The sequence below is a fragment of the Marinobacter sp. PE14 genome (genome assembly GCF_053566155.1).
This window is the reverse complement of the sequence record NZ_JBQXNY010000002.1, coordinates 681,861-739,531: the sequence shown is the minus strand read 5'-3', so window position 1 is coordinate 739,531 and position 57,671 is coordinate 681,861. Positions and strand designations below refer to the sequence as shown.

The 57,671-nt window shown below is 56.8% G+C and carries 52 protein-coding genes (1 of these 52 only partly in view); 29 read left to right on the top strand and 23 right to left on the bottom strand.

The features are described 5' to 3' along the window. Both ACWJ62_RS09195 and ACWJ62_RS09190 read right to left on the bottom strand, forming a co-directional pair. Positions 1-1,249: the 5' portion of a TRAP transporter large permease subunit gene (locus ACWJ62_RS09195; protein ID WP_449285903.1), read on the bottom strand. Its footprint begins 815 nt before the window's first position; the window shows 1,249 of its 2,064 coding nt (coding positions 1-1,249); it begins with the start codon at positions 1,247-1,249; its stop codon lies off the left edge, out of view. Positions 1,250-1,275: 26 nt separating this feature from the next. After that, complete coding sequence (locus ACWJ62_RS09190; RefSeq protein ID WP_449285902.1) at positions 1,276-2,340, bottom strand: hypothetical protein; 1,065 nt, start codon at positions 2,338-2,340, stop codon at positions 1,276-1,278. A gap of 294 nt (positions 2,341-2,634) precedes the next feature. Between ACWJ62_RS09190 and ACWJ62_RS09185 the strand changes: the two genes are divergently transcribed. Next, on the top strand, positions 2,635-2,907 hold the full coding sequence (locus tag ACWJ62_RS09185) for an HU family DNA-binding protein (protein ID WP_148608575.1): 273 nt from the start codon (positions 2,635-2,637) through the stop codon (positions 2,905-2,907). Positions 2,908-2,949: 42 nt separating this feature from the next. On the opposite strand, the gene ACWJ62_RS09180 is transcribed toward ACWJ62_RS09185, so the two are convergent. The 8 genes from ACWJ62_RS09180 to gshB all read right to left on the bottom strand — a co-directional run bounded on the left by ACWJ62_RS09180 (position 2,950) and on the right by gshB (position 9,905). Continuing rightward, the gene (locus ACWJ62_RS09180) at positions 2,950-3,915 is read right to left on the bottom strand and encodes a putative solute-binding protein (RefSeq protein ID WP_449286171.1); all 966 of its coding nucleotides are present in this window, start codon (positions 3,913-3,915) and stop codon (positions 2,950-2,952) included. A 284-nt stretch (positions 3,916-4,199) separates the two neighbouring features. Further along, a complete protein-coding gene (locus ACWJ62_RS09175) occupies positions 4,200-5,504 on the bottom strand; it encodes a dihydroorotase (RefSeq protein ID WP_449285901.1) in 1,305 nt (434 codons plus the stop codon). Continuing rightward, positions 5,501-6,514 carry an aspartate carbamoyltransferase catalytic subunit gene (locus ACWJ62_RS09170; RefSeq protein ID WP_449285900.1) on the bottom strand — a complete coding sequence of 338 codons (1,014 nt, stop codon included), beginning with the start codon at positions 6,512-6,514 and terminating at the stop codon, positions 5,501-5,503. Before ACWJ62_RS09170 ends, ACWJ62_RS09175 begins: the two co-directional genes overlap by 4 nt. 27 nt (positions 6,515-6,541) lie before the next feature. Then, positions 6,542-7,051 (bottom strand): bifunctional pyr operon transcriptional regulator/uracil phosphoribosyltransferase PyrR, encoded by a 510-nt coding sequence (gene pyrR / locus ACWJ62_RS09165; RefSeq protein ID WP_449285899.1) that lies wholly within the window; start codon positions 7,049-7,051, stop codon positions 6,542-6,544. A 7-nt stretch (positions 7,052-7,058) separates the two neighbouring features. Further along, positions 7,059-7,481 carry a Holliday junction resolvase RuvX gene (gene ruvX, locus ACWJ62_RS09160; protein ID WP_008175643.1) on the bottom strand — a complete coding sequence of 141 codons (423 nt, stop codon included), beginning with the start codon at positions 7,479-7,481 and terminating at the stop codon, positions 7,059-7,061. Then, a complete protein-coding gene (locus tag ACWJ62_RS09155) occupies positions 7,474-8,040 on the bottom strand; it encodes a YqgE/AlgH family protein (protein WP_449285898.1) in 567 nt (188 codons plus the stop codon). The genes ruvX and ACWJ62_RS09155 overlap by 8 nt, the downstream gene beginning before the upstream one ends. Next, positions 8,037-8,903 (bottom strand): TonB family protein, encoded by an 867-nt coding sequence (locus tag ACWJ62_RS09150; RefSeq protein WP_449285897.1) that lies wholly within the window; start codon positions 8,901-8,903, stop codon positions 8,037-8,039. Before ACWJ62_RS09150 ends, ACWJ62_RS09155 begins: the two co-directional genes overlap by 4 nt. Positions 8,904-8,951: 48 nt before the next feature. Next, entirely contained in the window at positions 8,952-9,905 is a 954-nt protein-coding gene (gene gshB, locus ACWJ62_RS09145) for a glutathione synthase (protein ID WP_449285896.1), read from the bottom strand. A gap of 297 nt (positions 9,906-10,202) precedes the next feature. On the opposite strand from gshB, the gene pilG reads away from it, so the two are divergent. The 12 genes from pilG to ACWJ62_RS09085 all read left to right on the top strand — a co-directional run bounded on the left by pilG (position 10,203) and on the right by ACWJ62_RS09085 (position 26,927). After that, positions 10,203-10,595 carry a twitching motility response regulator PilG gene (gene pilG, locus ACWJ62_RS09140; protein WP_008175635.1) on the top strand — a complete coding sequence of 131 codons (393 nt, stop codon included), beginning with the start codon at positions 10,203-10,205 and terminating at the stop codon, positions 10,593-10,595. Positions 10,596-10,627: 32 nt separating this feature from the next. Next, positions 10,628-10,990, top strand: coding sequence for a twitching motility response regulator PilH (gene pilH / locus ACWJ62_RS09135; RefSeq protein WP_011787171.1), 363 nt, complete (start codon positions 10,628-10,630; stop codon positions 10,988-10,990). A 20-nt stretch (positions 10,991-11,010) separates the two neighbouring features. Next, positions 11,011-11,556, top strand: a complete 546-nt coding sequence (locus ACWJ62_RS09130; protein WP_064229600.1) for a chemotaxis protein CheW — start codon at positions 11,011-11,013, stop codon at positions 11,554-11,556. Positions 11,557-11,647: 91 nt separating this feature from the next. Further along, a complete protein-coding gene (locus ACWJ62_RS09125) occupies positions 11,648-13,723 on the top strand; it encodes a methyl-accepting chemotaxis protein (protein WP_041645743.1) in 2,076 nt (691 codons plus the stop codon). A gap of 27 nt (positions 13,724-13,750) precedes the next feature. Further along, on the top strand, positions 13,751-14,650 hold the full coding sequence (locus ACWJ62_RS09120) for a CheR family methyltransferase (protein ID WP_449285895.1): 900 nt from the start codon (positions 13,751-13,753) through the stop codon (positions 14,648-14,650). 11 nt (positions 14,651-14,661) lie between these two features. Beyond that, on the top strand, positions 14,662-22,164 hold the full coding sequence (locus ACWJ62_RS09115; RefSeq protein ID WP_449285894.1) for an Hpt domain-containing protein: 7,503 nt from the start codon (positions 14,662-14,664) through the stop codon (positions 22,162-22,164). Beyond that, on the top strand, positions 22,164-23,216 hold the full coding sequence (locus ACWJ62_RS09110; RefSeq protein ID WP_449285893.1) for a chemotaxis protein CheB: 1,053 nt from the start codon (positions 22,164-22,166) through the stop codon (positions 23,214-23,216). Before ACWJ62_RS09115 ends, ACWJ62_RS09110 begins: the two co-directional genes overlap by 1 nt. Before the next feature lie 11 nt (positions 23,217-23,227). Beyond that, entirely contained in the window at positions 23,228-23,689 is a 462-nt protein-coding gene (locus ACWJ62_RS09105; RefSeq protein WP_449285892.1) for a chemotaxis protein CheW, read from the top strand. 73 nt (positions 23,690-23,762) lie between these two features. After that, complete coding sequence (locus ACWJ62_RS09100; protein WP_014578678.1) at positions 23,763-24,254, top strand: Fur family transcriptional regulator; 492 nt, start codon at positions 23,763-23,765, stop codon at positions 24,252-24,254. Beyond that, positions 24,247-25,014, top strand: a complete 768-nt coding sequence (znuC, locus tag ACWJ62_RS09095; RefSeq protein ID WP_449285891.1) for a zinc ABC transporter ATP-binding protein ZnuC — start codon at positions 24,247-24,249, stop codon at positions 25,012-25,014. Before ACWJ62_RS09100 ends, znuC begins: the two co-directional genes overlap by 8 nt. Beyond that, the gene (gene znuB, locus ACWJ62_RS09090) at positions 25,001-25,813 is read left to right on the top strand and encodes a zinc ABC transporter permease subunit ZnuB (protein WP_449285890.1); all 813 of its coding nucleotides are present in this window, start codon (positions 25,001-25,003) and stop codon (positions 25,811-25,813) included. Before znuC ends, znuB begins: the two co-directional genes overlap by 14 nt. A gap of 91 nt (positions 25,814-25,904) precedes the next feature. After that, positions 25,905-26,927, top strand: coding sequence for a PAS domain-containing protein (locus ACWJ62_RS09085; RefSeq protein ID WP_449285889.1), 1,023 nt, complete (start codon positions 25,905-25,907; stop codon positions 26,925-26,927). On the opposite strand, the gene ACWJ62_RS09080 is transcribed toward ACWJ62_RS09085, so the two are convergent. Further along, complete coding sequence (locus ACWJ62_RS09080; RefSeq protein ID WP_449285888.1) at positions 26,909-27,157, bottom strand: CDGSH iron-sulfur domain-containing protein; 249 nt, start codon at positions 27,155-27,157, stop codon at positions 26,909-26,911. The genes ACWJ62_RS09085 and ACWJ62_RS09080 overlap by 19 nt on opposite strands. A 63-nt stretch (positions 27,158-27,220) precedes the next feature. Then, the gene (locus ACWJ62_RS09075; protein ID WP_449285887.1) at positions 27,221-28,303 is read right to left on the bottom strand and encodes a patatin-like phospholipase family protein; all 1,083 of its coding nucleotides are present in this window, start codon (positions 28,301-28,303) and stop codon (positions 27,221-27,223) included. A 195-nt stretch (positions 28,304-28,498) separates the two neighbouring features. Between ACWJ62_RS09075 and ACWJ62_RS09070 the strand changes: the two genes are divergently transcribed. Next, the gene (locus ACWJ62_RS09070; RefSeq protein WP_449285886.1) at positions 28,499-29,566 is read left to right on the top strand and encodes a GGDEF domain-containing protein; all 1,068 of its coding nucleotides are present in this window, start codon (positions 28,499-28,501) and stop codon (positions 29,564-29,566) included. Between the two features lie 19 nt (positions 29,567-29,585). On the opposite strand, the gene ACWJ62_RS09065 is transcribed toward ACWJ62_RS09070, so the two are convergent. Next, entirely contained in the window at positions 29,586-30,506 is a 921-nt protein-coding gene (locus tag ACWJ62_RS09065; protein ID WP_449285885.1) for an alpha/beta fold hydrolase, read from the bottom strand. Between the two features lie 195 nt (positions 30,507-30,701). On the opposite strand from ACWJ62_RS09065, the gene folE reads away from it, so the two are divergent. The 5 genes from folE (at position 30,702) to ACWJ62_RS09040 (ending at position 34,871) form a co-directional block, all read left to right on the top strand. Beyond that, entirely contained in the window at positions 30,702-31,271 is a 570-nt protein-coding gene (folE, locus tag ACWJ62_RS09060; protein ID WP_449285884.1) for a GTP cyclohydrolase I FolE, read from the top strand. Between the two features lie 24 nt (positions 31,272-31,295). Continuing rightward, positions 31,296-31,670, top strand: coding sequence for a dihydroneopterin triphosphate 2'-epimerase (folX, locus tag ACWJ62_RS09055; protein WP_008172757.1), 375 nt, complete (start codon positions 31,296-31,298; stop codon positions 31,668-31,670). A gap of 23 nt (positions 31,671-31,693) precedes the next feature. Then, positions 31,694-32,131 (top strand): CoA-binding protein, encoded by a 438-nt coding sequence (locus ACWJ62_RS09050; protein WP_449285883.1) that lies wholly within the window; start codon positions 31,694-31,696, stop codon positions 32,129-32,131. Between the two features lie 107 nt (positions 32,132-32,238). After that, on the top strand, positions 32,239-34,506 hold the full coding sequence (locus tag ACWJ62_RS09045) for a bifunctional diguanylate cyclase/phosphodiesterase (RefSeq protein ID WP_449285882.1): 2,268 nt from the start codon (positions 32,239-32,241) through the stop codon (positions 34,504-34,506). Between the two features lie 50 nt (positions 34,507-34,556). Further along, complete coding sequence (locus ACWJ62_RS09040) at positions 34,557-34,871, top strand: hypothetical protein (RefSeq protein ID WP_449285881.1); 315 nt, start codon at positions 34,557-34,559, stop codon at positions 34,869-34,871. Between the two features lie 182 nt (positions 34,872-35,053). On the opposite strand, the gene ACWJ62_RS09035 is transcribed toward ACWJ62_RS09040, so the two are convergent. Both ACWJ62_RS09035 and ACWJ62_RS09030 read right to left on the bottom strand, forming a co-directional pair. Further along, entirely contained in the window at positions 35,054-35,632 is a 579-nt protein-coding gene (locus tag ACWJ62_RS09035; protein ID WP_449285880.1) for a hypothetical protein, read from the bottom strand. Then, positions 35,571-35,960 carry a DsbA family oxidoreductase gene (locus tag ACWJ62_RS09030; RefSeq protein ID WP_449286170.1) on the bottom strand — a complete coding sequence of 130 codons (390 nt, stop codon included), beginning with the start codon at positions 35,958-35,960 and terminating at the stop codon, positions 35,571-35,573. The genes ACWJ62_RS09035 and ACWJ62_RS09030 overlap by 62 nt, the downstream gene beginning before the upstream one ends. Before the next feature lie 357 nt (positions 35,961-36,317). On the opposite strand from ACWJ62_RS09030, the gene ACWJ62_RS09025 reads away from it, so the two are divergent. Together ACWJ62_RS09025 and ACWJ62_RS09020 are read left to right on the top strand one after the other, a co-directional pair. Next, positions 36,318-36,854, top strand: a complete 537-nt coding sequence (locus tag ACWJ62_RS09025) for an RNA polymerase sigma factor (protein ID WP_449286169.1) — start codon at positions 36,318-36,320, stop codon at positions 36,852-36,854. 459 nt (positions 36,855-37,313) lie between these two features. Then, positions 37,314-38,990, top strand: coding sequence for a methyl-accepting chemotaxis protein (locus ACWJ62_RS09020; RefSeq protein ID WP_449285879.1), 1,677 nt, complete (start codon positions 37,314-37,316; stop codon positions 38,988-38,990). Positions 38,991-39,055: 65 nt separating this feature from the next. On the opposite strand, the gene ACWJ62_RS09015 is transcribed toward ACWJ62_RS09020, so the two are convergent. From ACWJ62_RS09015 to ACWJ62_RS08995, 5 genes are read right to left on the bottom strand one after another with little or no spacing between them, the layout of a single operon-like run. Next, on the bottom strand, positions 39,056-39,745 hold the full coding sequence (locus ACWJ62_RS09015) for a DUF1989 domain-containing protein (protein ID WP_449285878.1): 690 nt from the start codon (positions 39,743-39,745) through the stop codon (positions 39,056-39,058). Between the two features lie 8 nt (positions 39,746-39,753). Further along, positions 39,754-41,055, bottom strand: a complete 1,302-nt coding sequence (gene codB / locus ACWJ62_RS09010) for a cytosine permease (RefSeq protein WP_449285877.1) — start codon at positions 41,053-41,055, stop codon at positions 39,754-39,756. Positions 41,056-41,083: 28 nt separating this feature from the next. Further along, positions 41,084-42,256 carry an ABC transporter substrate-binding protein gene (locus ACWJ62_RS09005; protein WP_449285876.1) on the bottom strand — a complete coding sequence of 391 codons (1,173 nt, stop codon included), beginning with the start codon at positions 42,254-42,256 and terminating at the stop codon, positions 41,084-41,086. Between the two features lie 13 nt (positions 42,257-42,269). Then, on the bottom strand, positions 42,270-43,136 hold the full coding sequence (locus ACWJ62_RS09000; RefSeq protein ID WP_449285875.1) for a polysaccharide deacetylase family protein: 867 nt from the start codon (positions 43,134-43,136) through the stop codon (positions 42,270-42,272). A 10-nt stretch (positions 43,137-43,146) separates the two neighbouring features. Further along, positions 43,147-44,409, bottom strand: a complete 1,263-nt coding sequence (locus ACWJ62_RS08995; protein ID WP_449285874.1) for an amidase family protein — start codon at positions 44,407-44,409, stop codon at positions 43,147-43,149. A gap of 309 nt (positions 44,410-44,718) precedes the next feature. On the opposite strand from ACWJ62_RS08995, the gene ACWJ62_RS08990 reads away from it, so the two are divergent. Continuing rightward, the gene (locus ACWJ62_RS08990; protein ID WP_449285873.1) at positions 44,719-45,717 is read left to right on the top strand and encodes a GntR family transcriptional regulator; all 999 of its coding nucleotides are present in this window, start codon (positions 44,719-44,721) and stop codon (positions 45,715-45,717) included. A 77-nt stretch (positions 45,718-45,794) separates the two neighbouring features. On the opposite strand, the gene ACWJ62_RS08985 is transcribed toward ACWJ62_RS08990, so the two are convergent. Continuing rightward, on the bottom strand, positions 45,795-46,133 hold the full coding sequence (locus tag ACWJ62_RS08985) for a thioredoxin domain-containing protein (RefSeq protein ID WP_449285872.1): 339 nt from the start codon (positions 46,131-46,133) through the stop codon (positions 45,795-45,797). A 924-nt stretch (positions 46,134-47,057) separates the two neighbouring features. On the opposite strand from ACWJ62_RS08985, the gene ACWJ62_RS08980 reads away from it, so the two are divergent. The 4 genes from ACWJ62_RS08980 to ACWJ62_RS08965 all read left to right on the top strand — a co-directional run bounded on the left by ACWJ62_RS08980 (position 47,058) and on the right by ACWJ62_RS08965 (position 52,584). Beyond that, entirely contained in the window at positions 47,058-47,501 is a 444-nt protein-coding gene (locus tag ACWJ62_RS08980; RefSeq protein ID WP_449285871.1) for a MerR family transcriptional regulator, read from the top strand. Between the two features lie 6 nt (positions 47,502-47,507). Further along, complete coding sequence (locus tag ACWJ62_RS08975) at positions 47,508-50,129, top strand: heavy metal translocating P-type ATPase (protein WP_449285870.1); 2,622 nt, start codon at positions 47,508-47,510, stop codon at positions 50,127-50,129. Positions 50,130-50,255: 126 nt separating this feature from the next. After that, on the top strand, positions 50,256-50,705 hold the full coding sequence (locus ACWJ62_RS08970; protein WP_449285869.1) for a DUF411 domain-containing protein: 450 nt from the start codon (positions 50,256-50,258) through the stop codon (positions 50,703-50,705). Positions 50,706-50,862: 157 nt separating this feature from the next. Continuing rightward, the gene (locus ACWJ62_RS08965) at positions 50,863-52,584 is read left to right on the top strand and encodes a diguanylate cyclase (protein WP_449285868.1); all 1,722 of its coding nucleotides are present in this window, start codon (positions 50,863-50,865) and stop codon (positions 52,582-52,584) included. 46 nt (positions 52,585-52,630) lie between these two features. Here the strand turns inward: ACWJ62_RS08965 and ACWJ62_RS08960 are convergent, their stop codons facing one another. Beyond that, complete coding sequence (locus ACWJ62_RS08960) at positions 52,631-53,560, bottom strand: hypothetical protein (RefSeq protein ID WP_449285867.1); 930 nt, start codon at positions 53,558-53,560, stop codon at positions 52,631-52,633. A gap of 137 nt (positions 53,561-53,697) precedes the next feature. Between ACWJ62_RS08960 and ACWJ62_RS08955 the strand changes: the two genes are divergently transcribed. The 3 genes from ACWJ62_RS08955 (at position 53,698) to ACWJ62_RS08945 (ending at position 56,707) form a co-directional block, all read left to right on the top strand. Then, on the top strand, positions 53,698-54,372 hold the full coding sequence (locus ACWJ62_RS08955; RefSeq protein ID WP_449285866.1) for a Fe2+-dependent dioxygenase: 675 nt from the start codon (positions 53,698-53,700) through the stop codon (positions 54,370-54,372). An 84-nt stretch (positions 54,373-54,456) separates the two neighbouring features. After that, positions 54,457-56,442: a ribonuclease R family protein gene (locus ACWJ62_RS08950; RefSeq protein ID WP_449285865.1), complete on the top strand. Its 1,986-nt coding sequence runs from the start codon at positions 54,457-54,459 to the stop codon at positions 56,440-56,442. A gap of 61 nt (positions 56,443-56,503) precedes the next feature. Beyond that, positions 56,504-56,707, top strand: a complete 204-nt coding sequence (locus ACWJ62_RS08945) for a hypothetical protein (RefSeq protein ID WP_449285864.1) — start codon at positions 56,504-56,506, stop codon at positions 56,705-56,707. 10 nt (positions 56,708-56,717) lie between these two features. Here ACWJ62_RS08945 and ACWJ62_RS08940 read toward each other — a convergent pair whose 3' ends face one another. After that, positions 56,718-57,611, bottom strand: a complete 894-nt coding sequence (locus ACWJ62_RS08940) for an acyltransferase (protein WP_449285863.1) — start codon at positions 57,609-57,611, stop codon at positions 56,718-56,720. Positions 57,612-57,671: the final 60 nt, after the last annotated feature.

Here is a 57,671-nt window from a genome sequence, read left to right as displayed (position 1 = left end):
TGCCCCAGCCAAACAGCTCGTCAGTGGTGACTTCCCGGTTCAGGTAAGCAATCACAACCACCAGCAGGCAGGGCCGCAAAACCACGCCCAGGGAACCGGACATGGCGGTCGCCGCCAGGGCCAGATGCCGCCGGGCACCGGCGGCACGCAGCTCACTGTAGATGACGGCACCGGCCGCAATGACGAAGATGCCCGAGGCACCGGTGTAGGCCGTGGGCACGGCAGCCACCAGAACCGCTACAACCGCCAGCATTTCCGGCGGCATGCGCCAGGGCCGGAAAACATTGAACACCAGGGTGGCCAGGCGGGTCTGCTTGAGCATCATGCCCACCCACACATACAGACCGACATTCAGGAACATGTCGGACAGTTCCATCATCTTGCCGAGATAGATACCAATCCCCGACGCGTGTCCGATCAGAGCGAAATAGGTGCCGGAGATCAGACACATCACGGTATAGAGCGGAACGGCCAGGAAGGCCTTGTTCAGACTGCCGCCCTCCTCAAGATCATCAGGCATCCGGAACAGCCGGTAGAGGCTGGCCAGCGTGAGGCAGGCGAAACCGATAATCCAGAAATTGTGCAGCAACAGCTCTTCGGAAGAGACCGCCGTGTCTGAACCCAGGCTGGACTGGCGAAAGATTGCGCTCGAGCCCAGCAGCATGGCATTGGCGATGGTTTGAAGAGTGTGGGAGACGGTGTAATCCAGCCGGGTTTCCATGGCACGCATGGCGATATGGTGACGAGTGAGGGTCGCGGTGACCGCACACAGCATGACCAGAATCACCAGAATGAAACGCTGTGACTCCAGGCCAAAGGCGATCAGGTCAGCAATAAAAAGCTCGATGGCCCGATAGGCTTTCACGCCCGGTGTCAGCTGGTCACTGAGATTTTCAAAATTCTGGTGGGCCTCGCGGCAGTCAGCAACCGCTCGTTCGATGGCAAGCCGGACGTCAGCCGGGTCTTTTTCCTCGGCCCCCAGCAACGCCGCCATCGGGTCATCCGTCTCGGCATCCGCCGCCATTTCTTCAGCAACCGCCGCGTCGATATCCCGGTTCGGATCGCAGGTGGGCTGAACCGGATCCATCCGCAACTTGTAATAGCCACTCCAGAGCTGTTCACCGCCCCGAAGCATCTGGTTGTGGATATCACTGCTCGTGGAGAAAATGACCACCGCCAGCAATAACAGGCAGGCTGGCAGCGATGAAAACCACTCCAGCCCGCTACGATCAAAACCGCCCTTCGACATAACTGATTACTCTGGGTAGGGAGTGGTTACAGCAGATCGTCCAGATCCATGGTTTCAACGGCTTCCGCCTGGTCATCCCAGAAGCTGCCTAGCTGCCCCATGGGTGTACGGTGCCCGGTGTTCTCTACCCAGAGTCGGTCAGAGACCGCGACAATCATATCGGTGGCCATGGCGTCCACGAACCGCCACTGCTCATTGGCCGGTGTATTCTCGATCGATTCGGCATGATCCCGGATTACCGACCGGACCATGGCCTCGTCATCCTTGTTCAGGGCCGCAATGGCGTGGAAAACATGAGGCAAACGCACGCCCGCAACCTCGCCCTGATCGTCGGCAACGGCCAGCCGTTCGAACGCGTTCTCACCCTCGGGCTGGGCACCCGGAATCATCGCCCACACCGTTGCTCGCAAAGCCATGGGCGCGCCCCACCATTTTTCATTATCGAGGCAGCTCGTGGCCCGGGCGGCAATGGAGCCAACGTTCGCCGGTACGCCAATGGACGAGGTGGACTGAATCTGGGCATTGAGCGCCTGGAGACCGGAGAGAAGACCGGCCATGTAGATAAACTCGTCCATGTCGTCATCGAAATCCGGGCATTCGCCGTCGGCGGGATTACCGTAGTGGGCATTGTGGTGCTGCCAGGCCTTGTAATAACGTCGGGCAGCAACGCTATGGGCCCGCTTCTGGCGTATCATGGCATCCTCAGCCGCATTGCCGTTCATGGCATGCAGGGCCGAAAGGGCTGCCAGCTCGTGCTCCCTGGCCTCTTCCTCGGCACAGCCGCCAGCACTGAGGTAGAGCATCACTGCCAGCTGGTCCGGCTCATTGGTAACGCGGCCGAACGACATCAGCAATGGAGCAGTCGCCTCGCTCATGGCGCACCCCATGGCCAGATCGTTGCTTTCCATCAGAAAAGGCACCGTGTGATCCCTGGAGAAACCCTGCATCACATCCCCGGTGGTCTTGTACATCACGTGATTCACCGCGCTGCAGCCTCCAAGGACCACAGTGGCCGTGAAAGCCACCGCGAGGTTACGTACTCGACGCGAGGAAAATGGCGACTTGCGGGAGGGATTCCGGAAATGGGTCATACCTTCTTCACCTTTTGCGTTTTTTGTTCTGATGCAGCCCTGCTGCAATCGCACGGCCCGGACTCTGGCGGAGAAACCGGTTTGTTACAGTCTGTAACCAGGCACGCATTATGGCGTAGGAGGCCCCGTTTTTATGCGACCGATGCCGCAAATGACGCCAATTTACACACACCTATGCCACTCGATGGTTTGCACAATGGGCCGCGAGCCACTATAGATTGGAGCAACCGAGAGTCGTTGTGATTCCGGCCAGCACAGACCGAACCCGCAGAAATACAATAAAAGGAGTATCCGATGCGCAAACCTGAACTCGCCGCGGCCATTGCCGATCGCACAGGCCTGACCCGGGACAAGGCCAGCGAAGTGATTACCGCGTTTACCGACCAGGTGTCGGCCGCCGCCTCCCGTGGCGAAGACACCACCCTGATTGGCTTTGGCACCTTCAATATCCGCAGCCGCGAGGCGCGGGACGGACGCAACCCACAAACCGGCGAGACCATTCGCATCCCCGCCAGCAAAACCGTTGGCTTCAAGGCCGGCAAGGCTCTGAAAGACGAAATACGCTAGTCAGGCACAGGCCCGCAGACGCGGGCCTGCTTCACTCCGGCCTCAGGTTCCGGCGACGGAAGCACACTCGGAGCGGGTAGCATCTACCCGGCACCGAATCGCTTTCATCAACTTGATGGCTCGCTCATCGTAAACACCGTCCTCCAGTAACGAGAGGCGCACCTTGCGCAGCATCTTGTCGTATTCGGCGGTGTCTTCCTGGGGCAACTGCATCCAGACCTCTTCCGGAATTTCAGCCTCTGCCTGGGCAATAATCTCGTAGGCCTCGTCTATGCGTTTGATGGCCTGATCACGCACCATCTGGCCGGCGGAATCCGGGAAACGGTCGCGATGGATGATTACCTGGAAATTCATATACCCGAGGGCATATTTGACCACGGCCCCGTTAGGCTGAACGCCTTTGTACAGTTCCAGTGGTGTGTAGGCGACAGCCGGGGCATAGGCGAGGTCCACGCTGCCATTATTGAACTTGCCGGCAAAGTTCGCGGAATTGGATCCCACCACAGATGCGCCCACATGGCGAACCATCCGCACGGATGCCTGATCGTAATCGAGGGTTGCAATCCGTTTGCCCTGCAGTTTCTCGACAGAATCAATAGAGCGGTCCCGGGTGTGCAGGTAGATGGCGCCCCCGGGGAATACCCCGGCGACCTCGTAGGGGCCATCAATCAGGAACGGCCGGGCTTTGGGCTGGCTGAGGGTATTATACAGCAGCCGCATTTCCTCTTCGCCGGGCACTGCGCCCATGGCTTCAAGGCTGCCCGTGAACTTGTTGAATTCCCGGGCCCGGGTGCCGGTGAGCAGCACGGCGTCGCACTGGCCCGCCTTGAAATCCTCGGCGGCCACCTTCTCATCGGTGTAGGCGCGAAGGTCCAGCTTGATGCCGTTTTTCAGGGCAACCGACTGGAAGGTTTTGGTGATGGCAAACAGGGGGCCATTGGCACCAACCGGGTCAAAAACGCAAAAGCTGCGTTCCAGAGGCTCGTTCTGCGCCTGTGCCTGCCCCATCGAGGGGAATACCAGACTGGCACAGAGGGCAGCTGCCAAAGCTACCCGCTGGGGGAGGTTTGCTGATTTCACGGGATGACTCCTGGTTATTATTGTCGGGCGCCGGTCTGTGAAAATGAACCGGTCAGGCCACGCTTTCCTTGGTCGACCATAGGGCGACGGCTACAAGAATACGTTGGCACAGGTGCCTGCCATCAAGGGTTTTTCAGCAAAAGGAGGGGATTCTGTGATGGTGTCGACAGAGGTTCCGCAACCCCTGCCGCACTTTGTCGCCTAAGCCGGATTCAGATAGCCGGCTTTGGCCAGGCCTTTCGACCCTCACTGAGGGTGAGCCGGACGACACCCGGCAGTTCGCGATCGGTCACCGGCGCATGGCGACCGGCTGAAACCAGTGTTTTCGAGTTCGGTGTCCAAAAGGCATCAGGATCAAACACACAGACATCAGCGATTTCGCCCTCGGCAAGGCGGGCTGTTCTGCCCAGCGCGGAAGCCGGACCGTTGGTCAGCGCGCGAATCAGATCAGGCAGTGCCAGCTCATTCATCTCCACCAGTTCCAGCCCCAGCGACAGCACACTCTCAATGCTAGACAGTCCCGGCTCGGTGGCTGCCATGGGTGCCTGCTTGGCGGCGGTATCGTGAGGTTGATGCTGACTGACAATGGCATCAATCACACCGTCCCGAACACCGGCTATCAACGCCTTCCGATCGCCCTCGCCGCGCAGAGGAGGCCGAACATGGAAGCGGCTGTCGAAACCGGCCAGAGCTTCCTCGGTGAACACAAGCTGGTGTATGGCCACATCGGCGGTTACCGCAATGCCGCGGCGGCGGGCTTCGGCCAGCATTTCAACACTGCGACCACAGGAGAGCTGGCTCAGATGCAACCGTACCCCGGTTTCCTCCGCCAGCAACAGCATTTCCATCACCGCAGCGGTTTCCGCGACTTCCGGAATACCGAGCAGCCCCAGGCGCGAGGTTACCAGGCCGTCGTGGGCGTAGCCGTCGGCGGCCAGGGCCTGGTTCTCAGGGCTGAACATCACCGTCAAACCAAAGGTCTGGGCGTAGGCCATGCAACGTCGCAAAATGCGGGCATTGCGCACGCCCCGGGAACCATTACCCACGGCAACACAGCCGGCGGAGGCCAGACCGGCCATATCGCTGAGCAGATCACCCTCCAGGCCTCGGGTGATGGCACCTATGGGCAGGACCCGGATGGGCGAACGACTGGCAGCTCCGTCACGGATCAGGTGGGTGACCGCACTGGAATCGTTCACCGGTGAGGTTTCCGGCGAGGCGCAGACCGTCGTGAAGCCGCCATGGGCCGCCGCCAGCGTCTCGGAAGCGATATTACCTTTCTGGCCATTGCCCGGCTCACGGAGGTTACAGCACAGATCGACAAACCCCGGCGTTATGACTGCGTTTTCTGCACTGATTGTCTCGTCGGCCTGCTCCCGGGCGGCGGCCTCGCCCATCGCGGCAATACGACCATCCCGAATCAGCAGCGCGGCATTTTCCTTCTCGTCGCCCTGACCATCGAACAGTCGACCCCCGATAATCTTCAGGCTGCTTCCGGATGTGGTGACACTGCTCATGCCTGGCCCCTCTCGCTCAAGTTCTGCTGCCGTTCTGAAACCTGGCCACCCATGGCCATGGACATGACTGCCATCCGGATGGCAATGCCGTTGGTGACCTGGTTCAGAATCACCGATTGCGGCCCGTCGGCAACCGCCGATTCGATTTCAACACCGCGGTTGATCGGCCCCGGGTGCATAACGATGCATTCCGGATGGGCCAGCGACAGTTTCTGCTGGTTCAGGCCGTATAGCCGGTAGAACTCCCGCTCACTGGGGAGCAATGCCCCTTCCATCCGTTCTTTCTGAAGGCGCAACATGATCACCACGTCCAGATCCTTCATCCCCCGGGCCATATCGTATTCCACCGTGCAGCCCAAGCTTTCCACGTCTTTGGGAAGCAGGGTTCCCGGGGCAATAACGCGAACTTCTTCGGCGCCCAGTTCGTTCAGGGCACGGATCTGGGAGCGGGCTACCCGGGAGTGCAGCACGTCGCCAACGATGGCAACTTTAAGGCCCTCGAAACGGCCCTTGTGTTGGCGAATCGTCAACATATCCAGCATGGCCTGGGTCGGATGCGCATGGCGCCCGTCACCGGCGTTGATAATGGCCACCCCCGGAGTGACACTCTCGGCAATAAAATGCGGCGCGCCACTCTGGGAGTGCCGGACCACAAACATGTCGCTGGCCATGGCTTCGAGGTTCAGCAGCGTGTCGGACAGGGATTCACCCTTCGAAGTGGCCGAGGTGCTGATATCCAGGTTGAGTACGTCTGCAGACAGGCGCTTGGCCGCCAGTTCAAAGGTGCTGCGGGTTCGGGTGCTGGATTCGAAAAACAGGTTTACCACGGTTCGGCCACGGAGCAGCGGCACTTTCTTGATGGTGCGCTCACCGACCTCGATAAAGGAGTCCGCTGTGTCCAGAATGTCGGTCAGCAGTGCCCGGTCCAGGCCGTCGAGGGTGAGAAAGTGCCGCAACTGACCATCCCGGGTCAGCTGCAAGTGGTGCGGGGAGGAGTCGTTCGCGGTCATGGGTCGCCTGTTATCCGATTCGGAGGTTTATTGTCCGGCTTCCTGAAGCTCGATACGGAGCGGGTCGGGGCCACGCAGTTTGACGCGCTGATGGGGTTCCAACACCATTGTCTTGCCAGCCACATCCGGCTGGATGGGCAGTTCCCGGGCGCCGAGGTCAATCAGGGTCGCCAGTATGATACTGGCTGGACGGCCATAATCGAAGATCTCATTCATGGCGGCCCGGATCGTCCGGCCGCTCATGATGACATCGTCAATCAGGACGATGTCACGGCCTTCGGTATCGAAGGGCAGACTCGAGGGTTTCACCCGGGGATTCAGGCCGATGCGGCTGAAATCATCGCGATAGAAGGAGATGTCCAGTTCGCCGAACGGCTCTTCGATGCCAAGGCGTTTGCTCAGCACGTCGGCCAGCCAGACGCCTCCGGTCCGTATACCGATCAGGACCGGGGATTGCACGCCCCGTTGCTCGAGCGCCTGACGCAGCCCGGCTTCCATCTGGTCAAGCAACTGATCAATATCAAGCAATGCCGTCATTCGGTCCTCACTGTTGAAAAAAGGTTTCCAGGATCAGCACCGCGGCCCGGTCATCCACCCCGTGGCGACCAAAATCACGACTGCCTCCGGCGGCCATCACTTCACCCTTGGCCTCGAAGCTGGTGAGCCGCTCATCCACCATCTCGACCGGCACGTGGTAGCGTCCATGAAGACGCTTGCCGAATTTGCGCGCCCGGGCACACATATCGTTTTCGGTATCGTCCATGTTAAGGGGCAAACCGACCACGACCAGGTCCGGACGCCACTCCTCAAGCAGGGATTCAATCTGTTGCCAATCGGGGATACCGTCACGGGCGGGAATCAGAGCCACCGGTTGGCCGGACCCAAGCAATTCCTGGCCGACGGCTACGCCAATACGGCGGGTGCCAAAATCGAACGCCATAACGCGACGGCTCGCTGGTTCAGGCATGGCCGACCGATTCACTGAGCTGATTGAGATCAATGCCGATCAGCTGCAGCACCGCCTTGTATCGATCTTCCCAGGGAGTACGGAACAGAATGTCGGTGTTGGCCGGACAGGTGAGCCAGGCGTTGCTGCCCAGTTCCTCTTCCAGTTGTCCTTCGCTCCAGCCGGAGTAACCCAATGCCACCAGGTACTCGTCGGGACCTTCGCCACGACCAATGCCTGCCAATACATCGCGGGATGTGGTCAGCAGAACATCGTCGGTGACCTTCGCCGTGTTCTGCCAGCTGGTGCCCGGAGGATGCAGCACAAAGCCGCGCTCCTGCTGCACCGGACCACCGCTGAAAACCGGCAGATCCAGCTCGCCTCCTGGCAGGTCCAGTTGTTCCAGAATTTCACCAAGGTGGATGTCCAGCGGCTGATTGACCATTAACCCCAGGGCACCGTCGTCAGAATGCTCACAAATGTAGATCACGCCGCCATGGAAACGCGGATCAGCGAGATAGGGCGATGCCACCAGGAACTGGTGGCGCAAGCTATGGGGAGAGTGTTTTGATGCTGTCATCCGGATGTCAGCCCCCGACGCTGGAAGGACCAGGTACGTATGATTTCGAGTTCATCCACCTCTTTCCGCATTTCGTCCGGAAATGGTGCAAAAGGTGAGGCCATCCTGACTATACGGATGGCAGCATCATCCAGGACGGTGCTGCCGGAAGACTGCAGGATCGCCACCTCTTTAATGGTGCCGTCTTTCTTCAGTGACACCAGCATTCGCAGTGTGCCATAGATTCCGGCATTGCGCGCCTCGGTCGGGTAGTTGATATTCCCCACCCGCGTTACCTTGCTCACCCAGTTCTGAACGTACCAGGCGTTGGTGGACTTGAGCGTAGAGGCGGCGGTTACCCGCATGACCCTGGGTTTGCGGGCATAGGCCTGCTGCTGGGCATCGAAGCGAGCTTCAAGGCTGGCAATTTCGAGGCTACGCTCCATCAGGCTCTTTTTCTCGCGAACCGGCAGAGGTTCCTCTTCCGGCCTGGTGGGCTCCTCAGGCTGGCGAACCTTCTGACTGGAAGGACTCTCGGTCTGTACCACCTGCTTTTCCTGGCGCGGCTGCGGCTCGGTTTGAGCAGGAGGCTCGGGTTGAACCTGGGCCACCTCCGGCTGGCTCACCTCCGCCGGTTGCGGGGTGGTCATTTCCCGCACCTCTTCCTCGGTACCACTGCCCTTCTGACTGGTCTGGGCCAGGAAGTCCGCCTTCTCCGGAGCTTCCTCATCGTCAAACTGAGACAGGGTGATTTCCATGGTCTGGGCAGAGGAACGGGGCGGTTCAGGCGCAAAGGTGATTCCCAGCACCACGATGGCGTGCACCGCCAGCGCCATAAACAGGGTGAAGGAAAACCGGTCGAAGTCGCTTACCTGAACTGCCATTCCTGATACGGATCCTGTCGTTATACCTGCCCGGTCGCCATCACCGGATTATGCCTGGCCCAGGCGCTTTGCAATCGCGTCCATCAACATCCCACCGATATCGATCCCGAAGGCCGCATCGAGTTCCCGGATACAGGTCGGGCTGGTGACATTGATTTCGGTGAGGTAGTCACCGATGACATCCAGCCCCACAAAAATGAGGCCTTTCTCTTTAATCACCGGGGCAACACGTTCGCAGATCTCCCGATCCCGCGCGGTCAGTTCACGACCTTCACCGCGGCCGCCGGCGGCCAGATTGCCCCGATTCTCGCCATGGGAGGGTATTCTCGCAAGGGAATAGGGTACCGGTTCACCGTCGATCAGTAAGATACGCTTGTCGCCATCGCTGATTTCGGGGATGTATTTTTGGGCCATGGCCTGGTGCGTGCCATAGTTGGTGAGGGTTTCGATGATGACACCGAGATTGAAATCGTTCTCCCTGATACGGAAGATCGAATGACCGCCCATGCCGTCCACCGGCTTCATGATGACATCGCCGTGTTTAGCATAGAACTCGCGGAAACGGCTTGCCGAGCGGCTGACCAGCAGCGGTGGTGTCAGGTCCTCGAACTGGGTGGCAAACAGCTTCTCGTTGCAGTCGCGAAGCGTGGATGCCGGGTTGACCACAAGCGCGCCCTGCTGCTCGGCCGCTTCCAATATATAGGTGGCCATCAGGAACTCCCGGTCTACCGGCGGATCCTTGCGCATCAGGATGACATCCAGATCGCCCAGCGCTCGGTCCTGGCTCGGCCCAAAGCTGTACCAGTTTTCCGGGTCCATGTGGACCGTAAGATCCCGAGTATGCGCCATGGCCTTACCGCCATCCAGATACATGTCCGGCAGCTCCATGTACTCGATTTCCCAACCGCGTTTCTGGGCAGCCAGCAACATGGCCAGTGAGCTGTCTTTCTTGAAGTGGATATCTTCAATCGGATCCATCACGATCCCGAGTCTGACGGTCATGGGCGTTCCTGCACTCCTGAGGGTTAAAAACACGAACCGGTCTGCAGAGCGGACCAGACATTAAGTGCTATGCTTTGAAATCAGATGGTATTGTACCCGAGCTGCAAATGCATCCGGAGAAATCCTCAGTCAGTTACGTGACGTTGCGGGCAGAAGTACATTTGGTCACAAACTAATACTTTTTATCCGGCCATTGATAATCTATAAATGAGCGGGGTTTATAGAAGAACCTTAAGGTTTGTGTTAAAACCCCCGTTTTAAAATAACGACAGTCGCTGAGCGCAAGGCAGTTGGACAATGGATGACAACTTCGAGAACTTGAAGATCATGGTGATCGACGACAGTAAAACCATACGTCGCACCGCAGAAACCCTTCTAAAAAAGGTCGGCTGTGAGGTCATCACCGCGACTGACGGCTTTGACGCTCTTGCCAAGATTGCCGATTCACAGCCGGACATCATTTTTGTCGATATCATGATGCCCCGCCTGGACGGCTACCAGACCTGCGCACTTATCAAGAACAATTCCTCCTTCAAAAAGACGCCGGTTATTATGCTCTCCAGCAAGGACGGTCTGTTCGACAAGGCCAAGGGCCGCATCGTCGGCTCGGACCAGTATCTGACCAAACCGTTCAGTAAGGATGAGCTGCTTAATACCATCCGCCAGTATGTTCCACAGGCGGAACAGTAAACCTGCTGACCCCAAGAACCATCGAGGAAACCATGGCCCGCATTCTTATTGTTGACGATTCCCCTACCGAGGTTAAGAAAATCTCCACGATCCTGGAAAAGCATAAGCACGAGGTGCTTACAGCTGACAACGGCGCAGACGGCGTTGCCAAGGCTCGCGCAGAGACCCCGGATCTGGTTCTGATGGATGTGGTTATGCCCGGCCTGAACGGCTTTCAGGCAACCCGCCAACTGACCCGCGCCCCGGAAACCGCGTCCATCCCGGTCGTCATCGTAACCACCAAGGATCAGGAAACTGACCGCGTTTGGGGCACCCGCCAGGGCGCCAAGGGTTACCTGGTCAAGCCGGTTAACGAAGACGACCTGATCAAAACAATCAACAGTCTGATTGCCTGATCCCCAACCGTGGAGTAAGCATGTCCGCCCAGGCCGCCCCTTTTGCCGTTCTGACGGATATCGCCGCGCGCAGCCGGTCGCTGGCCGCCGGCCTGCCGGAACAACAGGAAGCCGTTGAACTGTGGAACGGCATCGGCTTCGTTCTCGCAGGCGAACGCTACGTTGCCCCCATGGGCGAAGTCACTGAAATCCTCCACGTCCCCCGGTTTACCCACATACCGGGGGTTCGCCCGTTTCTGCTTGGCGCAGCCAATGTTCGCGGCCGCCTTCTGCCCCTGGTTGATCTTGCCGGCTTTTTCGATATACCCCGCTCGTCCCGTAGCCAGCGGGAACGGCGCGTGCTGGTGGTAGAGCAGGGTGACATTTTCAGCGGGCTGGTCGTCGATAGTGTGCTGGGCATGCAGTATTTCGCAACTGACAGTTTCAAGGATTCGCCCGAGGGCGTACCTGAAAACGTTCGACCGTTTGTCTCAGGCGGTTATGAACGCAACGAGGAAGTCTGGAAAGTGTTTTCGGCCGTCGACCTGCTCGAGGACGAACGATTTCTTGACGTCGCACAGTGGTAAGGGTGGTGACAATGGCAGGAACATCACCCTGACCGCCTGAAACCCGAAAAAACAAACTTGCCAATTTCTTGAAGAGGCCGGGAGCCAGAAAATGAAGAACAGAGCCGGAAGACTCAGTATGGGACAGGGAGGCAACAAGCTGGTTGCCGGCCTGATCGCCGCGCTGATCGCACTCACTATCCTGCTCGTTGTGGTGCTGTTCATTATCAATACAGACAGCCAGAACGATCAGGAATACATCGCCAACACCGCCGAACTGAGGGTGCTCTCTCAGGAGATTGCGAAGAACGCGACCGAAGCTGCCGGCGGTACCGCCGAGGCCTTCAACCAGCTGCGCCGCTCCCGTGACGAATTCCAGCAGCTCTGGACCAACGTAACCGAGGGCAATCCGGAAACTGGCCTGCCGCCGAGTGAACTGGCCCAGCAGAGTGGCGTCCAGGAAAACTGGAACACCGTGCGGGAAAATGCCGACAGCATCCTCTCCACCCAGGATGCGGTGCTCGGCCTCCACGAGGTTGCCCGGACCCTGAACGAAACCATTCCGCAGCTGCAGGTTGAGTACGACGATATCGTACAGATCCTGCTCGACAACGACGCACCCGCCGAACAAATCGCACTGGCGCAGCGTCAGTCACTCCTGGCGGAGCGGATTGTTCGCTCGGTTAACAACGTACTCTCCGGTGACGAAGACGCGGTTATTGCCGCGGACCGTTTCGGTCGTGACGCAAGCCTGTTCGGCCGAGTGCTTGAAGGCCAGCTGAACGGCAACCCTGCCATGGGGATATCGCAGGTAAATGACGAAGACGCCATCTACGGCCTCGAAGCTGTCGATGAACTGTTCCAGTTCGTTTCCCAAAACGTAGACGCAATCCTTGAAGCCTCTCCCGACCTCTTCAAGGTACGTACTGCTGCCAGCGACATCTTCCAGAATTCCGAGATCCTGCTTTCCGAACTCTCTGTACTGGCCGAGAACTTCCGGACCCAGTCCGGCTCACGCCTGGTCAGCCCGACCCTGGCCTTTGCGATCCTGGCCGCCATGGTTGCCATTGTTGTGTTTATCGGTCTGGCCCTGTACCGCGAAGCCCAGGCCCGACTGGCTACTACGCAAGAGCAGAACGAGCAGAACCAGAACGCGATCCTGCGACTACTGGACGAACTGGCCGACCTGGCTGATGGTGACCTGACCACCGAGGCCACGGTAACCGAGGACTTCACCGGTGCCATCGCCGACTCCATCAACTACGCGATCGACCAGATGCGCGGACTGGTACAGGCGATTCGTGGTACTGCGGTACGGGTAGCGTCAGCGGCTCAAGAAACCCAGGCCACTGCGATGCATCTTGCCGATGCTTCCGAGCACCAGGCCCAGGAAATCGCCGGCGCCTCCGCCGCGGTGAACGAGATGGCCGTGTCCATCGACCAGGTATCCTCCAACGCTGCCGAGTCCTCCGCGGTTGCGGAGCGGTCGGTTGCGATCGCTAAGAAAGGCGCGGAAGTGGTACAGAACACCATCCGCGGCATGGACAACATCCGTGAGCAGATCCAGGAAACCTCCAAACGGATCAAGCGTCTGGGTGAATCTTCCCAGGAAATCGGTGACATCGTATCCCTGATCAACGACATCGCCGACCAGACCAACATCCTGTCCCTGAACGCGGCGATCCAGGCCTCCATGGCCGGTGACGCGGGCCGGGGCTTCGCGGTTGTTGCGGACGAAGTACAGCGACTGGCGGAACGCTCCTCTGCAGCGACCAAGCAGATTGAAGCGCTGGTCAAGACGATCCAGTCGGACACCAACGAAGCGGTTATCTCCATGGAACACACCACCGCCGAGGTGGTCCGTGGTGCCCGTCTGGCCCAGGACGCGGGTATCGCCCTCGAGGAAATCGAGAACGTATCCATGTCTCTGGCGGAACTGATCCAGAACATCTCCAACGCTGCACGTCAGCAGTCGTCGTCGGCGGCGCACATTTCCAACACCATGAACGTTATCCAGGAAATCACGTCCCAGACGTCTTCCGGTACCAACGCGACTGCGAAGTCTATCGGTAACCTGGCAGAAATGGCGTCCGAGCTTCGGTCCTCCGTTGCCGGCTTCACTCTGCCGGAAGAAGACGTGGCTGATCACGAGGAAGAGGAAGACAGCGACGTTCCGGTGGTGGGCTGATTTCCGTTCCAGGGCTGTTGACGGTTTATGGCGCAAATGCATAACAACCTGTCACCTGCCGAGGGCATCTGGTCACTGCGCCGACTCCCTGATATGGACGAGGCGCAGTTCAGCCAGTGGCAAACCCTGCTGGAACACCGAACCGGTATCACTCTGTCGCCCGAGCGCCGATCGTTTCTGGAAACGAACCTTGGCATCCGGATGCGGGAAATCGGCTGCAGCAGCTATCAGGCCTATTACGAAAAAATCGTATCCGGGCCGGATGCGATCAGGGAATGGTCAACGCTGGTGGACCGGCTCACTGTCCAGGAAACCCGGTTCTTCCGGGATCCCGACGCTTTCCGGCTGGTATCCGACTATGTCCTGACACGGCCGCGGGAACAGCTGAAAAAGCGCCCTCTGGAGGCGTGGAGTGTCGGATGTTCCACCGGGGAAGAGCCCTACACCCTGGCCATGGTGCTGAATGAATGCATGGAGCAGCTGGCATTGCAGCCTCTGTTCGGTGTCACCGGCTCTGACATCAGCAAGCCGGTGATCGAGAAGGCCCGGAACGGTCAGTTCAATCCCCGCAAACTGCTGGGAATGGACGAAGAAATGAAAGCCCGGTATTTCCGCCCGGCCGAGCGGAATACCGTAGAAATCGTGAACAGCATCCGCGACAGGGTGTGCTTTACCAGACTGAATGTTCTGGACCTGGATAAGGCACCCATGCACGGGATGAACATTATCTTCTGCCAGAATCTGCTGATTTATTTCCGCCGCTGGCGCCGGCGGGAAATTGTCAAGCGACTTGCAGAGCGGCTGGCGCCCGGGGGGTTGCTGGTACTGGGCCAGGGAGAGCTGACCGACTGGCAGCCTCCAGGGTTACAGAGAGTCCCCTCGGAACATGTGCTGGCGTGGATCAAACGCCAGACTGACGAAGAATAACCGGAGTGGTTATGGGCAATCACCATGACAGCATCGCCCTCGACTGGGTTCGGGGAGAGATACAGGACACGCTGACCCAGGGTCAGCATGCACTGGAAGCGTATGTCGAGAATCGTGACGACACCGCGCGCCTGCGCTTCTGCCTGAATTATCTCCATCAGGTACATGGCACCCTGCAAATGGTCGAGCTCTACGGTGCAGCCCTGCTCACCGAGGAGATGGAAAAGCTCACCCAGGCCGTACTCAACGAAACCGTTGCCAATACCGACGAAGCCGTTGAAGTCCTGATGCAGGCCATCCTGCAGTTGCCCCAGTACCTCGAGCATCTGGCCAGCAGCCAGGACGATTTCCCGATGGTGCTGCTGCCACTGCTAAACGACCTCCGGGCCGCCCGTGGCGAATCCCTGCTGTCTGATACCTCGTTGTTCAAACCGGACCTGGCACCCTCGCGCATTACCGTGTCCGGGAAGGTCTCCCAGCGCCTGCAGGACCCAACAGTCCTGGGCCACATCCGCAAACTGCGCCAGATGTACCAGTTCGCGCTGGCCGGTGTCATCCGGGAAGCGGATCTCGATGCCCATTTCGAGTACATGCAGAAGGTTATTCAACGGCTGGTCCGTTTATGCCAGAAAACGCCCCGGGGCGAGCTCTGGAAAGCGGCCAGTGCGTTCGTGGAAACACTTCAGGCACACGTGAACCCGGTGAATGCGGCGGTGAAATCCCTGCTCAGGGAGCTGGACAGTGAAATACGCCGACTGACCGACGAGCACGCCGATATCCTTCAGCAACCGGCACCGGAAGCGCTGCTCAAACACCTGCTCTACTATGTTGCCCGTGCGCGGGATCTGGATTCCCCCCAGGTCAGTGCCCTACGGGATGCCTACCAGCTTAACCAGGCACTGCCGTCAGAAGACGATGTTGATGCCGCCCGAACCCGGGTATCCGGCCCCGGCCGGGACGCCATCCATTCCGTTGTCGGCGCGCTCAATGAAGAGCTGGCGAAACTGAAGGATCAGCTGGATCTGTTTGTCCGCTCAGAACTCCGCCAGAACAGTGAACTTGACGATCTGTTGCCTGGCCTGCGTCAGGTGGCCAATACCCTGGCTGTACTGGGTCTGGGCATACCACGGAAAGTGATCACCGAACAGGTTGAACTGGTTGAGAAACTCAGCGCCCAGGCCGAGCTGGTTGATGATGGCACGCTGATGGATATCGCCGGCGCACTGCTTTACGTCGAAGCCAGTCTCGCCGGCCTGGACAGTGAAGGTCATCAGGAGTCGTCCACAGACGAAACCTCCGATGCACCGATTAACCTGGGCTCCCGGGAACTGGGCGAGGCCAGCGGCGCGCTGCTGCGGGAATCGCGGAACACCCTGGAACAGGTGAAATCCGCCATCGTCAATTTTATTGCCTCGCAATGGGATACCCGGGAAATCGAGCATGTCCCTGGCCTGCTGCACAGCATTCGCGGTGGCCTCAGCCTGATCCCGCTGGACCGGGTTGCAAGCATGCTGGCCTCGGCAGAGCGCTACATCAGCGATGTGCTGCTGGACGGCAAGCAGGTTCCTGACTGGAAGCAGCTCGACATCCTGGCCGATGCGGTTACCAGCATCGAGTATTACCTGGAGCGCCTCGCTGAAGGGATTGGCGAAAACGATTCGATTCTCCGGGTTGCCGAGGACAGTCTCGCTTCCCTCGGTTTCCCGGTCGGGGCTGAGCCCACCTGGACTGAAGCCACGGCCCAGGAAGAGCCCGTCCTTGAACCGTCTGACGAGCAGGATGAAGCCAGCGTTTCGGCCGCCCCGGAAGAAGCCAAAAGCTCGGATGCGGAACTCCTGGACGACGAGATTCTCGGCATTTTCGTTGAGGAAGCCGAAGAGGTTCTCGAGACCATTCATGAATTCTATCCCCGTCTGCGCCAGAATCACGACGACCGTGAGGCTCTGACCGAGGTTCGTCGCGCTTTCCATACTCTCAAGGGCAGCGGACGACTTGTGGGCGCGACCAGTATCGGCGAGTTGGCATGGTCTGTGGAAAACCTGCTGAACCGGGTAATCGATCAGACCATTCGCCCCACCGAAGACATGTTTTCCCTGGTGGACGAGGTCAATGCACGCATTCCATCACTGATCCGTGAATTCAAGGACGGCCAGACCGCAGGCGACGTAGCTGAACTCATCAACCGGGCCGAGGCCATGGCAACCACCCGTCGCACCGACGACGATGCCGTGGCGGGGCCGGAAACTCCCGAGGTCGAAGACACAGTCGCCGACCAGGGAGAAGAAGAGCACGAAATCCCGACATCCATCGATGAAGAAGCCGCCGATGACGACGACCTGATTGACGATGAAATACTCGAAATATTCGTCGAAGAAGCCGGTGAGGTGCTGGACACCATTCGCGAATACCTGCCGATGCTTCTGCGTCAGCACGATGACCGCAGCGCCCTGTCCGAAGTTCGCCGTGCCTTCCACACTCTGAAAGGCAGTGGCCGTATGGTCGGCGCACTGGTTGTTGGTGAACTGGCCTGGTCCGTGGAAAACATGCTGAACCGCGTTATCGACGGCAGCATCTTCATGAACGATGACATCGCCAGTCTTTTGGAAGATGTCACCGCCAACCTGCCGGCCCTGGTCGAAGATTTCGAGAAGCGCCGTTCGGCGTCCGTCGATACCTCCAACCTGGAAGCCCGCGCCAACGCTCTGGCCAACGGGGAGATTCCTGATGCCAGCACGATGCCGGCGGCCGAATCGGACGGCTCCGAAGCCGTAGCCGAAGGGGAAACCACGACTACAGGCGCAGATATCGAGACGGCTGAAGAGGATGCGGTCGACCCGGTATTGCTCGATATTTTTGAAAGTGAAACCGAGACCCACCTGCAGACGCTGAAGGATTTCCTGTCAGCAGCCGGAGACAAGACCACGGTTACCTACACCGATGATCTTTCCCGGGCCCTGCATACCCTCAAAGGCAGCGCCCATACCGCTGGCATTGCACCCATTGCTGCTGTGATCACACCACTGGAGCGCTTCGTCAAGGAATCCCGGGCACAGAACAAGCGGGCCAACCGCGACGTGCTTTCGCTGATCGAATCCGCCTGCGATTTTCTGACCCAGGGCCTGGCCCAGATCCGTGAAAATCCTCAGGCCTCGCTGCCGGGCACCGAAGCCTTCCTCGAGAAACTGGACCAACTGACGGACGAGACACTCCGCGGCCACAGCGAGGAGGCCCCGCGCGAACATCCGCAGCAGGCTCCGTCACGGCTGGTTCAGCTGTTCCTGAACGAAGGCCTCGACATTGTTCTGGATGCCGACCGGATTCTCGACCACTGGGCGGACAACCCCGGCGAAATGGAGTCGTTGAACCCGTTACGTTCCGAGCTGGAACAGTTGACCTCCGGCGCCTCCGAAGCCGGGCTCGGCGACGTTGCCGCACTCTCGGGCGCCCTGAAAGACACCTACGACGAAGCCGCCAGACACAATGAAGCGCCGGACGAAGCCTTTTTCGAGACCGTTCGGGCAGCTCACGAACAGCTGATCAACATGATGGATCAGGTGGCCGCCGGGCTCGCCACGGAATCCAGCGACGACATGGTTACCGCGCTCGAAAACCTGAAGCGGGCCCCGACCACAGAAAACCAGGAACCCGACGCCTTCGAGCAGGAATTCACCGGTGACCTCGAGGAAATCGATCTCAGCTTTGAGATGGATGAAACCGAAGTACCGGCAAATGAAGAACCAGCAGCGACCGAACAACCGCCGCTCCCGGAAATGTCCGAATCCGATGACGACATGGACGAGGAACTTGCGGAAATCTTCCTGGAAGAGGCCCGCGACCTCATCGACAGCACCGCTGAAGCGCTGCAGAACTGGAGCGAAAATACCGGAAATCTGGATATCCTTCGGTTGCTACAGCGGGATCTGCATACCCTTAAGGGGGGTGCACGCCTGGCCGACATTCCTGCCGTGGGCGACCTCTCCCACGAGCTGGAAAACCTGTTTGAGGGACTGACGGAGCAACGGCTATCGATCAACGATGAGCTCTCAGACCTGCTGTTCCGCTGCCACGATCGGCTTGCGGGCATGGTCGAGAACCTGGAAGCCAAGGAGCCGCCACGCCCTGCGCCGGATCTGATTGGCGAAATCCAGGCTTACATGGACAGCGCCACCGGATCACGCCCGGTCACCAGTGTTGCCAGCCCGGAAGAAGAAGCGGAACCGGAATTCAACGACGAAGAACGGGCCTCGCTCCCGGACGTCGAGGAACCCGTCGATTCCGATCCTGAAACCGCGGAAACCGGCGAGACGGAAGACGGTGTTGCCGATCTCTCGCACCTGGATCCGGAGCTGGTCGGCATTTTCCTGGAAGAAGCCTACGACCTGATCAACTCTACCGGCAGCGCCCTGCACACCTGGACCGAAGACCCGTCGGACCGGAGCATTGCCGCGGAACTGCAACGGGATGTCCACACGCTCAAGGGTGGCGCCCGGATGGCTGGCGTTGAGGCCATTGGCGACCTCACCCACGTTCTCGAAGACCTGTTTGAAAAGGTTGCGGAAGGTCAGCTGGAATCCAGCGACGCCATGAACGATCTCTTGTTTGCCTGCCATGACCGGCTGGCGCAAATGGTCGAGCAAGTGGCAACCCAGAAGCCTTGCCCACCGGCGGAGGAGCTGGTCGCTCGCGTTAAATCCATCCTTCGGGGCGAATCGGCGCCGTCCGAGGATTCAGCAGAAGCCCCCGACCTCAGCGAAACTCTGGCACAGGCCAGCGATGATGACCTGATCGGCATCTTCCTGGACGAAGGCCTGGAAATCTACGACGCCATCAGTGAGTGTCTTGACCAGTGGCGCGAGGAGCCGGAAGAACTGACCGGCCTGACCCAGCTGCAGCAGGAACTGCATACCCTGAAGGGTGGTGCACGGCTTTCTGACGTCGATCCGATTGCCAACCTGGCAGAGGCCTGGTCCGACGCCCTGGATCCCCTGATCTCCGGATCCAATAACCAGAAGACGTTGCTGAAGCTCAGCGACCGGGCATTAGGCAGCCTCAAGGCCATGCTCGACAGCCTGGAAGAAGGCAGCAAGCCCGAGCCGGATGCGGGCCTGATTGGAGACTTCCGGGCGGCCCACGAAGTGGTCGCCGAAGAGACCGCTGCCCCCCGTGAAGAATCCGAACAGGAAGCGATCGATCCGGAAGTACTGGAAATTTTCCTGGAGGAAGCCGGCGAAATCATGGACCAGTTGGAGCAGTTGCTCGATGACTGGCGCAAGGAACCGGCAAACCACAGCTTTAACCAGGAAGCCCAGCGTGCATTGCACACCCTGAAAGGCGGCGCACGGCTGTCTCAGCTGACCCAGCTCGGCGACAGGGCCCACGCCCTTGAAACCCGCCTGATTGACCTTGGCGGCAATGCCCCGGATGACCCTCACTGGCAGGCCATTACCGAAGATCACGACGCCATCATCGCCCTGGTTGACGACATCCGTAAGGGCTACGAATCCGGCATGGGTGTGCCAACAGCAAAGGCCGAACAGCAGGCCCCGGCCGCGCCGGAACCGAAAAAGCCTGAGGAGCCGACGCCTCCCGCCAAGGTAGAAAAACCGGCAGCACCGGCACCCAAGCCCGGAAAATCGCCGGCCAAGGTTCGCAAACAGGCGGCCGAAGCACAGCGGGCGGCCCAGGAGACCATCCGGGTATCCGCACCGCTGCTGGATGAGCTGGTCAACCTGGCGGGTGAAACCAGTATTACCCGTGGCCGGCTTGAGCAGCAGACCAGTGATTTTGGCCATACCCTGGACGAAATGGCCGCCACCATCGAGCGTCTGCGTGAGCAGCTGCGCCGGATGGAAATCGAGACCGAAGCTCAGATCCTGTTCAGTGCCGAGAAAGAACACGGACCGGATTACGGCGACGACTTCGACCCGCTGGAAATGGACCGCTACTCCTCCATCCAGCAGCTGTCCCGGGCTCTGACCGAGTCCTCCTCGGACCTTGCGGACCTGCGGGAAACCCTGTCTGATCGGGTACGGGACACCGAAACCCTGCTGGTGCAGCAGTCGCGGATCAACACGGAACTCCAGGAGGGTCTGATGAAGACCCGGATGATTCCGTTCGCCTCCATGGTGCCGCGTCTACGGCGCATCGTTCGCCAGATCAGCGGCGAACTGGGTAAGAAAGTCGACTTCGACGTCCGCAACGCCGAAGGCGAAATGGACCGCAATATCCTCGAGCGCATGATCGCGCCCCTGGAGCACATGCTTCGGAACGCCCTGGACCACGGCATCGAAAGCCCGGCGGACCGCAAGCAAGCCGGCAAGCCGGAAACCGGCGAAGTCACTCTGTCATTGACCCGTGAAGGCGGCGACGTTGTCCTGCGGATGATCGACGATGGCGCCGGCATTCCCTCTTCGGTCATTCGCGACAAGGCGATCCGTCAGGGCATGCTGGGGAAAGACGAAGACCTGTCCGAGCGGGAAATCCTGCAGTTTATCCTGCAGCCCGGCTTCTCCACCGCCCAGCAGGTGACCCAGATTTCCGGCCGCGGCGTGGGCATGGACGTGGTTGCCAGCGAGATCAAACAACTCGGTGGCAGCCTGGATATCGATTCCGCTGTTGGCCGCGGGACCACCTTCACGGTTCGCCTGCCGTTCACGGTTTCCGTCAACCGGGCGCTAATGGTGTCCACCGGCGAGGATTTCTACGCGATCCCGCTGAACACCATCGAGGGTATTGTCCGGGTCAGCACCTACGAGCTTGAGGAATACTACAAGCCGGATGCGCCGATGTACGAATACGCCGGCCAGGAATACCGGCTCCAGTACCTGGGCAGCCTGCTCAACAGTGACCACCATCCGAAGCTTCAGGGTCAGGCCCTGCCGCTGCCGGTGATTCTGGTGCGCGGTGCCGAGCAGCCCATGGCCCTGCAGGTGGACAACCTGATGGGCAGCCGGGAAATTGTTGTTAAATCCCTTGGTCCCCAGTTCAGTACGGTGCGCGGCGTGTCCGGTGCCACCATCCTGGGTGACGGTAACGTGGTGGTGATTCTCGACCTGCCAGCCATGATCCGTTCCGACATCCTGTCAGAACGCCAGCGCCTGGCCAATCTCGAGAAAGCCCGCGAGTCTGCCCGGTACGAGGAACAGGCGACCGTGGTCATGGTGGTGGACGACTCGGTTACGGTACGGAAGGTAACCTCACGACTGCTGGAGCGTAACGGCATGGAAGTCATCACCGCCAAAGACGGCCTGGACGCGGTCGCACAACTGCAGGATCACAAACCGGATATCATCCTGCTGGATATCGAAATGCCGCGGATGGATGGTTTCGAAGTTGCCAGCTTTGTGCGCCACGACGATAACCTGCGGGAAATTCCGATCTGCATGATCACCTCACGGACCGGCGAGAAGCACCGCGAGCGGGCGCTGGCCATTGGTGTGAACGAGTATCTCGGCAAGCCGTTCCAGGAAACCGAGTTGCTTGAGACCATTGAGCGGCTGACCGGACGTCAGTGATGGCCGGCCTGACTGGCCGGCCACGGGTCGGGATCGTCTCGGATGTGGTTCTGCAGCGACACCGGCTGCAGGCCGCAACATCCAAGTTCGGTCTGGAGGTGAGCTTTTCCGGAGATCCCGAGCGTTTGCTGGGCTACCCGGAATTCCCGGATGCCAGCCTCTGGCTGGTCACCCTGGAAGACGAGGCTGATCACCCGTTACTGTTCGATCACCTGCTTGAAAATACCGAGGCACCGGTACTGTTCGGACTGGATGAAGCACCCAAGCCAGGAAGTACCGAGTATTTTCGCTGGGAACGACGTTTGCTGGGCAAGCTCGAGCAGCAACTGGGGCACCTGGAAGAGCTGGACTCAGAAGCCACTCTGGCAGAACTGGAGCAGGAAACGCCGGCACCAGTAACATCGCCAGGCCTGCCTCACTGGATTCCGCCTGCAGTACCCGGTTCGGTGGCCGAGGAAGTCTGGATTCTGGGCGCTTCACTGGGAGGGCCGGCGGCGGTAAAAACGTTTCTGGACCACCTGCCGCCGAATCTACCCGTGGGCTTCATCTATGCCCAGCACATAGATGGGAACTTCACCGAGGTTCTTACGCGGGTGCTGGGTCGCCACGCCCACTACCAGCTCAAGCGGGCCGACGAAGGCTACCGGGTCAAGAATGGTGATGTCGTGCTGCTGCCGGTGGAGCACGAATGGAAGCTGAACGAACAGGGTGCCCTGACGGAAACAAGCAATGCCTGGCCGGGCCCCTATGGCCCGTCTATTGACCAGGTCCTGCTCAACGTCGCGGATCATTACGGCCAGCGCTGCCATGCTATTCTTTTTTCCGGCATGGGTAATGATGGCGCTATTGCAGCGCCCTTACTGAAAGCCTACGGTAGCCGGATCTGGGTCCAGGAGAGCACAAGCTGCGGCAACAGCTCCATGCCCGAATCCGTCGCCGCCACCGGTTGTACCGGTTTCTGTGGCACCCCGGAGCAGCTGGCACGGGAACTGGTAAAAACCATCGAAGAATCCTGCCTGCTCAAGAGCCGGCAGAAACGGGACTCCGCCTGAGGTAACACGCAATGAATGACAACAGCCAATCCCTCTCCTGCGTCATGATTCCCATGAGCGGACGGCAACTGTTGCTGCCCAACGTCTCGATTGCGGAAGTGGTCGACTATGCCAGCGCTGATGCCGGCGCGAACACGCCGGAATGGCTGGTTGGCTACCTTGACTGGCGGGGCCTGCAACTTCCGGTGATTTCCTACGACGCGGCCAACGGCGGCGCCCTCAGTGTTCCAGGCGATAATCGGGGCCGCATCGTTGTTCTAAACACCATCGGCGATCACCACAAGGAAGTCCCGTTTATGGCTCTGGTTACCCAGGGCATTCCCAGCCAGGCCCGTTTGGCGGAAGACCAGGTCAGGAAGCTGGAGGGTGAACCGGGGCCGGCGGATCTGATGCAGGTCGAGGTCGAAGGTGAGCATGCCTGGATCCCGAATCTGGAATTTCTGGAATCCCTGGTTGTAAAGTCCCGACACTGACCCGTTCCACTGCCGGACATGGCAGACAGCCCTGCAAATGTTATAATGTTTCAAATTTTGCAGGATTTCGACCATGTCTGCCCGCGCTATTCCCTACCGGCCTCACAACCACGATGCCTGTGTCAGTCAGGCCCTGACTGACGCCAGGACCATTTGCCAGCGGCAGAATGCCCGACTGACGCCCATTCGGGAACGGGTGCTGGAGCTGATCTGGCAATCCCACAAGCCGCTGGGCGCCTACGATGTGCTGGCAGAGCTTTCTTCCGATGGTCATAACGCCGCTCCGCCCACCGTTTACCGCGCACTGGATTTCCTTCAGCAGCATGGGCTGGTGCACCGCATCGCATCGCTCAACGCCTTTATCGGCTGTACCCACGCGGGTGAAAGCCACACCGGCATGTTTCTGATCTGTCGCGCCTGCGGCAATGTGCTCGAACTAACCGCTCCAGAGGTGTCAACCGAGGTTCGCAAAGCCGCATCCGGGGAAGGCTTCCGGGCCGAGACCACGACGCTCGAAATTGCCGGCCTTTGCCCCCGATGCCAGTCGGAGCCGGGCCATGACTGATCCTCTGGTCAGCCTGGAGAACCTTACTGTCCGGTTTGACGAGCGCCCCGTGGTTGACCGGGTCAACCTGAAGATTCACCGTGGCGACATTATCACCATCATTGGTCCAAACGGGGCGGGCAAGACGACACTGATCAAGGCAGTACTGGGCATCCAGAAAGTGTCTGAGGGTCAGGTGTCCCTGAAAAAGAACCTGGTGATCGGTTACGTTCCGCAGCATCTGACGCTTGAGGCCACACTGCCTCTGAGCGTCAAGCGGTTCATGCTGCTCAGTGGCCGGTCCCTCGCGGAATGTGAGTCTGCCCTTGCCCGCACCGGCGTAGGACACCTGCTGCATGCCTCCGTGCACCACCTCTCCGGGGGGGAGAAGCAGAGGCTGTTGCTGGCTCGGGCCCTGGCCCGCAAACCGGACCTTCTGGTCCTTGATGAGCCCGCCCAGGGCGTCGACATCAATGGCCAGGCGTCATTGTATGATCTGATACGCCAGTTAAGGGACGACCTGAACTGCGGGGTTATCATGATCTCCCACGACCTGCACCTGGTCATGGCAGCAACCGACAAGGTTATCTGCCTGAACCAGCATGTCTGCTGCAGCGGCTACCCCGAGGACATCTCCCACGACCCGGCCTTCATCGAAACATTCGGTCGTCCCGTGGCAGAGTCCCTCGCGGTCTATCACCATCACCACAACCACAGCCACGATCTGCACGGGGATGTCGTTGAGGGCAGACACACGGAGTGTGACCATGCCCATCATTGATGCGATTCTGGACGATTTCTTCTGGCGCGCCCTGATTGGCGGACTCGGCGTGGCCCTGGTGGCCGGGCCATTGGGTTGTTTCGTGGTCTGGCGACGAATGGCCTATTTTGGCGATACCCTGGCGCACTCGGCCCTGCTCGGCATCGCTCTGAGCTTCCTGATCAGCGTACCGCTGAACCTCGGTGTGATCATTATCTGTGTGGTGCTGGCCATGGCACTGGTACTCCTGTCACGAACCCGGACTCTGGCAACCGATACCCTGCTGGGCATACTGGCCCACAGCGCACTGGCCATAGGCCTGGTAACCCTGAGCTTCATGCCGGATGTCCGCGTCGATCTGACCGGCCTTCTGTTCGGGGATCTACTGGCCATGAGCCGTGACGACCTGCTGTGGATCTACGGCGGCGCGGCACTGATCATTGTGCTGCTTGCCGTGCTCTGGCAGGGATTGCTGATGAGCACGATTCACGAAGAACTCGCCCGGGTGGAGGGTGTTGCAGTAGAGCGTCTTCGCCTGGTTCTGATGCTGATGTTCTCTCTGGTCATCGCCGTAGCCATGAAAATCGTCGGCGTCCTGCTGATTACCGCACTGCTGATCATTCCTGCGGCAACCGCCAGGCGCCTGGCCCACAATCCGGAAATCATGGCGGCCATGGCAGTCGGGTTCGGGTTTGTCGCGGTGAGCGGAGGTCTGAGCCTGTCCTGGCACCTGGACACACCGGCCGGCCCTTCCGTTGTTGTGACAGCTTTTGCCGTGTTCCTGCTGGTCTACGGCGCAGCTGGCAAAGTCCGGACCTGAGCATTTCCCTCTCTTCACAAGCTGGACTAGAGTATAGGAGTAAAGTTGGTCTGTTCTGAGGGTACAGACCCAGCCGCAAAGGACGCCCGGCATGGAAAGCTCGACTCCAGCCCGTTTCCGCAGACCGGTACTATGGCCAGGAACCTGGATTCCCCTGCTTCTGGTCGCAGCCGGGCTGCTGGTAACCGGAATTACTGCAAACATTGAAGCACGTCGGGCCATGGCGCTTGCCGAAGCGCGTTATCACGCCCAGCATCAGGCTCTGGTGAATCGCCTGCTGGCCAACGTACCGGACCAGTCTTTGGTGGGAGACAACAACCAACCCGTGTCGGCCTGGCTCCAGGCTCTGTTCAGCGACACCCTGCCGGATTCCCTCGGACTGCGCATCGACACCCTCGAACGACATACCAAGATGCCGCTGCTGGAACTGGGCACCAACGGTTCGGTGGACCCGACACGGGCGCTGCGTACCGAGGTTTCGCCAATAGATCAGAACTGGATACTCACTACCGTACCGTCTCCGGAGGGACTAGAGGCGGTCGCCCACGCCTCCCGACGAACCGTCTGGATAGCCGGTGCAGCCCTGTCGGTCTTCGCGGCCGCCCTCACCCTGGTGCTGAACCGGCGGCTACACCGGCAAACACTTCACATTCGTGGTCTGGAGCAAAGAGAAATTGGTGCTGACCATCAGATCGCCAACTTTCAGGTCGAAAAATCGATACTTCGGCGGGCACTGAACGATAGTGAGCAGCGGAGCCGGGATCTGGTGGCCCTGTCCGGAGCGGTCATATGGGAACTGGACGAAACAGGCAGGATCGGCTTTGTTTCACCGCAAATCGCCGAACTTCTCGACCAGGCACCCGCCGATCTGGTCAACCAGCCCCTGGAGGAGCTTGTTGCACCGGCGTCCCGGGACAATTTCCGGCGAGCCCTGGCGGCCGCCCGGAGTGACAGTTCCATTGAACGGGTCGATCTTTCCCTGGTCCATCGTGACCAGGAGACGGAGGTTCCAGTGGTACTCAGGGTTCGGGCGCTGAAAGACCCGGTCCACGGCCTGTCAGGCTTCAGGGTAAGCACCCTGCAGCGAATGGCGCCCTACTCGAGCGTCTTGTGACTACCGTCGCAAAGAGGGGCATTACCGGTTTGCTTGCATCCGCAGAACCACACCCACTCTTTCTTTTCCGCCTCGTATTTGACCGGGGTTATCCCGGTCCCCTTGTGGGAGCCGTCGCAGAATGGCTGGCTGCCGCTGCGGCCGCAGGCACACCAGAAGTAGTTCTTGCCCGCCTCAACCATGACAGAGAAAGGTGTCTTGCTGGCGACCACCGGTTTTTCATCCGACATAATACATTCCCCGATTCGTGACTTTACTGCACCAGTATAGCCACTCTTTCGGAAACTCTGTGTTCAGAGCGGCCTGATGACATCGGCCAGGCGCCCGGTTTCGGTGAGCTCCATAAACTCATCGCCAAGGCGATCACTCTCGGCAATCGCCGAACGCCAGGCCCGTTCCCGGCCTGCATCGTCACCAACATAGCGCTCGAAATCCTTCCGGTCCGGGAGCTTGCAGTCAGGCAGGGAATCCAGATAGCTTTTTGACGGCGCAACCAGCAGCACGTCCTGCAACCGGGTGGCGTCGCCCCGCCGCCAGGGCAGGGACTTGTCGAACCAGCCGGGGACCACCTTATCGGTGAAATGCGGGTAGAGCACCACGCCAGGCTGCTGGTAAGGCAGATCCAGGTGGTAGTCCAGCAGACCACCGTCTCGATAGACCCCCTCGGGCGCGCCGGGGATATTGCGGACACCGGACATCACCAAGGGAATAGAGGCGGAAGCCAGCAGAGCAGGCAACAGGTTGTCGCGGGTTAACGCAACTTCGTGGCTGGGGAAATCCACCAGTTTGGACACAGGCGCTTTCAGGCGGACGTCATGGATGATGCCCCGTTCCATGAAACGGCCCAGATGACGACGGCTGACCATATTGGCGCTGATCGCGCTCATAAGGCCGAGACCCAGCCGGCCCCGGGCGTCTTCTGCCAGCATGCCAAGGCTTCGAACGACCACAACGTTCAGTCGGTACCATGGGTGGTTCAGAATGGCGTCTTCCCGCCCACCGAGCAGCTCTTCCAGAAACAGCACGCTCTTGCGGCTCACTTCCGCAGCGCTGACACCCTTGGCAAAGCGTTGTGCGGTATAGAGTTCCGCCAACCGGGCGAGCTGGGCTTTCGGGTTATCGGAGGAGGCCACTGCGGCGAATCGCCAGCTGCCGATCGACGAGCCGATCAAGGATCGCTCCTGCGGAACCCTCGGCAGCCAGTCACCAAAAATAGCTTTATCCAGGCCACTTATTCCCAGAGCCTTGGGGCCACCGGCAGCACCCGGAATAACATGCACGTCCTCTGGCGAAAGCGGTTTTTCCCTGAGGCGCTCCATCGCGCGCCGGCCTGCCCGGATCGTCAGGGCTGGTTCTCGGGTGTGAATAGCAGTCATAGGATGGTCCCTGGGCGTGTCCCTGAATCAGTCCCGCGGAGTTTAGCGAAGTGGACAAGCTGCGGCCAACTGAACAAAACTAATGGTGGTCAGAAACGGCGCTATCTGCTTCATTAAATGAACGGCCATGCTAGACTCCAAGACTGTCCCGGCACCGGACGCGGGCGGATACGACTCAAACAGCGGGAGTATGCTGTGAATTTTTCGGTACCACCCTCCACACTTGCCACCAACCCGACACTCGCGGTGCTGGGGTTCAAACGCCAGTTGGTCTATCACCTGCATTTCTGGGCATTTATCGCAGTAGCGCCCCTGGTTCTGGTGCAATGGCAGCAATCCCATTATCTGCTTTCTGCGGTATTGGTCCTGTTCTGCACGAACGCCCTGCTGGTTATCGCATTCCTGAGATTCCGAGGCACCTACTTCCTCAAAGGCCGCCTGTTCCCTCTGCTCGCCGTGGTCAGTGCCGCCTACTCCACACACATCAATGGCCATGCCGGCCTCTACTGGGCCTACCCTGCGGCCACGGCCCTGTTCTTTTTACTACCGCTCAAGGAGGCCATTGGAAGCAACATAGTTTTTGTTGTCGTTATGGCCGTCGTGTCCTTTTTACGATTTCCAGAGGCCGACTTCTGGCGGATAACCTTCTCGCTCGGTCTCACGTGCCTGTTTGCCATGATTTTCGCCTGGCTGGTGGGCAAGCTTCAGCAGGAACTCACGCGGCTGGCAACCACCGATCCCCTGACCGGCTGTCTGAACCGCTCGCAACTGGCTGACATCCTCAACGGTCAAATTCAGATGCGGGAGCGGTATGAGCGGGTCTCCAGTCTGATTCTGCTGGACCTTGACTACTTCAAGACGATCAACGATCAGTGGGGTCATTTGGCCGGCGACAAGGTGCTCACGGAAATGGCACTGCGCCTGAGATCCCGCCTGCGCGAAAGCGATCAGCTGTTCCGGATTGGTGGTGAGGAGTTCATGATCGTGCTGCCGGAAACCCGCCAGAAAGATGCCGATGTGCTTGCGAATCAGCTTTTGACCAGCATTAGCGCACGGCCATTCATGGAAGATATCAAGGTAACCGCCAGTGCCAGTGTCGCCGAGGTCAGCAAGGGTGAAACCTGGTCAGTCTGGCTGAACCGGGCGGACCAGGCACTCTACGAAGCAAAATCCCGGGGTCGCAACCAGGTCGTCAACGCGGCCCGGCCGTTACCGGTTGTAGGCCGGGGTGCCGAGGATATGCCCGATTCCGCATCGGGCTGAGGCCAGCGCGACCCGGAAGCTAACCCTCGCAGCGCTTGCGAAACTCCCGATAGGCACTGAAAACGTCCCAGGGGCACTCTAGATGGGGGTAGTGTCCGATGTTCCTGAGGGTGACCACATCACCATCGGGTATCAGTTCCCTGTAGCGTCTGACCATGCCGGCACCCGAGACCGGATCGGCGGTACCCGAAATCAATCGCATCGGCTGCGTTGCCTTCTGCAGCGCGCCAACCCACCGGTTGCGGTGACAGCGACGTTCTTCCATAAACTGGATCAGATGATGCAGTATGCCCCGTCCGTTGTTGTAGGTCAGCAGGTGCCAGAAATCCTCCATATCCTGTCGATCAGGCGGATTCTGGCTACCAAATAACCGGCGGAAGTTTCGCTCGAAACTGCGTCGGGTCAGGCCCCGGCTGATCAGCCCTCCAAAGGGACTCCCCAGCAGCTTCTGAATAAGCAGGGGATTATGGACCTCCGGGAAAAGGGCACCGTTGAGGAAACAGACACTCGCAATCCGGAATGTCAGCAAGTCCTCCTGCTCCCTCGCCAGCAGCTCCTGGGCCACACTGCACCCATAGTCATGAACCATCAGATGCACGGACGGCAGACCCAAACCCTCAATCCAGCCCTGAAACAGGTCGGCCTGGTCTTCAATGCTGTAATCATAATCGGCGGGTTTGTCGGAAAAGCCAAAACCCAGCATGTCCATGGCCAGCACGCTGTGCTGCTGAACCAGCATCGGCCAGAGTCGATTCCAGTCCCAGCTGGCAGTGGGAAATCCATGAATCAGCACCAGCGGTTCTCCCGAGCCTGCCATCCGGCTGAAGATGGCATGCCCCTCGAAACTGAACCACTTACCTCCCTGTTGCCACCCCTCTAGGGTGCCTTCCTCGCGCCCCGCGGCGGGAACCCCACCAACGGTCGGCATCACCTCATCCATGCATTGTCCCCGACGAACATTGATAGCCTGAAACTGTAGAACAAACCGGCCCCCACTGCCATAGCCCTACCGCCCAAACCACAGGGCGTGACAGCCAAAGTGGTCTTTTCCGACAATGCCTCCGTAAACGTAGAGATGGCGGGCAAATTGCCTTAAGCTTTGGGCCTCGTAAGACACTGCTAACCGGAAAAGACTATGAGTAAACTCCTTGACGACCTCTCAGGGCACTTCCGTGCCATCATCGATGGCCTGGGCGAAGACCCGGATCGCGAGGGTCTGCAAGACACGCCAATGCGCGCGGCCAAGGCCATGAAGTTCCTCACTTGCGGGTACCAGCAAGACCTTGGCGACCTGGTGAACAATGCGGTATTCGAATCGGCCATGGACGAAATGGTCGTGGTTCAGGATATAGAACTCTACAGCATGTGTGAGCACCATATGTTGCCGTTTATCGGCAAGTGCCACATCGCCTACCTGCCTCAGGGCAAGGTGCTGGGTTTGTCCAAATTTGCACGCATTGTCGACATGTATGCACGCCGCCTGCAAATTCAGGAAAACCTGACCCGCCAGATCGCCGAGGCCGTCGAAAGTGTCACAGGCGCCAAGGGCGTGGCTGTCGTCATCGAGGCCCAGCACATGTGCATGATGATGCGAGGCGTGGAGAAACAGAATTCCCGCATGAAAACCTCGATGATGCTGGGGCAGTTCCGCAAATCCCAAGCGACCCGCACAGAGTTCCTGACGCTGATCAGTAACAATCGCTGAACTATCTGACCCTAGGGAGGGCGCATGACAGACGTCAACGGGAATCACCTGGCAAAAGTCCGCATCAAGGATCTTCTTCTCAGGGCCTACATCGGCATCAAGGAAGAGGAAATCAATAACCAGCAGGACGTGTTGATCAACGTTGCGCTGACCTACGATGCGACGGAGGCTGTAAACCAGAATGAAATCTCCGCCGCCCTCAACTATCGCACCATCACAAAGCAGATCATTCACCACGTGGATGGCAATCGCTTCGCCCTGCTTGAGCGTCTGACCCACGAGGTTCTGACCATCGTCATGGAGCATGAAGCCGTGCAGTGGGCCGAGGTGGAAATCGACAAGCCTCACGCGCTACGCTATGCAGAGTCCGTGTCTGTCTGTCTGCAGGCACATCGTTAATCCAGCGAGGTTCCTCCAGCATCATGCCCAGCACCAGCCCGGAACAATTGCGTGACATCCTGACGACTGTCAGGACCATTGCCCTTGTCGGTGCCAGTGAAAAGACCAGCCGGCCTTCCCACGAAGTCATGGAATACCTTCAGGCCCAGGGCTATCGAATCCTGCCGGTCAATCCCCGCCTGGCCGGTCAGACCGTGCTTGGTGAAACGGTATACGCCGACCTCCGAAGCCTTCCCGAACCGGTGGACATGGTTGACCTGTTCCTGGCGCCGGAGCGCACCGATGCGATCATCGACCAGGCCATTGATCTGAACGTTCCGGTTGTGTGGCTGCAGATTGGTGTGATCAATGAGCAGGGTGCTGCCCGGGCAGAAGCTGCGGGGCTAAAGGTGGTCATGGATCGTTGTCCAAAGCAGGAAATCCCTCGCCTGGGTATCCGCAGGTTTTCGGAGCATCCCTGAAACCTGATCTAAATCATGCACTGCGTCACACTTTCTCCACTCTTCTGTAACCGGTCTGTCAGGTCTGACATAATCAGCTGACATCAACAGAAGACTGGAAAAGCCCTGTGGATCAACCTGCATCACCCCCCAAAGCCGTTATATCGGGCCTCCTGAGCCCGGCGTTTCCGGTGGTGATTTTCCTGGTTTTCCTGGGTCTGGCAGCCGGCCTGCGCTTCGGGCTGGTGCAGCAGGACAAACGTCAGATAGAAGCAAACTTGGCCAACGAAGCCCGGGCTATGGCCAACCACCTTGAGCGGGAATTCCTGGTCCATGCCGAAGCAATCCGGCGCATGGCTGAAAGACTCGAGACAGCCCCGGACATCACCGAACAGGAGTGGCGCCAGGACGCCCGCAACTATCTGGATGATTTCGGGGTTTACCAGGCCATTGAATGGATCGACTCTGATTTCGTTATCCGCTGGCTGGAGCCATTCACCGATAACGAGGAAGTCATCGGCTACAACGTTGCCTTCAACGAGGAACGGCGCAAGGCGCTGGAACTGGCGAAGCAGTCCGGCACCTGGGATCTCTCAGGTGTCATCAATTTGCGCCAGGGCGGCAAAGGCATGGTGATCTATGCGCCTGTGGGAGCAGGCCCTGAGAACAATGGCTTCATGGCAGGCGTGTTCAGGATGGAAGTGCTGGCCCGTCAGCTGCTCACCGAACGGGTTCTGGAATCCTTCCGGATTGAGATTCGCGAAGCCGGCGAAGTGAGCTATGAACTGAACGTGTCACAGCCGGTCAGCAGCGAATTTTCGCAACGCCAGTCCGTGAATCTGCCAACGCTGGACTGGACCCTGACACTTCGCCCGTCTGTCGAGTGGGTGGAGAACCAATACAGCGACTGGCCGGCCCTGACCTTTACCACGTTCCTGTTGATGGGTCTTCTCACCAGCCTGACCACGTTACTGGTACAGCTGATTCTGAAGCGCAATCAGGCCCTGCTGAAGACCCGCCGGGAACTGGATCAGGAAATCGAACAGCGCACCGCGATCCAGAAGGACCTGGCGCGACTGGAATCCACCGACACCCTCACCGGCCTGGCCAACCGTCGATTCTTCATGGAAGACCTGTCTCACACCCTGAACATTGCTGACCGCCAGATGCGCCAGGTTGCCCTGGTGATGCTGGATCTCGACCGATTCCAGATGCTCAACGACTCGCTTGGCCACCAGTTCGGGGATGAGCTGCTGATCAAGGTGTCCGAGCGGCTCAACCGTTTGAGCAACGAACGGCTGCTGGTGGCCTACTCCGGAGGCGATGAGTTCATGTTCTGTCAGCAGCAGGTAGACGGCATTGACGACATCATTCACCTGCTGGGCCAAATCAAGCAGTGCTTTGACCAGCCCTACGACGTTCAGGGCCAGTCTCACAGCATTACCGGCACCATGGGCGTGGCGGTTTATCCGCAGAGCGGTCTGGACGCGGATACGCTGTTGCGCAATGCCGACATTGCCCTGTATCGCGCCAAGGAGCAGGGCCGGAATACCTACCAGTTCTATACCGAAGGCATGCAGGAACGGGAAGTCATGCGCCTGGAGCTGGACAAAGACCTGAGCCAGGCCCTGGCCAACAACGAATTCGTGCTCTTCTACCAGCCTCAGTTGAATCTGGACACCGGTGAAATCCAGAGTGTTGAAGCGCTGATACGCTGGCGCCATCCCCGCCGGGGCCTGCTTCCTCCCGTGGAATTCATTCCCCTGGCTGAGGAGAGCGGCCGGATCACCGATATCGGGCGCTGGGTAGTGATGGCCGCCTGTCGGCAGCTGGCAGCATGGAAAGGGTCGCCACAGGAAGGCCTGCGCATTGCGGTCAATCTCTCGGGCCGGGAGCTGGACGATGAGGATCTGGTGGATCATATCCGCGAAGCGCTGGCCGCAGAGAATGTCCCGGCGGATCGTCTGGAGGTTGAGCTGACCGAGGAGATATTCATTCAGAATATCGAGCACAATCGCAATCAGCTCTCCCGTCTGCATCAGTTGGGAGTGAACCTGGCCATTGATGACTTTGGTGTCGGTTATTCGTCTCTCGGCTACCTGCGGGATTTCCCGGTCGATCTGCTGAAGATCGACCGCTCGTTCATCACGGAGGTCACCGAACGCCACGACGATGCCGTCATTACCCGGGCGGTGATCAATCTGGCGCACAATCTGGGTATTCAGGTGGTTGCCGAGGGTGTGGAAACCGAGGAGCAACTGAGCTTCCTGAAAAACCAACGCTGCAACTTTGCCCAGGGTTACCTGATCAGCCGGCCGATCCCGGTCGCTGATCTTGAGAAGGCGCTGGCCTCCGGCGTTCTGGTGGCGGGTATTACCGCCGATTCCGGATTGTAATTCCCCCCGGCCGTCCCCAAGATACGGGTAAATCCTCCAGGTGAGATTTTATGGCTGCGCAATACCTGACACCGGAACAGGACGATAAGATTCGCCAGTGGGAACGCTGGAACCGGAACTATTTTATTTTTGCTTTTGTGGCGCTGACCATCATTCTCGTGTTCAGCAGCCAGCTGGGGTTGTCCAGCGGTGAAAGCTGGGGCCCCCTGGGTGTTCTGATCGCCGCCCTGATCACGCCCATCATTGTTCTGCAGCTTAAGCTGGCGTGCCCGGCCTGTGGCCAGAAGATTGGCTGGCAGGCGAAGCTGATGGCGCCGGATCAGTGCAAGACCTGCGGTACGTTTTTGCGTTCCCGGGATCAGTAGGCCTTCTGTGAACCCCATCACTCTGAAAAAGGAGCAAGGCTTGACGGATGACTGGCTTCGCAGAGTGACTGGGGAAAACCCTCCGCTCTAGTCCTCATTCAGAATTTCAGGCCCGTTGCTCAGGAGTTTACGATACGAGCTCTCGGAATCTGCTGGAGTTCACTTCCCGGTTAAATGCTTTGCTATATACTTTTTGCTACAGCAGCGTAGCTAGCCAATGCATTAGCTCTTGATACAGAAGGCGGCGATGTAAAGAAAAGCTCACCATTCTCAAAAGAACGTTTCATTTCCCCATCTTTCATAGAAGAAGTCATATCCTCATATTCTCTATGAAACCAGTCAGGCACTTTTTGAGAGTTGATCATGATTTGATGCTTGTTCAATGTGACACTGCTGCCTGCGAATGACGTACCGCTGTCTTCAGCAGCTTGCGAAAAAGCTTCTTGGAACGCCTTTCCGGCGGCCACTACACTATCATCTGAAATCAAAAGGCCCTTTGCCGACCATTCTTGCATCGTGTCTATGCCAAGAGCCATTCTACCCAGCGTATAGGTCCCAATCTCCCCAGTTACGCTTATTAACCCGCCATTTAGTGGCTCTCCCGAGGTAAGGGATTTAGCCTCTTTGCTGATTCGCACAGTGCCCTCAGGAGGCTCCTCTTTCGGCAAATTATTGCCGCCTGTTGCGGCAGGCTTTGTACTATTTCCCGTAAAACCAGTCTGATTTATCGCAGACAAATAACCTGTATTGTTCGATATCATGTTTATTGCTCCTCCCATTTCTCGGGGGAGCAATATCAATGCCGCTTTCCCACTGAATCACAGCAGTCCTCGCCTGCAATACAATAATCACCGGTGGCGACACCGTATGGTAAAAACGCCGTTGGATGGAAGCCAAGACTTCTTCTGCTTTCTCCGCATTCAGACCAACGTCCGCAGCGATATCGACAAGAACTTCAGTCTGACCAATATCACGATCCTCTTGGAAGAATGCCCTCAACACGCGCCCGGAGTAATCATGGTCGAACCCCTGATCTTGAGCAAAAGCGAGCAGTTCAAACGCCTTATCAGTCCGTGGCTGCGGAGAAATTTAGGGCTGTTTCAACACATTGGCATCAGCTTATAGCTTGCGCCCCCGCCCCTGTTCATCCAATGCGATAACTGTGCTTTAGCCCGCCAATCGACCAAAAACAATAAACCCAGTCAAACAGCATTATTTGACTATTGCATTCAGTAAACAATTCAACCAAAATATTCACACGTCGGGCGTTTTTGTCCCCTCGTTTCACTGGCAGTCCCGTGGCAGAGGTTTATCAACAAGGTCGAGCGGAGCAGAACACATTCAAGCTATTGCATCTATCGAGGTTCGAGAATGATTTCGTCAAATTCATCACGACCCAAAACTACGTCTCCAGTACCGAAGTCGGAAACTGAGCTTGTGGAAGAAATGAAAGAGGGCAGACCAGAGGCTTTTGCGGAGGCGTATAAACGCTACCAACCCTCAATGGCTCGCATAGCCAGAAGGCTGTTGGATCGCAGCCTTGCAGAAGATGTCGCCCATGAAGCCTGGTTGGCGGCACTCCAGAGGATTACAGGATTTGAGGGTCGGTCGACGCTTCAAACGTGGCTGTGCCGAATTACCTTAAACGTGGCATTCAATGCGCTCCGCAAAAGTAAACTAGAGGTCCAGTTAACACCACATTCTCATGATTTGATGGAAGAGCAAAACCTTGATCTGGCACCCGCCCAGTCTTTGCCATTAAGTGAGCCGGAGATGGCAACTCATTTAGCAAGGGTCCGAAGCCGTGTAGACGTGCAGCTAAAGAAGATGAGTCGTACTAACGCCAATGCTCTATACCTCACAGGTACGTCCTCAATGAATGGCAATCAAATCTCCGAGATTTTCTCTATTTCGCACTCAAATTTGAGGGTTATCCTGCATAGAGCAAGGGCAGATTTGAGCAAGACTATTAGCGTTAACTAGAAAGACAAACCTCTTTAACACAATAGAGTGATATCACTACGCTCGATCACGGTGACCTGCTCGGGGCGGTCTGTGCTGAGACGAACACACCGCTCCAACTCCACACTCTCCAGAATTCCACTGGAGTGACTAAGCTGTCACTGGGTAGAGGGCCCCGCCGAACCGCCCATTCGATACCAAGACTTTTCTTCAAAACAACGCAAGTTGTTGTACCAGCTGTTTTCCGGATTCTTAAAGGACATTCGTTTCTCGCAAGACCCCAAAATGATTTCGCGAGCACATCCCGCTTTTGGTTCCGGTTAAAACCTAATGCGTAAAATAGACTTTTTCGACTATTGGGCGCTATAGTCGTTTTAGTGATATCATCCCGTTAGTTATGACACTAACTAGTGATGACGGTCACCGGTTACCGCCCGGTGAATTAGGTTTGCCAACGGATTCCATCAGGTTTAAGAAACAATGAAACGAATCTCCGATCTGAAAGTCAGCACCAAGATAACCTTGTCGGTCGCGTTACCTTTGCTAATTCTCTCAGGACTACTCACATACATAGGCGTGACCCGGCTCATCGAATACAGCGAAGAAGGGCTGGATTCTCTCGAAATCGAACTTGTAGAGGCCAGAAAAGCAGGTCTCCAGCAGCTTGTTGAAGCTGTCACAAGCGCAGCAATGGATCTAAAGAATGAGAGCCCGGGATCTGTCGAAGAGCAACAAAGGCGTGTTATTGAATTTCTGAAATCAGTTAGCTTTGGTGGTCAGAACTACGTCTTTGCGTACAACCGCAAACTGGAGTACCTGACGGTGCATGGCGACCCTTCGAAAGATGGCGTCACCGAGGATAGTAAAGTCAAACGGCTTCTTAAAGACCTCTTTAAATCCGCCGAAGACAACGGTTTCCATTACTTCGAATGGGGAAACCCCGCCACCGGAAACATTGAGCCTAAAGTCGCTTACGTGAGGATCATTCCAGGATGGGATTGGATGGTCGGTGCAGGCGTCTATATGAAAGATATTTCGGAGCAGGTAGAAGCATCTGGTCAGAGAAGCCAAGCGACTATCGAATCCGTGAGCTGGAACATGATCGTCATCTCCTTGGTGGCTTTCGCTGGGTTCGCAATTCTCGGCTTTATCGTTTCAAGAACAGTAACAAAGCCCTTACATCAGACAGTAAAGCTTATGGAAGAAATTGCTGTTGGGGACGGGGATCTGGGTTCTCGTCTCCCCGACACCCGTCAAGATGAGCTTGGAGAAATGGCCCACTGGTTCAATCTGTTTGTAGATAAAATAAAAAACGTCGTCATCGATGTCTCCGAGACATCCCGATTGCTCAAAGATGACACGGACCTGCTTGATAAAAACGTCCATGAAACCCGGCGCTCCATCAATATCCAAGAACAGGATACAGATCAGGTTGCGGTTTCTCTGAGCGAGCTAGCAACGACGACCCAGCAGATTGCTGAGAACTGCAATTTCGCCAACTCCGGCTCGGCGGATGCTGAGAACCTTGTCAAAAATGGAGTGTCGCTTACGTCGTCTTCCATGGAACAAATGGCGGAGCTGAATACCAACATTTCAGAAAGCGCAAGAAAGATAACGGGTCTCTCAGAGCGCTCCAAAGACATATCTCAAATCTTGGACGTTATTCATTCAGTGAGTGAGCAGACGAATCTTCTCGCCTTGAATGCTGCAATCGAAGCTGCCCGAGCGGGAGAGCACGGCAGAGGCTTTGCGGTTGTGGCAGATGAGGTTCGTCAATTGGCCAGCATGAGTGCCGAATCTGCCGACAGCATTCAGGAGCTATTGGAGCAATTCATTGAAGAGACGAAAGACGCAGCCGTCCAAATGGAACTCATTGAGCAAAAGACAAACCGAACAAATGGCTCAATAAAGAATGCGGAGGAATCGCTCAAAGGCATAGCCGTTTCGGTCGAGAGCATGCACGAGCAAATTACCCAAGTTGCGACAGCTACCGAAGAACAGAGCAGTGTCGCTGAGGAAGTAGCTCAGAACCTGGACCGAATTGTTAACACAACCAAAAACAACAGGGCCAGTATGGAGTCAATCTCGTCAACGAGCGAGAGCGTAAAGGAATTGTCTGAGCGATTGAGAAATCTAGTAGAGCAGTTCAAACTCTGAGTTATCGGTAGAGGCTACAAACACTCCATGTTTGCAGCCTCTACCCTTCAAACCCTCAACGGGCCTTAACGAACCCTGAAATAGAGGTCATAGATCTCTCTATCGTCACCGTTTACCGGTGTGATGTCCTGAGGGCAAGCAGACATCGCAACGATCAGATCCTCTAATGCCTCAAATTCGATTACATCTCCCGGCTTTGAAATCGGTGCGAGAAACTCGATGGCCCCATCATCATCAAGCCCAACATTCATCCATAAGTTCAGAGGCGATGGAAGATGCGTAGCGGTCTCACCAATCGCAGCAAGCGCCATCCTCAGGTTATCAGTACAGTTATCGTGATAGCCATCAACGCCCAGCCCCTTGTACCGATTGAGATCACAGGAAGCGATTAGCATGTCATGAACACCCGGAGATGTGTCACTAAGCACCTTCAACACGGGACGCCGCCAGTTCGTGACCAATTCGTCCTGTTCCCTGATCGAGTTCCTTCCCAGATGAGTCCTGCAATGCTCCATAGATAACGATTCATGCAGGTTATCTTCCTTAAACGCCCAGAAATCACAGACCTGGCTCCCGCTGTCATTCCTCAATTCGAGCGTGTTGCCTTTTTTCAGGCGCACGGCCACACCGCAACGAGCCGGAACTCTGTACCATTTTCGCAGGTTGGGAATCCCATCTGGGGAAACTGCGCTAGTCAGAGAATCGTTACTGCCTTCGGCGATCCCCGGAGCAAAACTGAGAAAGTTCTCGTTCATGATGATTTCTACGCCTCTGCTGATTTCGGAACGGCCCTTTTTGCTACCTTCTCAAGGGCGGCGGTCAGAACTGCATAGCTAACGATGGTCGCAACGATGGCATTCAAAGGTGCGACACTGAAAACACCCGTGTCTGGCGATGCCACCGAGACGGCAATTGCAATTAACCAGGCGACGATCGCAACTCCGTTGAATCTTTGTGGCTTAAAGCTCTCAACGGATGGGTAATTTGTTCTGGCGCGGAAGAAGAAATCGGCAATGATGATCCCACCGATCGGCGGCAGCGACACGCTCAGGAAACTGAGCCATCCTATGAAGTTGTTGTACAAAAAGTCCGATGCAACTGTACCGAATATGCCAGCAGCCCATACCAGGTGGGATCGCTTCAGGCCCGTAATATTCACCAACCCAAGACCTGACGCGTAGAGTGCGTTGTCGTTGGTTGTCCAGATATTGAGGACCAGCAAAATAATCCCGGCACCCAACAGGCCTTGAAGAGCCAGAACCTCTGCAATGTCCGAGACCCCTGTGGCGATTGCGCCGACAGCGCCAAAAATGAACATCAGGCTGTTACCGAAAACGAACCCGATTGCAGTAGAAAAAACACCGATTCGCTTATTCTTTGAGAAGCGCACAAAGTCCGGAGTAAGCGTCGCCCCACTGATGAATGAACCAACCGCGAGTGACATCCCGACAGCAATCGTCATAGACCCGCTGGGCTCTGAGAAAAGGATCGTATCGATGCCTTCGGGAGCGTCAAATATGGCCTTGAAGACAGAAGTAAAGCCGAGAATAAGTATGGCAGGAACCGCAATCATGCTGAGCAATTCAATGGCTTTGAAACCTACCGCTACGGTATAGGTCATTGCCAGACCGCCGACCAAGAGAAGAGGAACATAAGGGATGCCCACATACTTGGTAATGGGGGCAGACAACATCGCTATTCCTACACCGAACCATCCGATTTGCGTTATGGCCAGCATGAAAGAGGGAAGCTTCGACCCTTTAACGCCGAAGGAATGCCACAATAAAACATGGGTTGAGAGGTTGGTTTTAGATGCAGCGTACGCCAGGAGTGAGCCGTATATCCCAAGTAGCAGGTTGCCACCAAGAATAACCAGCAAAAGATCTGGCCAAAGACTGAAGTTCTGGCCTAGCGTGCCGCCGGTCCACATGCTCGACGCAAAGAATGTGAATCCCAGCATCACCGCTGTCATAGAAATAAAGCCCCTTCTTGCATTGAGAGGGACCGCTGTTAATGCGTAGTCACCATGACTCTCCAGCTCGTCTTTGTTAGTTTGACTGTTCATAGCCTTATCCTTGTAGTTTGATCAAACTTCATTCTTGAACGTCCAACCATCGTCTTGAGAGATAGTTGTGTTCGTCCATCACCGAATTCCAAATTGCTATATTTGATCTGCGCTCGAGATAGTTTCCGCCTTCGTGCACCTCCCCTGGGTCAATGATTTTGTTGCCAAACGGATCTTTAAGAGATTTTTTGGTCTCGCGACCTTCGTACCAATAATTCCATTCATCCTTCTCCAGAAACTTCTTGGTGCTTTTCGGGTTTGCGACATATGCACCGTTTCTTGTCATCGAAGCGCCGGCAAATCCGTCAAGCCACCAATTCAGGTACCGATATGCCATATCAAGTTTTTTACCTTGCGCTTCACTGGATATTGAGAGCCCACCAAACCAGCCTCGGTATCCCTCTTTTGGCGTGCACATATTGATGTTTATTCCGAGGCGGCGAAGATAAACAAATCCTTGCCACCACATGCTTGATATTTGAACTCGTTTAGCATTGATTGCATTAGCCACTTCGGATTCTTCTTTCCAGAACTGTGCAAAATGCTTTTTCTTTTTTAATCTCAAAAGAAAATCGATCAATTCGTCTATTTCAGGAATTTCAAAGTTTCCCGCATCCTTAAAACTTTTCCCGGAGTACGATTGGTAGGCGAGATAACAGTCGATGACACCGATTGCCGCATCATTCTGGATGCTCACTTGGCCGGAGAATTCGGGATCAAATAAAGCTGCCCAACTATTGGCGTAGTCCGTTTCCTTGCCGACCATGGCAAAAGTGTCGGCGTTGTAGACCGTTGGCAACATGCTCAGATTTTCCGTGCAATCTCCGGTTAAACGGTCCCCTGAATCGATAAAAAGTCTTGAAAATGGACTTCCTCCGGGAGTTCCCTTGGAGTCGCAAGAGACTTTCAAACTATTGAGGGATTCAGATATATCATCCCAATTAGCAATCCTGTTGATGTCTATCGCTTGTAAGCTTTTAGTCGGCCAAATCAAATCCAGGTCGTGAAACCACTGATCGTATACATCAAACTTGTGGGGACTTAGTGCAGCAACCCGCTGCGCCTCAGTACCGTCCAATGTGATGTACTTAATTGGAAACCCAAGATCTGACTCAGCCTTTTTCTTTATTACTTCCAGATGCGTAACTGATGTTCCCAAGACTGTTAATTCTTCTGTATTGCTATTTTTTATAGTCTTCATCACATACTCCATTTCACATATAGGAAGGTGCTTGTTCCATAATTTCTTTAAAAGTACAGAACTCAACACCCTCGTGACTTAACATGTAATCAATTAACCTTTCGTGCATAAGAAGGACTTGAGGCCTTCCCGAAACATCTGGATGGATCGTCATTGGAAAAACCGCAAAATCGTATTCTCGATAAACCCAATCAAACTGGTCCTTCCACAACTCTTCAATTTGCCGCGGTGTGACAAACCCATGGCTGTTTGCCTGGTTTTTCACAAACATCATCGGGACTTCATCGTCCAGGTACCAATTTGCAGGGATCTCAAGAAGGTCAGTCACCTGCCCTCTTTCGATCGGTTTCATCCACTCTGCGGCATCCTTTGAGTAGTCGATCTTCGTCCAACGATCATTCTTTCTTAGGTAATAGGGCTGGAAGTCGTGGTGCATCAGGCTGTGGTCGTACTTGATGCCGCGAGAAAGCAAAAGATCGGCGGTGTTTTTGCTGAATTCCCACCATGGTGCGACGTACCCAACAGGTCGCTGTCCGCTGAAGCGCTCCACCAAATCAATGGATTTGTCCAGAACGTCGCGCTCTTGCTCATATGTCATTGAAATAGGGTTTTCATGGCTGTAGCCATGCAGCCCTACCTCGTGCCCGGCCTCGACTATTTCCATGAATTGCTTTGGAAAGCTTTCAATCGAGTGACCAGGAACAAACCAGGAGGCTTTAATCCCGAATCGGTCGAATAGATCAATCAGTCGCGGAGTGCCAACTTCACCCGCGAAAACGCCTCTGGAGATATCGCTGGGTGAATCTTCGCCTCCATAGGAGCCAAGCCAACCGGCGACGGCATCAAGATCTACTCCATAAGCAACCATTATTTTTTTCATCGGTATCACCTCAATGAGACACTGTGTCTGGTGTGTAAATGTTTTGTTTTGAAAGCGCTGCCTCCAGGAACAGCGCGGTTTTGAGAAGGAAATCGTCCTTGCCGGATGCTGCTGACAGCTGGATAGACGTCGAAAACCCATTGGGGGCGTGGCCATTCGGAATGGCTATCGCTGGCATCCCAAGGTAATTCGCGTACATCGTGTTGCCGAGGATGAGTTTGTTGAACGCCTTGAACTCATCGACGCCCTGCAGCACCGATTCAATAGCAGGCGGTAGAATTCTTACTGTCGGTTGGAGAAGGATCTTGTTACCAAGACTGGAAGACAGCTCGGCCCGCAGGTTCCTTCTAATCTTCTGCAGGAGTGCATAGCTCTTCGGGTTGAGTAACGTTCCCTCTTTCAGTCTCTGCAAAATCTTCGGGTCGATATATGAGGTCAGTCCATTCTCAAATAATGCTTCGTACTGCTGGGCGGCCTCATGGGCGACCAGGCTTCCATGTATTTCGAAGAGCCGGTCAACTTCGGCGTAGGGTGAAAAATCAACTTCGTGAATCTCGAACCCAAGGTTGGACAACAGATCCAGGGTTTTATCGAAATTGTCTTTGATGTGCGGATCACGTGGCTGGATCGATTTATTCCGTGGCACCAGAAACTCGGTTTGCTCGGAGAGCATTCGAACTTTCGGTATGGGGGCCAGACCTCTCAGGGCCTGATCCAGAATGATGCAGTCCTGTACTGTAAGAGAATTGATGCCCAAATGATCCAGGGAGGGGGCCAGAGGGGCCACTCCCCTTAGGGGATACCTATCGAAAGATGGCTTGAATCCGACGACGCCACAAAACGCAGCGGGGATCCGGGACGATCCCGAGGTATCAGTACCCAGTGACACGGGCCAGAGTCCTGATGCGACACCTGCGGCACTTCCCGAAGACGAACCACCCGTGATGTATTTCCCGGTAGTGGCTCTCGGATTAATGGGACTGCCAAACAAGTCGTTTGTCCCGACTCCTGAAAACGCCAACTCGGACAGATTTGTCTTCCCGCCGAAAACCATTCCCTGAAAACCAAGCCTCTCGACGGCCTCAGCGCTTCTCTTCGCAGGCGGCGCATTCCTATATACAAGAGAACCGCGAGAGGTAGTGCCCCCTTCAACATCGATAAGATCTTTTACTCCAAAAGGAATGCCGTCGAGCAATCCAAATTGCTCATCATTCAGATACCTTTTTTCACTGGAGCGAGCCTGTTCGAAAGGGGCTTCTCCCAGAGGCGTCACCAGGATTCCTTGGTTCTTCGAATACCATTGTTTGAATCGAGTATCCCTCAGAACATCGACCGGACTTAATCGACCTGATCTCATCCCAAAGCTAAGAGCCTCAATTCGACTTCTCAGGGACCCCTCACGAAGAATTTCGCTAATTCTCATCACAATTGCCTTCCAGGTATTGTTCTATTTTCGAAAGATAGCTGAAAATGACTATTGGATACAATACCTATTTGTGATTAGCGCGGCTCTGTTAGGTCCAATTTGCATTACAGTGCAAAGTCGCTATGCTCCGACAAGCGTTTCGGGAGGAAAAAGGCATTGGCAAAACAAAGGGCTAGTGGGAAAAAACCGAATTTTGAGGTCATCAAGGACGCACTGGAGGCGGCGCTTGAAAGGGGAGCTTTTCCGGAAGGACAGGTTATTCTCGAGAGACCAATCGCTGAGATCTTCAAAACAAGTCGAGCCCCGGTAAGGCGTGCCCTGGCCGAGCTGCATGAAGAAGGCAAGCTGTTTAAGTTCGAAGGCAGAGGCTACAAAACCGACAACTCCGACATCATCCTGAGGGAGGAGATTCGCCCAGAGACGCTTGGTTTGGACGACAAAGCCCAGACTAGCGCTCCCGCAGAGGCTAATATTATTGACGATGTCTACAGAGCGACTAAAAGATCCACCTCAATCGCTATGACGTTTGGTCAATTCAGGATCCGCTCTGAAAAGCATTCCCAGCATTTTGGAGTCAGCAGGACAATCTCCAGGGAAATTCTCGGCAAACTGATGGACGAGGGGCTTGTTGGAAAAGACAGTACAGGGCACTGGATTACAGGGCCGCTCACGGCTCGGGATGTAAAGCAGGATTTTGAAACAAGAAGGCTGTTAGAGCCTTATTCCCTTGAAACCTGCGGACCATTGATTCCGGTGGAACTCCTTGAGCAGATGAAACTTCGCCTCCAGGAAGCACTTACGCAAACTCCAGAGGACAAGAATCCGAGGCTTTTGGAGACGATTGAAGCTGACCTTCATCAGCGATGCCACTCATTCAACCCGAATAAAAAAATCGCCAAATTTATCAATCAAAGCTTGACGCCTCTGGTTGTCGGGCTGGTTTTTAGCGACGCAGTAAGGGCGTCAGTTGAAAAACCTGGCCTTCGCGAGCACCTTGCTATTATTGAGTCGCTGATCGCCGGGAAGCACTCTGAAGCATCAGAGCATCTTCATGATCACTTGCTCAACGCAGAAACCAGGACTTTGGAAAGGATGAAGTCCCTATCCGTTATCTCAGAGCCTTCTTTGCCAAACTACCTGGTAAAAATTTCTTAAAAAAAGCCGGGCGAACTTCCGCCCGGCAAAGGGCTGACACTGTGCTAAGCCCAAACCTCCTAACAGAAAAACTACATTTAAAAACTCCGCACCCAGCTGGCGAGAGCCGTCTCTGATTGCTCTCCATCTGCGTACCCCAATACCTCATTTCCCTGTAATAGCACCAATGTCGGAACCGATTTGATGAAGAACTTAAAAGCAAGCTCTATCGACGCTTCGACATCTATTTCGACGATCTGATCGACCAACCCACTGTTCTGGAGCGCTACCAATACAGAATTCTGTTGATCACGTTGCTGACCACAAGCAACATAAAATCTCAGCAAAACAAGCTGATTCCGAAAAACAATATCACCCAAATCAGCCAGCGATTGAATCTGAGAAATTGCCACAGCAGCCTCCAACCAAAACAACATGCACGCGCTTTCCAACTCACGGCATATCCAAGCAAGCCCCACCTCTCAGCCGAGCCATTCATCAAAGAAAGATACTGACTTTCTGTTTTCCGACCGCTGAACAGGCGCATAACAACAAAGCGCTTACCGTGAAGTTTTGCACGGACGTAAAAGTCGAACGGTCTTATTCAGTATCGAGCTACCAAGTGCATCTCCATGGTAGAGAGTGAGCTGGGAGCGTGTTTGTTACGACAAACAAAAGATCAATCGCGTTGGAAACAGAAGAAGAAGGGAAGAATTCTCTGCCATGCCGGTAAGATCACCCGGAATTCTGACGACGCCAAACCGTTAATTTCTTTAAACCACCGATACAAAATGCCAAGCAAAGGCCCAATGACTCTCTCACTTACAGTTATTTCTGCAAAATCCTGTAATTCAATGCTTTATGAGCGCAATTCTATCTTGGGTTTACGCCACTTGTATGCCTTTACAACATCATCCAAAGGGGTTCCTGCAATTGAGTTTGTATAGTTGCTCATTACTTTGATGGAGATACCAAGCGAGACGTCTAATGCCTGTTGGGGTGAAAAGCCAGCTTCAAAGAAAGCGTCAAGATCTGCTTGCGCAGATATTACCGTTCAGGCGGACTAATGCCTGAGTAAACTTCCTCAGTGCCTCGTAGCGTTCGCCCGACACCCTCATTCTCTATTACCCCAAAAAACCTTTGACCTGTGAGTTGCTCACAGGTTTTAGTCTATCGTTAATATTTTGGAGTTCGCCGTATCGGTGCGGGGCGGGCTTCCGAAAACCACTGCAAGTACATCCGTGTACGCTTGCTCTGAGCCGTCCATGGCTCAGAGCATTTTCGGAAGCCCGCCCCGCACCGACACTCCGCCAACTGTAGTGATATGTTCCCGACAATCTCCTACTGGGGAGTTGAGGCAAATGAAAGTAAAAGAGATTGCAGAAGCCGCTGGTGTTAATCCGGATACGGTGCGTTTCTACACCCGGGAAGAACTGCTCAAACCAACCCGTAACCCGGACAACAACTACCAGCAATACGATACCGAGGATCTTCGACGGCTTCGCTTTGCCCGTAAGGCCCGTCAGCTGGGATTTTCGTTGCCTGAAATACGGCAGATTCTGGATCAGGCGGACGACCATCATTCGCCGTGTCCGATGGTTCGGGATGTGTTTCAACACCGGCTGGCAGAGGTTGAGCGGGAGATTCGGGAGCTGCAGCAACTGCGCACACGGATGACCGCTGCGCTGGCGGCCTGGCAGGACATGCCGGATGGCACGCCCGATGGCCATACAATTTGCCGGTTGATCGAACACTGGGATGATCCGGCGCCCTGTTGCGGGGCGAGCGAACAGAGCAAGGGGTGATTCTGAATGACTGACACACCTGTTTTACAAACCACACTCAGCATTTCCGGAGCGTCGTGTCAGGGCTGTGCGAAGAAGATTCGCAACGCACTGGAACCGTTGACCGGCGATACCGGGCTGGTCGAGGTTGATCTGGAAAAGCAGACCGTGGCTTTGCCGGAGGGTGTAGATGCCGCTGAGGCGGCGCGTATTGTTACCGAGACCGGCTACCCGGCTGAGCCTTTCCAGGACGACGCCGGGCCGAACAGTTGCTGTTCTTCAGGTAATGAGGAAAAGGCCGACTCCATCGAAAACCCTGAAGATCAGACAACCGGAGAAGATTCGGCGCCGACGGGCTCTGAAGCGACAACCGGTGCGGACGGGCAGATTCATCTGTCGGTGACGGGAGCGACCTGTGCCTCCTGTGTAAACACAATTGAGAAGGCCCTGATGTCGGTCTCCGGTATCAGTCATGCCCACATGAACCTGGCAGACAACACCGCCACAGCCACGGGTGATGCCGATCCCGGGGCGCTGGTGAAGGCGGTCGAGAGTTCCGGTTATGGCGCCAGCGTGATTGAGGACGAGGACGAAGCCGATGACCGCAAGCAGGAGGAAGACCGGAAGCAGTACAAGACCCTGCTGGTGAAGATGGCGGTGAGTCTGGGCCTGGGGCTTGGGCTGATGGTCTGGGGCATGGGCTTCGGCACCATGATGGTGACCGACGCCAATCAGGGCACCTGGCTCGGACTGGGTGTGCTGACACTGATCGTGATGGCCGCCACCGGCGGGCATTTCTACACCGGTGCCTGGAAGGCGTTCCGTCACCACAATGCCAACATGGACACCCTGATTGCCCTGGGTACCGGCACCGCCTGGCTCTATTCCATTGTCGTGGCGAGTATTCCCGGTACGCTGCCGGAGATGGCTCGTCATGTCTACTTTGAGGCCTCGGCGATGATTATCGGCCTGATCAATCTCGGTCAGGCGCTGGAACTCAGGGCCAAAGGCAAGACCTCAGAGGCGGTCCGCCGGTTGCTGGACCTGCGGGCAAAAACGGCGCGGGTGATTCGCGATGGTGAAGAGCAGGACCTTCCGGTCGAGGAGGTTCGCAAGGGCGATCATATCCGGGTAAGGCCCGGGGAGAAATTACCGGTCGATGGCTTGATTGCCGAAGGCTCGACCCGCATTGATGAGAGCATGCTCACGGGTGAGCCCATGCCGGTGAGCAAATCGGAAGGCGATGAGGTTTCTGCCGGCACCCTGAATACCCACGGTTCGATCGTCTATGAGGCCACCCGGGTAGGCAGTGAAACCGCACTGGCGCAGATCATCAAACTGGTGAAGAAAGCCCAGGGCTCCAAGCCCGCCATCGGTCGGCTTGCCGACAAGATTTCTTCGGTGTTCGTGCCGACCGTCATGCTGATCGCGGTAGTGGCGGCGCTGGTCTGGTATAACGTGGGGCCGGAACCGGCCGTGGTTCACATGATGGTGGCAGCCACCACCGTGCTGATCATCGCCTGCCCCTGCGCCCTGGGCCTCGCGACGCCCATGTCGGTGATGGTCGGTGTTGGTAAGGCCGCCGAATACGGCGCGCTGATTCGCCAGGGCGATGCCCTGCAAACCGCTGGCAAACTGGATCTGGTCATACTGGATAAAACCGGCACCATCACGGAAGGCCATCCGGCGGTTACCCGGGTTCATGCCAGCAAAGGTGAAGAGCAACGCCTGCTGGCCCTCGCGGCCGGTCTGGAACAACACTCCGAACACCCTCTGGCCGAGGCCATTCTGGAGCGGGCCAAAGAAGAAAGCGTTCAGCACGAGAAGGTGACCGATTTCGAGGCCCTGAATGGTAAAGGCGTGCAAGGTGAACTCGACGGCAAGCCCGTGCGTCTGGGCAATCGTCGCTGGCTGGAAGACCAGGGCATTGCTCTGGACGATCTGGCCGCTGCCGCCCGCGCCATTACCGAAGAGGCCGGCACGCCCCTGTTCCTGGCATTGGGCAACGAGGCCCTCGGCGTCATTGGGGTGGCCGATGCGATCAAATCGGACTCCAAAGCCGCTATCCAGCGCCTCCACGAGGCGGGCATCAAGGTGATGATGGTAACCGGCGATGTCGACGCCACGGCAAAAGCCATCGCCAAAAAGGCGGGTATTGATGACTACCGTGCGGAAGTCCTGCCCGAAGACAAGGCCGAGGTGGTCAGCGAGATGCGCGGCAAAGGCCACATCGTCGCCATGGTCGGCGACGGCATCAACGACGCTCCGGCCCTGGCGGCAGCAGACGTCGGCTTTGCCATTGGCACGGGTACCGATGTGGCGATAGAGAGCGCCGGCATCACCCTGATGCGGGGCTCCCTGCACGGCGTTCCCGACGCCATCGAGATCTCCCGTGCCACCGTGAAAAACATTCACCAGAACCTGTTTGGCGCGTTCGTATACAACACCCTCGGTATTCCGGTGGCCGCCGGCCTTCTCTACCCGGTCTGGGGAATACTGATGAGCCCGATTCTGGCTGGCGCCGCGATGTCACTGTCATCGGTCACCGTGGTCTCAAACGCCAACCGTTTGAGGCTGTTCCGAACCAGCCACCGGCCGGAACAGAGCAACGGGCACAGTGATCCGAAACAACAAAAGGAGCGGAACTGATGGAAACCCTGCTGGTCAATGCCGGAGGATTTGCCCTGATGGCTGCCATCGTCTGGTGGTTCTGGCTCTCCGGTTCCGACGACAAAGGCTCCAATGAACATCAACATCACCACTGAGGTATTTGCCATGAAAAAGCACACTCTGGCTCTTGGTCTGATGGCGGCCCTGGGGTTCAGCACCACGGCGTTGGCCGGCGGCGCGGCCCAGAGCATCCATGTTTACAAATCCCCAACCTGCGGCTGTTGTGGTGACTGGATTGATCATCTTGAGGAGAATGGCTTCAAGGTGAAAGCAACCGACACCAACGACATGGGCAGAATCAAGGCCGATGCCGGTCTGATTGCCGGTCTGGGTAGCTGCCACACCGCGTTTATCGGCGATTACGTCATTGAAGGCCACGTTCCGGCCAACGACATCAAGCGCCTGATCAGCGAAGCGCCCCGAGCCACAGGCCTCAGCGTGCCGGGTATGCCCATCGGATCTCCGGGCATGGAGATGGGCGACAGGAAAGACCACTACAAGGTCATCCTGTTCAACGAGTCAGGACAGACACGCATTTTTTCCGAGCATAACTAGTATTGATCGCCAGGCAGGGGTCGTTGCATCAGCGGCCCTTGCGACAATGTTTCCCTCCCGAAAACGTTCCGTGCCCTGTCTGTTTTTTCTACACTCTGATTAACCAGTGTTCTATCATTGGCGCCCAGAAACCCAGAAAAACCGAGAGGGACCCTCGTTGAGTATTAAAACCCGAATCCTTGGTCTGGCCGCCAGCCTGATAGTCGTGGCTTCACTGGCATCGTGGCTGGCCTATCGGGAGCTATCCGAAAATATCATCGAACGCTGGGGCCAACAGGTAGCGGAAATACAGGTGCGCTACGACAGCGCCCGACTGCTGCAGTCCCTCGAACGGGAAATTGGGCTGGCCAAACAGATGGCCAACTCCTCCGCACTGATCAACTGGGCCGCCAATCCCGATAACCAAACGCTCAAGTCTGAAGCCATTCGCCAGATGGAGAGTTTTCGTTCCAACTTCCGGGACAACAATTACTTTGTCGCGCTGGTCGGTAACGGCCACTATTACTACAACAACGCAGAGAATGAGTACGCCGGCAGCCAGTTCCGGTACGTTCTCGACAAGGAGAAGCCCGACGACGCCTGGTTTTTCCAGCTGATAGAAGAAGGCCGCGACTTCCATCTCAACGTGAATCCGGATACCGAACTCGGGGTCACCAAGCTCTGGATCGATGTGTTGATGCGGGACGAGGCTGGCGAGATTGTCGGCATGGTCGGTACCGGCCTTAGCCTCGACGCTTTCCTGCAGGATATTGTCGACATCGGGCAGGAAGGCATCACCACGCTGTTCGTCGATTACAACGGTGCCATACAGCTCTACCGCGACCGCAACTACATAGATTTCGCCAGCATCATCAAACCCGAAGGGCAGAAGAACACGGTCGACCTTTTGTTCGACGATCCTCAGGACAAACAGCAGATCCTCGGTATGCTGCAGCTGCTGAAAAAGCGCGGAGACCAGGCCGGTCAGGTGGAAAGCGGCTTTGTGACGGTGGATGGCCGCAAACATCTGGCCGGGGTTGCCTTTCTGCCTGCCATTGGCTGGTTTGAAATTACTCTTCTGGATTTGAACACACTTCTACCCCAGAGCTACCTTTGGCCGCTCGTTGCCGTATTCCTTGTGACCTTGCTTGTGAGCCTATTGCTGTTCCATTTCATTATCCAATCGCGGATTCTGAAGCCCATCATGAGTCTGGAACACGCGGTGGAAAAAGTCCGCGAGGGTAGTTTTGACCTGCCCCGCCTCGAAAAACCGGATAATGAGGTTGGCTGGCTGGCCGACCATTTCGAAAAAATGGCCCAGAAACTCGGTCAGTCTACGCGGGAGCTGGAAGCAAAAGTGGCCGAACGCACGGATGAGCTGAGCCGACTGGCCCGAATTGATCCTCTGACCGGTCTCAAGAACCGTCGTGGGCTGGACGAGATAATGGAAGAAGAGATTCAGCGGGCCCGTCGACAGGACAGCGGGTTTGGCGTTATCTGGCTGGATATTGATCATTTCAAGACGATCAACGACAGCCTCGGCCACCAGGCGGGCGACCAGATTCTCTGCCGTGTCGCACTCTGGCTCAAAGCCGGCGTTCGGCCCTACGATCATCCGGGAAGATGGGGCGGCGACGAGTTCGTGGTTTTGCTGTCACCGTGTGACCAGGGCACGCTGGAACAGATTGCCCGGCGAATTCGGGAACTGGTGGAACAGGAGAGCCGAAAAACCGGTGCTGCGGTCACAGTCAGCGTCGGCGGATTTTTTGCCCGACCCGGTGACACCAGCGATACCATTCTCAGACACGCCGACCGCGCGCTGTACCGTGCGAAAGCCGGTGGCCGTAACCAGGTCTGCATCGACACGCTGGATGATGAAACCGCGCTTTCCGAAGACTGACGGAAAAGCCGGAGCCTCCAATCAGAGGCCCCGTCAACATCAACAATCAGTACAGGAACGGTGCAAGGGCCAACTCCAGCCGGGCCTGGGCCGAATAGACGCTAGCCACGGGAATGGCTGGCTGCTCCGGCGGCACGGCTGACGGCCAGGCTTTCTGGAGCTCGTCCAGTGCCTTCACGGCATCGCGCCAGGCTTCCTTGTTCTGCTTTTTCAGTGTGGACTGATGGCTATCCAGATAGTCACGAGCGGAGCTCACAAAGCCGCGCCCGTCCTGATATTCGTGCACGGCAACAAAGCGCCCGTCTTCCAGCGCCTCGTCATATTCCAGAACCGCCTGCTTGGTCAGCGAGAGGACCACTTTCGAGACGGTTCCGGCGCTCTGTGCGCCCTTGCTATCGGCAGCTTTGACCGCTTTCTCCAGAGCCACCCAGGCCGCCTGGAACTCCTTGTTAATGTCGCTCCAGTGCTCAACCCCGCCGGCCTGATTTGCCAGCGTCTCCAGAGGTTCACTCAGATCGTTTTGGCCCCGGCTTTCGAGACCTGGCGCAACCATGCCGTGGAGCTCAACCCAGGGATGCGTCAGATGTGGACGCCCGTCAGCGACCTGACCCGCCTTGATCAATTCACGAGCCGCCATCAAATGACCCTGCATCATCTGCAACATGGCAACATAGGCGCCGTCAGAGTCGACAGGAGAAACAGCTGAAGATCCCCTTTCTCCGCCTTCTCCACCTTCTCCGCCTTCGCCACCGGCGGCAAAGTAGCTGAACGCCGCACCGGTTTCGCCAGCTTCACCACCGTGGTGCTCGCCACCTTCACCACCATGGTGTTCTCCGCCCTCGCCGCCTTCCGCTGAGCCAGAGTTCATCATGCCGTCGTGATGCTTTTCCTTGTGCTCGCTTGCGACAACTCCCGAACTGGCAATCAGCGTCGCCATGCCGATGCCGGTCCAGAGCTTCAGCTTTTCATTCTTCATTCCGTTCTTTCTCCTGTTAAAAACCGCCTGCTGCTCTTCATCAACAACGGTAAGATTGATGGTGAATCGATAGTGGTGCATCATGCGCCAAAGCTTATACTGATTGCAAATTATTCGCATTAAGAGTTGAGATAACCATGATTATCTGTATCGACCAGATCCTGACCCCTGAACAGCTCCAGCGAATCCGCAACGCCCTTGACGGTGGCCAGTTTCAGGACGGGCGGAGCACAGCCGGGTGGCATGCAAAGCTGGTCAAAAACAACGAGCAATTAAAGGTGTCCGGGGGCCAGGCGGAAAGTCTTCGGACCGAGGTAGAAAAAGCCCTGACGGAACACCCCTTGTTCCAGATGGCAGTGCGGCCTGCCAAGGTCACACCTCTCATATTCAGTCGCTACCGGGATGGTATGACCTACGGCAATCACGTGGACGATCCCGTGATGGGCCGGGGGGCCGGCAGGTTGCGGACCGATGTTTCCTTCACGCTGTTCCTGGACGATCCTGAAAGCTACGACGGGGGCGAACTGGTTACCGAAACCACGGCCGGTGAGCAATCCTACAAATTACCGGCTGGCGCCGCGGTGGTCTATCCGTCCTCAACCCTGCACCGGGTTGATCCGGTCACACGGGGCCAACGCCGTGTCGCTATCGGTTGGGCCCAGAGCACCATTCGGGAACCGGCCCAGCGGGAAGTGCTCTTTGATCTGGACACGGCCAGGCGACAGCTGTTTGAACGTGAGGGCAAAACGACCGAATTTGATCTGCTCACCAAATCACTGGCCAACCTCCAGAGATTCTGGACAGAAATCTGATTTGCGGATTCTGCTATCTGACGCATAGAGCCATAACCGTTATACTCCGCCCCATCATTCATTATTTACCAGCCAGGTTACTTCATGCTCAAAGCCGACGCCCTCAGCCAGTTGCGCCAGCTGAAATCGGATATCAAGGAAAACAAGGTGGTTTTCCCCGGTACTGTCAAAGCCACCAATGGCCGCTTCGGATTTGTTGCGCTCGATGAGGGTCGGGATGTTTTCCTGCCACCGGAGGAGATGCAGAAGGTGCTGCCGGGCGACCGGGTGAACGTCACCGAGCAGGAAGTTGAGAAAGGCAAGACCCAGGGCTTGGTGGACGAACTGCTGGAAACCCGCCTGAATACGTTTGTTGGCCGTTACCTGGTCAAGGGCAAAGGGCACTTTGTGGTACCGGAGACCCCGGGCATCAACCGCTGGATCTTCATCCCGCCCAAAGAGCGAATGAATGCCCAGCCGGACGACTTCATCTACTGCCAGATTCACAAGCATCCGATCAAGGACGGCAAGGGCCAGGCCAAGGTGTTGCGCGTGATCGGCAAGGCCGGGGAACCCGGCATCGAGCGTTCCTTCACCCTCGCAACCTTTGACCTGGCGGACGCCTGGCCGGACTCAGTGCGCACACAGGCCGACAGCCTTAGCGACAGCGATATCGAATCCCGGGAAGCCAGACGGGAAGACCGAACGGATCGCCCGTATGTGACCATCGACAGCCCGGGCACCCAGGACATGGACGATGCCCTGCTGGCCGAACCCAACGCCACCGGCTGGACGCTGTCGATTGCCATTGCCGATCCGACCGCCCTGATCGACACCGCCAGCCCGGCGGAACAGGAAGCGTTCAATCGGGCTACCGCTATCTATTTCCCGGGCGAGCCCCTGCCCATGCTGCCAGACAGCATCAGCACCCGCCTGTGCTCGTTGATGCCGGAGGCCAAGCGCCTGGCCCTGGTATGCGACCTTCAGGTTAACAATGATGGCAGCCTTGGCGATTACAGCTTTCATCTAGCGGTTATTCAATCCAAGGGCAAACTCAGTTACGAGCTGGTCTCGAATCTGATCGAAGGCCGGGAAGACGACGACATCAAGGCACTGCCGGACGCCGTCGCCAACAGTCTGGACCAACTTCACCAGGCAGCGACAGCGCTCAGAAAATGGCGCAGCGAGCATGCGCTGCTGAGCGGCGACCGCCCGGAATTCCGCCTCCGGCTGGATGAAAACAAGCGTATCCGGCTGATCGAACCGTCCATCCAGAATGAAGCCCATCGTCTGGTGGAAGAGTGCATGGTCGCTGCCAACCGCTGCGCCGCGGACTTCCTGACCAACCAGACCGCCGGTTTGTTTATCCAGCATCCAGGACTGCGAGATGATCGCGCCGACAACATCCGGGCGCTGATCGACAGTCACGCACCACACCTGTCCGGGGTTGATGCCCATCAGGCCGAGGGCTTCCGAAAGCTGATGAAGGAAACCGACGCCCTGGAGGCAGAGGTACCGGTCAAGGCCATACTGTCCCGCCAACTGGCCCGGGCCGAGTTAAGCTTCAAGCCGGCTCCACACCATGGTATGGGCCTGGATGCCTACACCACCTTTACCTCGCCACTGCGCAAGTTCTCCGACTTCTACGTGCATAGGCTGATCAAATCGGCGCTGTGGGATACCCCCATGAAAGCCTTGAGTGAGGATCAGCTGGAGGCCCTACAAGCCGCCCAGATCCGCGCCCGACAGGCCGCCAACAGTCTGGAAGCCTGGCTCAAGAGTGACTTTGCCAAAACGCTCGGCGAAGAGCCCATGGCCGGCGTTATCAGCCGCACCGTGCCTGCCGGCTTCTTCGTTCGCCTGGATGCCAACGGGCTGGAAGGGTTCGTCAGCTGCAAGGATCTTGACGGAAAGTACAGCTTTGATCCGGTTACCATGCGCCTTATCCACAACAAGAACGGACGCATTTTCCAGCTGGAACAACCGGTAACGGTCAGCTTTGCCGGGGTGGATGACGAGCGCAGGCAGATTAATTTCAAGCTGGTGGAAGCACAGGAGATTGCCAGCCAGAGCAGCCCTGACGGCGGTTGAAAAACCACAATGGCAGGCGCATCGTATCAATCAGGACATGATCCGATGATGGAGGTGCGCCATGCCCATCACTCCCGATGAATTTCTGAAAAAGTACGGTTTCGACAAGGAAGACGAAGAGCGGGACCACAGCCTCCGCAACAACGCCATGGAGCATGCCAAACATCTGCGAAGGCCCCATGCAGGAACGCCCCACGACTGGGAAGAATGGGAGCGTTACAAGCGTGAACATCCGGATGAGGTGGAGGATGATTCCGACAGCTGATTCCCGATATTTATCGGGCCAGCATTTGCTCCAACCGCTCGTCCTTGGCCTGCCACTGATCCCCCAACCAGTTTTTCACGTTCCGGCGGTGCTCGGCATCCGTTGAATAGTCCCGGCCTTTCAGATGGTCCGGGATATCAACGGTGTGGATTTCCATTTTGACTTCCTTTACCCGGCCACAGATAAAGTCCCAGAACGTGGGCGCCCCGTCCGGATAGGCGATAGTCACGTCCACCAGGGTCTGGATCGAGTCGCCCATGGCGTCGAGTACAAAGGCCGCACCGCCAGCCTTGGGTGTCAGCAGGTGCTTGTAGTGCGATTTCTGTTTATCGTGTTTGGCCTGGGTAAACCGGGTACCTTCAACGAAGTTCATCACACTGACCGGGGTATGGCGGAACTGCTCGCAGGCCCGACGCGTTGCCCGCAAATCTTCACCGCGTTTCTCCGGGTGTTTGATCAGGTACTCCCTCGTGTAACGCTTCATGAAGGGGAAATCGAGGCCCCACCATGCCAGGCCTATGACGGGCACCCATATCAGTTGCTGCTTAAGAAAAAACTTCAGGAACGGCGCCCGGTGATTGAAGACCCGCTGCATGGCGAAGATATCCACCCAGCTCTGGTGATTGGCCAGCACCAGGTACCAGCTTTCCCGCTTGAGGTTCTCGGCACCTTTCACCTCCCATTTTGTGCCATGGGTAAGCTTCATCCAGCCAGTGTTGCAGGCGACCCAGGCCTCGGCTATCCAGATGATGACTCGGGTGCAGAGTACCCGGAAGCCCTTGATCGGGATGATGAGTTTCAGGATGGCCGGTATGTAGAGCAGTATGCACCAGAACAGGGTGTTGATTCCCAGCAGGATGGAGTTGAGTACACCGATCACGGGGGCAGGGAGAAAGCTGAGCATGGCGGTCCTGTTTTTCTGGTTGTTCTTTCCAAATGGGACTTAATGATAACAACCACAGGC

Excerpts from the sequence above, each read along its gene's own strand:
- ACWJ62_RS09190 (WP_449285902.1), bottom strand. The coding sequence starts at position 2,340 with ATGACCCATTTCCGGAATCCCTCCCGCAAGTCGCCATTTTCCTCGCGT.
- ACWJ62_RS09185 (WP_148608575.1), top strand. The coding sequence starts at position 2,635 with ATGCGCAAACCTGAACTCGCCGCGGCCATTGCCGATCGCACAGGCCTG.
- ACWJ62_RS09180 (WP_449286171.1), bottom strand. The coding sequence starts at position 3,915 with ATGGGGCAGGCACAGGCGCAGAACGAGCCTCTGGAACGCAGCTTTTGC.
- ACWJ62_RS09175 (WP_449285901.1), bottom strand. The coding sequence starts at position 5,504 with ATGAGCAGTGTCACCACATCCGGAAGCAGCCTGAAGATTATCGGGGGT.
- ACWJ62_RS09170 (WP_449285900.1), bottom strand. The coding sequence starts at position 6,514 with ATGACCGCGAACGACTCCTCCCCGCACCACTTGCAGCTGACCCGGGAT.
- pyrR (WP_449285899.1), bottom strand. The coding sequence starts at position 7,051 with ATGACGGCATTGCTTGATATTGATCAGTTGCTTGACCAGATGGAAGCC.
- ruvX (WP_008175643.1), bottom strand. The coding sequence starts at position 7,481 with ATGCCTGAACCAGCGAGCCGTCGCGTTATGGCGTTCGATTTTGGCACC.
- ACWJ62_RS09155 (WP_449285898.1), bottom strand. The coding sequence starts at position 8,040 with ATGACAGCATCAAAACACTCTCCCCATAGCTTGCGCCACCAGTTCCTG.
- ACWJ62_RS09150 (WP_449285897.1), bottom strand. The coding sequence starts at position 8,903 with ATGGCAGTTCAGGTAAGCGACTTCGACCGGTTTTCCTTCACCCTGTTT.
- gshB (WP_449285896.1), bottom strand. The coding sequence starts at position 9,905 with ATGACCGTCAGACTCGGGATCGTGATGGATCCGATTGAAGATATCCAC.
- pilG (WP_008175635.1), top strand. The coding sequence starts at position 10,203 with ATGGATGACAACTTCGAGAACTTGAAGATCATGGTGATCGACGACAGT.
- pilH (WP_011787171.1), top strand. The coding sequence starts at position 10,628 with ATGGCCCGCATTCTTATTGTTGACGATTCCCCTACCGAGGTTAAGAAA.
- ACWJ62_RS09130 (WP_064229600.1), top strand. The coding sequence starts at position 11,011 with ATGTCCGCCCAGGCCGCCCCTTTTGCCGTTCTGACGGATATCGCCGCG.
- ACWJ62_RS09125 (WP_041645743.1), top strand. The coding sequence starts at position 11,648 with ATGAAGAACAGAGCCGGAAGACTCAGTATGGGACAGGGAGGCAACAAG.
- ACWJ62_RS09120 (WP_449285895.1), top strand. The coding sequence starts at position 13,751 with ATGGCGCAAATGCATAACAACCTGTCACCTGCCGAGGGCATCTGGTCA.
- ACWJ62_RS09115 (WP_449285894.1), top strand. The coding sequence starts at position 14,662 with ATGGGCAATCACCATGACAGCATCGCCCTCGACTGGGTTCGGGGAGAG.
- ACWJ62_RS09110 (WP_449285893.1), top strand. The coding sequence starts at position 22,164 with ATGGCCGGCCTGACTGGCCGGCCACGGGTCGGGATCGTCTCGGATGTG.
- ACWJ62_RS09105 (WP_449285892.1), top strand. The coding sequence starts at position 23,228 with ATGAATGACAACAGCCAATCCCTCTCCTGCGTCATGATTCCCATGAGC.
- ACWJ62_RS09100 (WP_014578678.1), top strand. The coding sequence starts at position 23,763 with ATGTCTGCCCGCGCTATTCCCTACCGGCCTCACAACCACGATGCCTGT.
- znuC (WP_449285891.1), top strand. The coding sequence starts at position 24,247 with ATGACTGATCCTCTGGTCAGCCTGGAGAACCTTACTGTCCGGTTTGAC.
- znuB (WP_449285890.1), top strand. The coding sequence starts at position 25,001 with ATGCCCATCATTGATGCGATTCTGGACGATTTCTTCTGGCGCGCCCTG.
- ACWJ62_RS09085 (WP_449285889.1), top strand. The coding sequence starts at position 25,905 with ATGGAAAGCTCGACTCCAGCCCGTTTCCGCAGACCGGTACTATGGCCA.
- ACWJ62_RS09080 (WP_449285888.1), bottom strand. The coding sequence starts at position 27,157 with ATGTCGGATGAAAAACCGGTGGTCGCCAGCAAGACACCTTTCTCTGTC.
- ACWJ62_RS09075 (WP_449285887.1), bottom strand. The coding sequence starts at position 28,303 with ATGACTGCTATTCACACCCGAGAACCAGCCCTGACGATCCGGGCAGGC.
- ACWJ62_RS09065 (WP_449285885.1), bottom strand. The coding sequence starts at position 30,506 with ATGGATGAGGTGATGCCGACCGTTGGTGGGGTTCCCGCCGCGGGGCGC.
- folE (WP_449285884.1), top strand. The coding sequence starts at position 30,702 with ATGAGTAAACTCCTTGACGACCTCTCAGGGCACTTCCGTGCCATCATC.
- folX (WP_008172757.1), top strand. The coding sequence starts at position 31,296 with ATGACAGACGTCAACGGGAATCACCTGGCAAAAGTCCGCATCAAGGAT.
- ACWJ62_RS09050 (WP_449285883.1), top strand. The coding sequence starts at position 31,694 with ATGCCCAGCACCAGCCCGGAACAATTGCGTGACATCCTGACGACTGTC.
- ACWJ62_RS09040 (WP_449285881.1), top strand. The coding sequence starts at position 34,557 with ATGGCTGCGCAATACCTGACACCGGAACAGGACGATAAGATTCGCCAG.
- ACWJ62_RS09035 (WP_449285880.1), bottom strand. The coding sequence starts at position 35,632 with ATGATATCGAACAATACAGGTTATTTGTCTGCGATAAATCAGACTGGT.
- ACWJ62_RS09025 (WP_449286169.1), top strand. The coding sequence starts at position 36,318 with ATGAAAGAGGGCAGACCAGAGGCTTTTGCGGAGGCGTATAAACGCTAC.
- ACWJ62_RS09020 (WP_449285879.1), top strand. The coding sequence starts at position 37,314 with ATGAAACGAATCTCCGATCTGAAAGTCAGCACCAAGATAACCTTGTCG.
- ACWJ62_RS09015 (WP_449285878.1), bottom strand. The coding sequence starts at position 39,745 with ATGAACGAGAACTTTCTCAGTTTTGCTCCGGGGATCGCCGAAGGCAGT.
- codB (WP_449285877.1), bottom strand. The coding sequence starts at position 41,055 with ATGAACAGTCAAACTAACAAAGACGAGCTGGAGAGTCATGGTGACTAC.
- ACWJ62_RS09005 (WP_449285876.1), bottom strand. The coding sequence starts at position 42,256 with ATGAAGACTATAAAAAATAGCAATACAGAAGAATTAACAGTCTTGGGA.
- ACWJ62_RS09000 (WP_449285875.1), bottom strand. The coding sequence starts at position 43,136 with ATGAAAAAAATAATGGTTGCTTATGGAGTAGATCTTGATGCCGTCGCC.
- ACWJ62_RS08985 (WP_449285872.1), bottom strand. The coding sequence starts at position 46,133 with ATGTTGTTTTGGTTGGAGGCTGCTGTGGCAATTTCTCAGATTCAATCG.
- ACWJ62_RS08980 (WP_449285871.1), top strand. The coding sequence starts at position 47,058 with ATGAAAGTAAAAGAGATTGCAGAAGCCGCTGGTGTTAATCCGGATACG.
- ACWJ62_RS08975 (WP_449285870.1), top strand. The coding sequence starts at position 47,508 with ATGACTGACACACCTGTTTTACAAACCACACTCAGCATTTCCGGAGCG.
- ACWJ62_RS08970 (WP_449285869.1), top strand. The coding sequence starts at position 50,256 with ATGAAAAAGCACACTCTGGCTCTTGGTCTGATGGCGGCCCTGGGGTTC.
- ACWJ62_RS08960 (WP_449285867.1), bottom strand. The coding sequence starts at position 53,560 with ATGAAGAATGAAAAGCTGAAGCTCTGGACCGGCATCGGCATGGCGACG.
- ACWJ62_RS08955 (WP_449285866.1), top strand. The coding sequence starts at position 53,698 with ATGATTATCTGTATCGACCAGATCCTGACCCCTGAACAGCTCCAGCGA.
- ACWJ62_RS08950 (WP_449285865.1), top strand. The coding sequence starts at position 54,457 with ATGCTCAAAGCCGACGCCCTCAGCCAGTTGCGCCAGCTGAAATCGGAT.
- ACWJ62_RS08945 (WP_449285864.1), top strand. The coding sequence starts at position 56,504 with ATGCCCATCACTCCCGATGAATTTCTGAAAAAGTACGGTTTCGACAAG.
- ACWJ62_RS08940 (WP_449285863.1), bottom strand. The coding sequence starts at position 57,611 with ATGCTCAGCTTTCTCCCTGCCCCCGTGATCGGTGTACTCAACTCCATC.